Raw genomic sequence first — 54,973 nt, 5'->3', positions numbered from 1 at the left:
CCGATCTCTCGCCACACCCAAAACTGTGGCGAGGGGATTTATCCCCGATGGACTGCGCAGCAGTCCCCTGCTTCTTCTGGATAAGAGCGGGGTCGCTTCGCAACCCATCGGGGATAGATCCCCTCGCCACAAAAACCTGTTCAACACCAAAAAAATCTTCACTGAATTCGTGCAGCTCCGGAGATTGCCATGTCCTTCCTCCTCACTCACCTGCTGTCTCTGAGTGCCCTCCTGCTGGTGCTCGACGCGCTGCTCTGGCACTTCTCGCCCTTCACTCATCGCGCCCCGAGAGTCGGTGTGCGGCTGGTGCTGTTTCTGACGTTTACCGCGCTGGTGATTAACGCCGGCGTCAGTCCGTTGCAGGCACCGCTGTTGGCCGATGATCGCGTGGCGCAACTGGGCGCGACGGCGCTGGGGATTGTCTGGTGGCTGTACGCTGCGCGGGTGCTGACCGAAGTGATCGGTCTGGTGCTGATGCGGCGCATCGGTCACAGCGGTCGGTTGTTGCAGGACGTGATCGGCGCACTGGTATTCCTGGCGGCGATCGTCGCGGCCGCCGGTTATGTGCTGGAGTTGCCAGTCAAAGGTTTGCTGGCGACCTCCGGGGTGGTGGCGATCGTCGTCGGTCTGGCGCTGCAAAGCACCTTGAGCGACGTGTTCTCGGGGATCGTGCTCAACACCACCAAACCCTATCAGGTGGACGATTTCGTGGTGATCGACGGCGTCGAGGGCAAGGTGCTCGACATCGACTGGCGCGCCACGCACCTGCTGACCAGCACCGGCACCCTGGCCGTGGTGCCGAATTCGGTGGCGGCCAAGGCGAAGATCGTCAATCTCAGTCGCCCGACCAACCTGCACGGTGTCTCGATCAGCATCAAGGTGCCGAACCATATTCGCCCCCGGCGCGTGCTCGACGCCCTCGACCGCACCCTGCAAGGCAGCAGCAGCCTGCTGTTGAATCCACCGCCCAAAGCCGTGTTGAAAGAAGCCGGTGAAGAGATGTCGGAATACGTCGCCAGCGGCTTCATCAGTGAGCTGGGCAAGAAAAGCGAGGTACGCAATCAACTGTTCGACCTCGCCCACCGTCATCTCGAAGCCGCAGGTATTTCCCGGCATCCCGATGGCGTGATCGAGCCCTCGACCCGCGCCCGGGCACTGCTCGATGAAGTGAAAGTCTTCCGTTCGTTGAGCCATGAGGAACGCGATCGCCTCGCCGAGTCGATGGTCGCGCAACAGTACGCAGCCGGTCAGGTGGTGCTGGGGCTGGATGAAGTGCCCGACAGTCTGTTTGTCATCGCCACCGGTGTGGTCAGTGCGACCGTGCCCGATGGCACCGGCCAGACCGAAGCCGGACGCATGGGGCCGAGCGAGGTCATGGGTGAACAGAGCATCCTCGCCGATACGCCTTCGCAAGCCACGTTCACGGCGTTGACGTCGAGCATCATCTATCGCCTCGACAAGAACCTCACCCGTCAGTGCATGGAACAGCGCACAGAGGTGAGTCGGGCGTTGAATAAATTGCAGGCGGTGCGGCAGCAGAACAGTCGCCTCGCGTTGATGGCCAAACCGGTAGCGGTGAGGAAAGGTGGTTTTTTGGGATGGTTGCAGAAGCGCTGATGAGGGGATTTTAAGATCAAAAGTCTCCCCCCTCCCCCCAACCCTCTCCCCCAAGGGGACATGGGGGAAAGGGAGCCGATCGCCGGGCATTTCAAGACCGGAGTTCGGCTCGGTATTGCAGGTCGGCGTAGCTCGAACACGGCCCTCTCCCTTTGGGAGAGGGCCAGGGGCTTTTATTTGGCAGTGAACTTGGTGTAGCTGTTGATCAGGTTGCGATAGTTCGGCAGGCGTTCCGACAGCAGATGCGCCAGGCCTTCCATGTCGTTGCGCCAGTCGCCCTGCAGCTCGCACGCCACCGAGAACCAGTTCAGCAGGTGGGCACCGGCGGCCGACATCCGCGCCCAGGCCGCTTGTTGCACGGTGGTGTTGAAGGTGCCGGACGAGTCGGTGACCACGAACACTTCATAACCTTCAGCGATGGCCGACAGGGTCGGGAACGCTACGCAGACGTCAGTCACTACACCGGCGATGATCAGTTGCTTGCGGCCGGTGGCCTTGATCGCCTTGACGAAATCTTCGTTGTCCCAGGCATTGATCTGGCCAGGACGCTGAATGAACGGCGCGTCCGGGAACTGCTCGCGCAATTCCGGTACGAGCGGGCCGTTCGGACCGGCATCGAAACTGGTGGTGAGGATGGTCGGCAGCTTGAAGAACTTGGCGATATCGCCCAGCGCCAAGACGTTGTTCTTGAATTCGTTCGGCGAGAAATCCTGCACCAGCGAGATCAGACCGGTCTGGTGATCGACCAACAGCACAACCGCATCATCTTTGTTCAGACGTGTGTAAGGAACGCTCATGGGAAAACTCCTGGGTGGGTGGATATTGCGTAAAGCGCCGTACCGCGTGGCCGGCGCTTTTGTTGTCGGGATCAGAAGGCGAAACAGGAACAGCCGAAGGCGCCCCAGAAACCGGCAAAGTCGCTGACCGGCGCGTTCGACAGCCGCGCCTTTTCATGGCTGTGCGAGTGCACTGCACAGGCGCCAACGCACTGATGCACTTGCGCCTGCAGCGGCGAATTCGGCCGCCAGTGGCCCGGGACTTTCACCACTGGCGACCAGTCCGGCAGAACCGGAATCGAGCGTGGGCCGAGGTCTTCGAAGTCACCGGCGGCATAGACGATCTTGCCGCCGACCACGGTCAGTACCGACTCGATCCACTTGATCGCTTCTTCTTCGACGTGGAAGAAATCCGCGCTCAGTGCCGCGAGATCCGCCAGTTGCCCGACCTTGATCTGGCCCTTCTTGCCTTGCTCGGACGAGAACCAGGCGCTGCCGTGGGTGAACAGTTCCAGCGCGGTGGTGCGTGGCAAACCTTCTTCGTACAGCGCCAGACCACCGACGGTACGACCGCTGACCATCCAGTACAGCGAGGTCCACGGGTTGTAGCTGGACACCCGCGTGGCATCGGTGCCAGCGCCCACCGGCACGCCTTCGGCGAGCATGCGCTTGATCGGCGGCGTGGCCTCGGCTGCCTGTTTACCGTAACGATCGACGAAGTATTCGCCCTGGAACGCCATGCGATCCTGAATCGCAATGCCGCCGCCCAGCGCCCTCACCCGCTCGATGTTTTGCGGGGTGATGGTTTCGGCGTGGTCGAAGAACCACGGCAGACCGTTGAACGGAATGTCGCGATTGACCTTCTCGAACACGTCGAGCATGCGGCTGATCGATTCGTTGTAAGTGGCGTGCAGACGGAACGGCCAGCGCTGTTCGACCAGGTGGCGCACCACCGGCTCCAGTTCCTGTTCCATGGTCTGCGGTAAATCCGGGCGCGGTTCGAGGAAGTCCTCGAAGTCCGCCGCCGAGAACACCAGCATTTCACCGGCACCGTTGTGACGCAGGTAATCGTCGCCCTGATGCAGGGTGACGCTGCCGGTCCAGTTCTGGAAATCGCTCAGTTCTTCTTTGGGTTTCTGGGTAAACAGGTTGTAGGCGATGCGTACGGTCAACTGGTCCTCCTTGGCCAGTTGCTCGATCACCTGATAGTCATCCGGATAGTTCTGGAAACCACCGCCGGCATCAATCGCGCTGGTCAGACCAAGGCGATTGAGTTCGCGCATGAACTGACGGGTCGAGTTGACCTGATACTCCAGCGGCAGCTTCGGCCCCTTGGCCAGCGTCGAGTACAGGATCATCGCGTTCGGCCGTGCGACCAGCATGCCGGTCGGGTTGCCGTTGGCATCCCGGACGATCTCGCCACCCGGCGGGTTCGGCGTGTCACGGGTGTAACCGGCCACCCGCAGTGCGGCACGGTTAAGCAGCGCGCGGTCGTACAGGTGCAGCACGAACACCGGGGTGTCCGGCGCCGCCTGATTGAGCTCTTCGAGGGTCGGCATGCGTTTTTCGGCGAACTGGAATTCGTTCCAGCCACCGACCACACGCACCCATTGCGGGGTCGGCGTGCGGTCGGCCTGTTCCTTGAGCATGCGCAGTGCATCGGCCAGCGACGGCACGCCTTCCCAGCGCAGTTCGAGGTTGTAGTTCAGACCGCCACGGATCAGGTGCAGGTGCGAGTCATTGAGGCCGGGAATGACGCAGCGGCCGTGCATGTCGATCACTTGCGTGGCCGAACCGCGCAGGGCCATGGCCTGGGCGTCGTTGCCGACGACAACAAAACGGCCGTCCTTGATCGCCACGGCGCTTGCCAGTGGTTTGGTACGGTCTACGGTATGAAATTGGCCATTGAACAGAATCAGGTCGGCGTTCATCGCAGTTCCTCAGACAAAGTGAAAGGGAGCGAAACCTCGGCGTTTCAGCGCGCCTGAGGTTTTTGAGAATCAAGGTGCTCATGGGCCTGACTCGCTTCGAGCCAAGGCGCAAACAATCGCGTGACGCGAGGCATGAATACGTACACCACCGACAGCACGATGGTCAGGGTGATCAGGAACGTGGCGACCACGTAGTTGGAAAGAATGGGATGCAGCGCCAGCAACGGCCCCCAGATCAGCGGCACCAGCAAGGTGTGCGGCAGAATCACCAGCAGCGTGATCACTGCCTGCTTCCAGCGCGGCGGTGGCGAGGCGGCGTCGGCCAGTGGCGCGAACCAGAATTCGTTGATCGGCGCCACTTCGGTCTGGTCGCCATAGGCGAGCATCGGCGCGGCTTCGGCGACCAGTGCCTGACGCTGCGGCGACTCCAGCCACCCTTGCATCGCTTCGGTAGATCTGAAACGCAGCACGCAGGTGTAGAAGTCGAGACGGCCGCGCTTGCCACGCACCACGTCCACGCCCAGATGGCCTTCACGCTGCCCCGCCACGCGCACGATATTGCGCAGCCAGGCTTCATAGGCCGACTCGAAACCGGCCTTGACCTGATGCTTGATGATCAAGGTGACCGTTTCGTCTGCCCCCGGTGCTTTTTGACTAAGGACTTCAGGCATAACGCAGTACTCCGGGCAAGCGAACATTGAGCGCCAGCCGTCCCGGCCCGGCGATAAACACAGTGGCAAACAGGATCAACAGCAACCAGCCGAACTGCCCCTCGGCCACACTCCATTGCGGGTGCACGAGCAACAACGCCACCAGCAGCACAAACAGAATAGGCAAGCAGGCCAAACGCGCCAGCACCCCGGCGACGATCAGTAGCGGACAGAGCACTTCGGCGAAGATCGCCAGCATCAGGGTGAGGTGGGCGCCGAGGTGGAACGGGTCTTCGATCAGTTGCAGTTGGGCCGTGAAGTCCAGCAGCTTGGGCAAACCGTGCACCCACAGCAGAAACAACCCGCCACTGACCCGCAGAAACAGCAAACCGACGTCCTGCGCTCGTTCATCGCGTTGTGAAACGTTCATGACCCGACCCTTGAAATGTCATTGGCTGGAATCATGCCAATGATGGTCGGGGGGAAATTGGATAGGTGTGCTCTCTTCTGCGATCAACCTGGTTGCCGAGAACGCCGAAGAACTCTGTGGGCGCTGGCTTGCCAGCGATAGCGGAGTGTCATTCAACAGAAATGTCGACTGACCTGACGCCTTCGCGGGCAGGCTCACTCCCACAGGGGGCTGTGTGGCAGTGAGATCTGCGCAGGGATTTAAATCGCTGGAATATTCAACGGCGCGGCCATGAACTGGCTGATCCGCGAGCGCAACCAACGCTCTGCCGGATCGTTGTCATGCACCCCGCTCCAGGCCATCGACAATTGCGCGGCATCAATCGGGAACGGCGGGTCTTCAGCGCGCAAGGCACAGCCCTCAACCAACGCGCACGCCGCGTAATCCGGCACGGTGGCGATCATTTCGGTGCCGGCGAGCAACGCCCGCAAGCCGCTGAATTGCGGCACGCCAAGGACCACACGGCGGGTGCGGCCGAGCTTGGCCAGATCCAGATCGATATTGCCGCTCAGGTCGCCGGAAAACGACACCATCGCATGCGGCCGCTCGCAGTATTCGTCCAGCGTCAGTGGCCCGGGCCGGTTATCGCCACGCAGCACCTTGCAGGGAATGTCGCGCAGCTTTTTGCGTTTGGCGTTGGCCGGCAGATCGGTGGTGTAACTGACGCCAACGGAAATTTCCCCGGAGGCCAATAACGCCGGCATCAACAGGTAATTGGCACGGCGCACCACCACGACGATACCCGGTGCATCTTCCTGCAACTGGCGCAGCAAGGGCGGAAACAGACCGAACTCGGCGTCGTCCGACAGGCCGATGCGAAACACCTCGCAACTGCTCGCCGGGTCGAACTCCTTGGCCCGGCTGACCGCGCCGGAGATCACGTCCATCGCCGGTTGCAACTCCTTGAGAATCGCCAGTGCGCGGGCGGTCGGCTCCATCGCGCGGCCGTTGCGCAACAGCAACGGATCATCGAACAGATCGCGCAAGCGGCCCAGCGCCGCGCTCACGGCGGGCTGGCCCATGAACAGTTTTTCGGCGACGCGGGTCAGGTTCTTTTCGAACATCAACGCTTCGAAAATCACCAACAGGTTCATGTCGACGCGGCGCAGATCATTACGGTTCATGGGCGCTTTCCTTCTATGGCCAATCAGACGCAAGTGCAGCGCACTTTACGCGATCAACGGTGGTTTGAGCCCGAAGTTGTTCAGCAAATTAACAACGATTAACTCGTCAGCCCCAAGGCTCGGCCCAACAATGAATGCCTCTGCGCAGCGTTGTTTTTTGACTTGAGGGAACGCCGTCGTGCCTTCCCCACCGACACGGACACTGGCCATGGCTCACTCGCAACCCACCGTCGCCCTCGCCCCTGCCAGTCAATCGCGCAAAAGCGGGATTGGCGGACTCAGCCCGCAACGTGAACGACACGTCAAACAACTGATTCTCGAGCGTCTGGGCGAAAGCCTGGAAGTCGCCGAACTGGCCCGTGCCTGTGCGCTGTCGCGCAGCCACTTCTCCCGCGCCTTCAAATGCAGCACGGGGTTTTCGCCACAAGACTGGATCCGTAGCCAGCGCCTGGCCCGGGCCAAGTTGCTGATCCAGCACACCGACCTGAGCCTGACGCAAATCAGCCTGGAATGCGGCTTCTGTGACCAGGCACACTTCTGTCACATGTTCACCCGCAGCGAAGGGATCAATCCGTTTGCCTGGCGCTGTCAGGTCATGCGGGACGTGCAAAACAGCCGAACAAAACCCGGTCGATTTTGAGCGTTGCAACACCCACCGTTGCGCGATCGCTCAAACCTGAGGATTATGCCCGGACACCCCGGAATAGAAGCCTGTGCGCTGCTGTCCCGACCGTCCGCCGCAACCCCGCAGGAGTCAGCTGTTGAATCGTTCCCCGAATCAGGCCTTCGGTTTCGGCCCCTATCGGATTTATCCAGAACAACGGCTGGTGCTCGAGGGCGACCAGCCATTGCGGCTGGGGCGGCGGGCGATGGATATTCTGCTGATCCTGCTGGCCCAGGCCGGCGAGGTGGTCAGCAAGCAACAATTGATGGCCGGCGTCTGGCCGGACAACGTCGTCGAAGAGATCAATCTGCGCGTGCACATGGCGGCCTTGCGCAAGGCACTCGGTGACGGCCAGAACGGGCAGCGCTATATCGTCACCGTGGCGCACCGCGGCTACAGTTTTGTCGCGCCGATCCTGCTCGAACCCATTCGGCAACGCCCTGCCGGCGACGCCGTCGGCCGCCACAACTTGCCGCTACGGCGCACACGCATGATCGGCCGCCAGACGCTGGTCGACAGCCTGATGAAGCAGTTGCCGCGCCAGCGTTGCATCACCCTCGTCGGCCCCGGCGGGATCGGCAAGACCACTGTGGCCCTGCGGGTGGCCGAGCAGTTGATCGGGCGCTATCGCGACGGTATCCGCTTGCTCGATCTGGCGCCGTTGAGCGACCCGCGCATGATCTACTCGCACCTCGCCGCCCTGCTCGACATCCTGCTGCAAGACAGCGAACCGCTGACCAGCCTGATCAACGGCTTGCGCGAACGGCAGATGTTGCTGGTGATCGATAACTGCGAACACTTGATCGACGCCGTGGCCCAGCTCAGCGAAAGCCTTTTGCGCGGCGCACCGCAGGTGCACATCCTGGCCACCAGCCGCGAGAGCCTGCGGGCCGAGGGCGAATATGTGCAGCGCCTGGAGACCCTCGATTGTCCGCCGCTGTCGGCCGTGACGGACCATGCGCAAGCGCTGGCTTTTGCCGCGCTGCAATTGTTCGCCGAGCGCGCCATGGCTGCCCATGAACACTTTGAGCTCAATGATGCCAACCTGGCGCAGGCCATCGAAATCTGCCAGCGGCTTGATGGCATTCCACTGGCGCTGGAGCTGGCCGCCGCGCAAATCGACGGCACGGACCTGAGGGGTTTGCTGAGTCAGCTACAGGGGCGGTTACCGCCTCTGCTGCCGGGTCATCCGGAACGCCATGTAACGCTCCGTGCCACCCTGGACTGGAGTTTCAATCTGCTCAGCCAGTGCGAGCAGACCTGCCTGCGCCGGTTGAGCGTATTTCGCGGCGGCTTCACCCTGGAATCCGCTGCTGCGGTGATTGGCGGTCAACACATTTTGCCCGGTGAGGTATTTGGCTCGATTACGCAACTGGTGGCCAAATCACTGCTCAATGTCGAAGTCGGCGATGAAGAGGTGTTCTACCGCTTGCTCGATACGACCCGGCGCTATGCCCTGGAAAAACTCGATCACGTCTCCGAACTCGACGAAACCCGCCAGCGTCACGCCGAGCGGTGTCTGGTGTTGATGCAACAGGCGCAGAGCGCGTGGGAACACACCCCGACGCTGGTGTGGATCGAACGCTATGCCCGGGGGCTGGAAGATTTGCGCGCGGCGCTGGACTGGAGCCTGAATGGAGCCGGCCCGACACTTCTGGCAATTGAACTGGCGGCGATCTCCGCACCGATATGGCAGGAATTGTCGTTGCTCAAGGAGTACGGCGGCTACGTGCGTCAGGCCTTGGCGTTGCTGGAACAGGCCGACAAGCCCTGCCCGCGCCTGCAGATCGCCCTGAAACTGGCGCTCGGCAGCGCCTGTTATCACACCTGGGGCGGCACCCCGGAAACCATCGAGGCCTTTGCCAGCGCCCACGCACTGGCGCAGCAACACGGCGATGTCGCCGGACAACTGCGCGCCGTCTCCGGGCACATGGCAGTCAACCTCAGTTGCGGGCAGTACCGGGCGGCTCTGGCGCAAAGCGAACAGTTCGACCGTCTGGGCCCGCACGGTGACCCTCTGTTGTCACTGAGTGCGCACCGATTGCGTGTGCTGGCGTTGCATTACGCCGGCGATCAGCCGCAAGCACGCATCCATGCCGAACAGGTGATCCAGAGCATGACGCAAAGCGGTCACCTCAATCGGTTTACCCACGGTTTTGGTGTGCAATACGATCAAAGCGTCGCCTCGCTGACAGTGCTCGCGCGGGTCCTGTGGATGCAGGGCTTCCCCGTGCAGGCCTGGCACACGGCGCGGCAGGCCCTGAACATCGCCGTACAAATCGATCACGGCACTTCGATTTGCTACACCCTGGCGCTGGCCAGTTGCCTGATCGCCCATTACAACGGCGACCGGCAGAACGCGCAGGCGCTGTTGCAGATGTTGCTTGAACAGTCACAGAAACATTCGGTGTTGTTGTTTCATACTTGGGCACGGCACTACGCGCAGGTGATCGAACCGGACAGCGCGACGCCAATGCCGGCGGATGACAGCGGCTTGATCAAGGAAATCATGGTGACGCTGGACGGCCGGTTCGTCGACGACGCGCTGCTGGAACGGGCCCGCAGCGGTGATGCCGGGTGGAGCACGGCGGAGATCTTGCGGGTACGGGCGCAGCGGTTGCTTGACGAGCAGTGCTGTCCGGTCGACCACCCTGGCGAGCCTGCTCGCGCAGGCGTACAGGCAAACACCGACAATACCGCCGAAGCAGAAAAAATCCTGCACCAGGCCCTGTCCGTCGCCCGGGCCCAAGGCGCCCTGGCCTGGGAATTGCGCAGCGCCACCTCGCTGGCGCAGTTATGGCAGCGTCAGAACCGCTGCCACGACGCGCTGGGTCTGCTGAATCCGGTCTACCAACGCTTCACGGAAGGCTATGCGACGCCGGACTTGCGCAAGGTCCGCCTGCTACTCAACGAGTTGCGCGGCCAGTTGTGCGCTTGATTCTTTGCGCATACGCCTGATGTACCGCGTGTGTCGCCGCTCGACGTCGAGCCTTTCACCACTGCCTTCAAGCTGCTCACGGGCGTATCGCCGCGTGGTGTTGAGCATTCGATAACGCAGCGCACCGTTGCTCCGCTCCACCATCAGCAGCGACTTGCGGACCAACCCTTCGATAACGGTGATCAGCATGGAGCTGCTCAACGCCGGGCGCATGATTACCGCCAGCGCGGCCTCCAGGGTGAATGCGATCTTGAACACCGATAACTGCTGCAGCACCCGTTGCTCCTGCTCGCTCAAGCGTTGGTAGCTCCAGTCGAGCGCGGCCGCCATCGACTGGTGGCGCGCCACCGCCGTGCGTCTGCCGAGGCTGAGCAGTTGCAGCCCGTTATCGACTTGCGCCTGCAAGCCCACCAGCGCCAGCGCGTCGATCTGCGCCGCGGCCAACTCGATGGCCAACGGCAAGCCGTCGAGCTGGAGACAGATCTCGCGCACGGTTTTCAAATCCTGCTCGCGCAACCGGAAATCATGCTGGCGAACCCGCGCCCGACTGACGAGTAATTGCACCGCCGAGTACCCCATGAACTGGTCCGCCGTTTCGCCTGCCGCACGCTTGGGAATGGCCAGCGGCGGGATGTGCTGGACGGTTTCCAGAACGACTTGCAAGGGTTCGCGACTGGTCACGAGAATCGACAGTTGCGGCGCGGCGTTCTGCAGGTTTTCCACCAGCCCGGCACAGGCTTCGCGCACGTGGTCGCAGTTATCCAGCACCAGCAGCGCATGGCGACGACAGAGCGTGGAAAAGTCGCAATCGAGGGTCTGCAACAGATAGGCAAGCAGCGCCGTATCAGTGTCGACCAAGGCCAGGTCAACCTGCCACACGCCATCGCGATAATGTTGCAGCAGCAGTTCGGCGACACGCAGCCCTACGGTGGATTTGCCGATCCCCGGTGCGCCGGTCACCGTCAGCAGCCGACACAGGGGCAGCTGTCGTACCAGACCGCCGACCAGCGAATCACGCCCGGTGACCGGGGTCAGCCGTGCGGGAAGATTGTGCTGGGGCGCTTGCAGGGTTTCGAAGACCACTTGCGTGACACTGTCGTAAAGCACCGGGGCAATAAAGCTGTAACCGCATTGCGGCACGTTGACGATGTAGCGCTGGCCGTTCTCACCATCACCCAGCGCCCGTCTCAGGGCAGCGATGTGCACGCGCAGATTGATCTCTTCGACGACCGAAGTCGGCCAGACCATGGCAATCAACTGTTCTTTTTTGACCACGCGCCCGGCACGTTCGAGCAGCACCTGCAAAATGTCCATGGCGCGCCCGCCCATGCGCAACTGCCGATCACCTTCAAGGATCAGACGTTGCCGCAAATGAAACGCATACGGGCCGAAACGCAGCACCGACGCCGAGTTCGAATCGTTGTGATTGTCCATGCCAGTTATCTTGGCAGCGTCACGTGACGGCACAAGCACGATACGGGGCGCAACACGGACATCGGGGTGCCCCAGACGGACAGAACGGCTCTAGCTGAACTGTTCGCGGTACTGCGCCGGGGTCAGCCCGAGCCTTTCGGCGAACAGAAACCGCATGTGCCGCACACTGCCAAAACCGCTTTTGTAAGCCACGGTTTTCAGTGGCAGTTCGCTGGTTTCCAGCAAGTTGCGTGCACAATCAATGCGCGCACTTTGCAGAAACTCCATCGGTGTCATGTTGACGTCGCGGGCAAACAACCGGGCGAAATGCCTCGCGCTCATGTTGGCCAGCCCGGCCATGCGCTCGACCGTGAAGGCTTCATCAATGTGTTCAAGTACGTAATTCTGTACGCGGGTGATCGGCGTTTCATGCGGAGCGACCGCCGCCATCAATGGACTGAACTGGGCCTGGCCGCCCTGACGTTTCATCACCACCAGCAAGACCTTGGCCACGTCCTGGGCGAGCTTCTTGCCATGATCCCGGGCGACCACGGCCAGGGCCAGGTCAATCCCCGCCGTAACGCCGCCCGAGGTAATCAGATTGCGGTCTTCGACGTAGATCTGATCGGTCGTCACGTCAGCCTTGGGGAAACCTTTGACCAGACGCTCGACGTAGTTCCAGTGAGTGGTCACGCGATAGCCGTCAAGCAATCCGGCATGTCCCAGCACAAAGGCGCCGGTACAGATGGAGCCGTAGCGTTCGGCGCGCTGCACCGCTCCCGGTAGCCAGGCAAACAAAGCCGGAAACCTCTGGTTGTAAGCGCCCGGCCCGCCGGGTACCAGCAGCAAGTCATAGTGTTGGGCGGCATCCGCGATAGTTCGGTCAGCGTGCACCAGCACGCCATTGGACGCGCGTAACGGCCCGTGCTCGGTCCCAAGGGTGGTCAACTGGTAGTGGGATTGTGGTTGCAGATAACGGTTGGCCACTGAAAACACTTCCAGCGGCCCGGCCATGTCGAGCAGAAGAAAGTCGGGGAACAGCACCATTGCCACGGTTTTCATGGGGATGACATCACAAGAATCGAAGAGAAATAAATGCCTGGGTCAGGCTGTGCATTATGGCCAAATACATGACAGCCGTTGGAAAAGAATATGGCGCCTGCGTCACAAAAACTGTCAACTCGAAAAGGACAGTCTTACAATTTTCAGCTACTTATTGATCAACAGAATAACCATTAACCTTCTTCTCACTCGGACGAATTCACGTCCTGACAGGAGATTTCATCATGCTGACCCTTCGCAAAGCCTCCGATCGTGGCCTCGCCAATCATGGCTGGTTGAAGTCGTTCCACACCTTTTCCTTCGCCAGCTACCGCAACCCGCGTGAACAGGGGTTCTCTGACCTGCTGGTGATCAATGATGACCGCGTCGCTGCCGGCAAAGGTTTTGGTCAGCACCCGCATCGCGACATGGAAATTTTTTCCTACGTGCTTGAGGGTGCGCTGGAACACGAAGATACCTTGGGCACCGGTTCCGTGATCCGCCCCGGCGATGTGCAACTGATGAGCGCGGGTAACGGCGTTGCCCACAGCGAGTACAACCATTCAGCCACCAAGCCTGTGCACTTCCTGCAGATCTGGATCGTGCCGGACGTGGCTGGCGCCAAACCGCGCTATCAGCAGGAGCACTTCGCTGCACAGAAAAAACGCGGTCGCCTGCAATTGATCATTTCGCCGGACGGCAGTGATGGCTCGTTGAAAGTGCGTCAGGATGCACGAGTCTTCGCCGGGCTGTTCGATGGCAAGGAAAGCGCCACTCTGCAATTGCCGGCCAATCGCTACGCTTACGTACATGTGGCGCGCGGCAGCGTTGAGCTCAACGGCCTGCAGTTGCAGGAAGGTGACGGCGTGCGGATTCGCGAAGAGCAGGCGTTGACCTTGAGCAACGGCGTGGATGCCGAAGTGCTGGTGTTTGACTTACGGCCGCAGGAGCTGCCGCAAATGCCATGAGGCGGTGCTTTGATGCCCAAAAAACGGCCTCCCGATGGAGGCCGTTTTTATGGCGGCGTCAGTGAGGGAAATGCCGAGGGTGTCGGTACGCTGATGTCCCTGCCCGCTTGAACGGCGGCCAGCGTTGTTTGCATCGCGACATACATATTGGCCTGATTCGCGTAATAGCCGCCGACGACGATGGCGACGATCCCGAGTAACTGGACCGCGGTGGCTGCCCAGACATTGGCCTTGACGGTCGATCCTTGCCTGGCAGCGTCCTCAACCCTCTTGGCAATTTCTCGCATCTCCTGCGAAATCATGTCGTAACGCTTGTCTCGCTCGGTTTGTGTTTTTTCTCGCTCGGTTTGCGTGTGGTCTCGCTCAGCCTGTACCTGATCACGCGTGTTGTCTCGCTCGGCTTGTACCTGATCACGCCTCTTGTCCCGTTCGGCCTGAACCGCCAGAAACTCTCGAAAGTCTGCCCGTATCCCCTCGACCCGAGCATCCATCCTTGTTTCGATGGTCTCGATCCTGGCGTTGAACTCGTCACGGCTTACGGCATTCATGGCTTGAGCGTTCTGACCTTTGCTGGATGGATCACTGACTGGATATTGACTGAATTCCCTGGCTTTCAATTCGACACCTTTTTGGGGTTACCGAGACCTTCCCTGGCCCATTGCCTCAGTGCGAGCCCGACGTCTCTCACCGAACTGCGGAAACAATAGAACTCCTTCCCACAGCCTACAAGCCGGCACATTCTGACTCGAGCGTAGGCCGTTTCATCAGGTGATGTAGCCGGGGCAATACCGCCACTGCAGCTACTCATTCTCCAACGCAAACACATCGACAATCTGCTCGATCACCGCCCGCACCCGCGCGGTGTGGCGCAAATCCGCATGGGTCACCAGCCAGACTTCATACGGCAGTGGTCGCGTGCGCTCCGGCCATAACCTGACAAGACCGTCGCGCTCGCCCATGTAGACGGGCATTTCGCCTATCCCCAGGCCGGCGGCAATTGATCGGCGTACCAACAGGCTGGAACTCAGGCTGGCAACGATGCGCCCGCGATGCAGCGGCTCGGAGACCAGCGTCATGTCCTTGTTGCCTTGCAGATACGGGTGGTAAACCACCAGATCATGTCCCTCGAACGCCGAGCCCTGCCGAGGAACCCCGTTGGCGTCGATATACGCCTGTGAAGCGAACAGGCCCACCGGCCATCGAGCGATTCGTCGGGCAATCAGGTCGGGGTTGTCAGGCCGCGTGTTGCGCACCGCGATATCGGCTTCGCGCTTGGCCAGGCTGAGAATCTGCGTCGAGGCGTCCAGTTGCACGCGCACATCCGGATGCCGTTCGTGCAGTCGGGCAATGGCCGGAATGAGGAAGTCGATGGCCAGCGAGTCCGTGGTGCTGACGCGCACGTTGCCGGTCAGACGATCGTCCAGGCCCTGGATCCGGCGCTCCAGTTCAAGCGCCGAATGCTCCATTTTTTCCACACTTTTGAGTGCCGCCTCACCGACTGCCGTCAAGGCATAACCGTCCGGGGTGCGCAGGAACAATGTTGCACTCAGGGACTTCTCCAGGGCGGTGATGCGCCGCCCCACTGTTGCCTGATCCACGCCCAGGACGCGTGCGGCGCCGCGCAACGTCGATTCGCGGCAAACAGCCAGAAACACCCGTGCGTCATCCCAATTCATAGCTGTCTCCTTGCGATGCATATTTGCATCATCGTGCCGCCAAATCGCTGCGTTAACGCAGCAACGATAGCCGATATGCTGAGCGCCATACACCTTCCTCGGAATCGCTATCATGCGTACATCATCACCCACCGGTTTCTGGCTGCCGATCTTCGCCGGACTCTGTGCCAGCCTCGTCGGCATTGGCCTGGCACGCTTTGCTTACACACCGCTGATACCCGAGCTGATTCAGGCCCGCTGGTTTTCCGCCAACGACGTGGTGTATCTCGGCGCAGCCAATCTGGTCGGCTACCTGGTGGGCGCCCTGCTCGGCCGGCCGCTGGCGCGGCATGTGGGCAACACATCCGCGCTGCGGTTTATGATGCTGGCCGTGACTGCGGCGTTTTTTGCCTGTGCGTTTCCGCTGTCCGTGAGCTGGTTCTTTGGCTGGCGGCTGCTGTCGGGCATTGCCGGGGGCGCGATCATGGTGCTGGTCGCCGCCACGGTGTTGCCGCATGTGCCGGCGTCACGCAAGGGACTGGCCAGCGGCGCGATCTTTCTCGGTATCGGGCTGGGCATTGCCGGCTCCGGCACCCTTGTACCGCCGCTGTTGAGCCTGGGTTTGCAGGACACCTGGCTGGGGCTGGGTGCGTTGGCGCTGATGCTGACGGCGCTGAGCTGGTTCGGCTGGCCTGACGATCCTGTGCACGCGCCTGCTTCACACGCCGTTGTCGAGCCTCAGTCGACACCTCCCGCCGTTTACGTCTTGTTCGCGCAATATGCATTCATGGCCGCAGGCCTGGTTCCGGCGATGGTCTTTCTGGTTGATTACGTGGCGCGTGGGCTCGGCGCCGGAGCGCATGTCGGTGCGCTGGTGTGGGTGATGTATGGCCTGGGCGCGATTGTCGGGCCGGTGAGTTACGGCTTTCTCGCCGACCGGTTTGGCGCGCGTGCGAGTATTCGAGCGGTGCTGGTGGTGCAAGCGATTGCCCTTGGATTGCTGGCGGTTACCCAGTCCTTCCTGGGGTTGGCGTTGTTGGCGGTGATCATCGGCTCATTCCCGCCAGGCATCGTGCCACTGGCGCTGGCGCGGGTGCATGAACTGGTGCCGGAACATCACCGCCAGCAGGTCGCCTGGAGTCGCGCCACGGTCTCGTTTGCCACCTTTCAAGCGCTGGCCGGTTTTGCCTATTCGGCGCTGTTCAATGCCACCGGTGGTCATCACGCATTGCTGTTCCTGATCGCTGGCGGCGCGATTGTCGTCGCGATATTGCTGGAGTTCGCGACCCATATCGGGCGCCGCACACACCCGCTGGCACACGTCTGCTGCGACTGACGGGAATCTTTGCGGCCCTGGCGCCTCCCATCTACACACCCTTTGCGAAGAGGTCTCACCATGTCTTTACCCAATGAAATGACGCGCATCGAAATCAACGAACCCGGTGGTCCCGACGTTCTGCAACCCAAACGTGTACCGTTGCCGGTGGCCGCCGAGGGCGAGGTGCTGATCCGCGTGCATGCCGCCGGCATCAATCGTCCGGACGCCCTGCAGCGTGCCGGCAAATATCCGATGCGACCGGGCATGAACCCGATCCCCGGCCTGGAAGTGGCCGGTGAAGTGGTCGCACTCGGAGCCGGCGTGGCCGCGTTCGCCGTGGGCGATCGAGTCTGTGCGCTGACCAATGGTGGCGGTTACGCCGAATACTGCACGGTTGCGGCCGGCCAGACGCTGCCCATCCCCGACGGACTCGACTGGGTCCAGGCCGCCGCGATCCCGGAAACCTTCTTTACTGTGTGGGCCAACCTGTTTGGCCTCGGCGGCGCCAGCCGTGGGCAACGCGCGCTGATTCACGGGGGCACCAGCGGCATCGGCACCACCGCATTGATGCTGTGCCGCGAATTCGGCATCGAAGCCTTTGCCACCGCCGGCAGCCCTGACAAATGCGCAGCGATCCGCGACCTCGGCGGCCAGCCGATCAACTACCGCGAAGAGCATTTCGCCACGGTCATTGCCGAGAAAACCGCTGGTCAGGGGGTGAATGTCATTCTGGATATCATGGGCGGCTCGTACCTCAACGATAATGTCAGCGCGCTGGCGATGGACGGCCACTTGGTGATGCTCGGTTTCCTCGGCGGCGCCCGGGCCAATGACGTCGATCTACTGGCGATCCTCGGCAAACGCGCGGTGGTGACCGGCTCGCTGTTGCGCCCGCGGACCACGGCGGAAAAAGCCGCGATTGCCGCGCAACTGCGCGAACACGTATGGCCGGCGTTGTCTGCCGGGCGCTGCCTGCCGATCATCGACAAGGTCTATTGGCTGAGCGAAGCGGCTCAGGCCCATGCACACATGGAAGCCGGCGACCATATCGGCAAAATCGTCCTGCGGGTGACCTGAGCCGTCGCAGCATTTTGTAATCGTTGCCCGTGGACAGTGGTCGAAAAATATCCCGCACGGGCCGAGGCATCTGGTAAAAAGCGTTCTTTGTCTGCACCCGGGTGAAACGTTTAATGTGGCTCTCGTTCATGACTCGTCTGCGTCGCCGCCGTTTGGCGTTCGCCTGCATGGCCGCGTTGGTTATCGGCGTGCCGACGAGTTGTGCCGTACTGGAACATACCGAGCGCAAACTGCTGTTTCGCATAGAACCGGGCACCGCTGGCTGGTATCACGGGTTACCCGATAGCGTGCAGGAGCTGGACCTGCAACCCAAGCGCTTCAAGGCCGGGCAGAACATCCATGCCTGGTGGTGGCCGGCGGAAAAAGCCAATGCGCCGGCCATTCTCTATTTGCACGGCGTACGCTGGAACCTGACGGGCCAGCTGTTTCGCATCGAGCAATTGCGCGCAGCAGGCTATTCGGTGCTGGCCATCGACTACCGTGGCTTCGGCCAGAGCAAGGGCGACCTCCCATCGGAAACCAGCGTTTACGAAGATGCACGCGTGGCGTGGGAGCGCTTCAAACTGTTGCAACCGGATCCGGAGAAACGCCTGATCTACGGCCACTCCCTGGGTGGCGCCGTGGCCATCGACCTGGCGGCCGAACTTGGCCAGGACGCCGCGCGTGATCAAACGCCCCTGCCAGTGCGCGGACTGGTGATCGAATCCACCTTCACCTCGCTGGCAGATGTCGCAGCCGCCGTGGCCAACACCTCGTTGCCCGTGCGCTGGCTGCTGTCGCAGAAGTTCGACTCCATCGACAAGATCGCCGACATTCATATGCCGCTGCTGGTGGTGCATGGTCTGGCCGACGCGTTCGTGCCGTCGCGCTTCAGTGAGCAACTCTTCAACGCCGCGCAACAACCGAAACGGCTGTTGCTGGTACCGGGAGCCACGCATAACAACAGCATGGCGTTGGGTGGGCAAAATTATCGCAAGGCCATCAATGCGCTGATGCAGTCCCGGCCTTTACCTCGTGTGGCAGGCCCGGCGCTGGTGAAAGGCTCCCGCGACTCCTGACCTGCCATCAGTCGCTTGAATCAAAAAAATTGCAGCATCGGCTGGCAATTCAGCGCTCCAGGGCTTTGCTGGATGGAGTCACTCCATGGCGCTAGCTTCGGCACACCCGGCCGCGCTTCGCCCTACTGCCTATTCGGGAGCCCATCATGAGAATCAACCCGTACCTGATCTTCAACGGCGACTGCCGCGCCGCCTTCACGTTCTACGAACAAGCCTTGCAAGGAAAACTCGAGGCAATGATGACCTTCGGCGAAACCCCTGCCGCCGAGCATGTCCCCAAAGAACACCACCACTTGATCATCCATACGTGCCTGAAGGTTGGCGACCAGATGATCATGGCCTCCGACACCACACCCGATCGCCCGACCCAGGGCATGAGTGGTTGCTCGATCTCGCTGAACGTCGACAGCATTGCCGAGGCCGAACGCGTGTTCAACGCACTGGCCAGCGATGGTCGCGTCGACATGCCGCTGGAAGCCACCTTCTGGGCTGTGCGCTTTGGCATGTTGGTCGATCGCTTTGGTGTGCCGTGGATGGTCAATTGCGAAAGCGAAAAATAACGCCCACGGTCCGTCAGGCATAAAAAAGCCCAACCGGTTCAGGTTGGGCTTTCGGTTTTAGCGCTGCGCCAATTCATGCCGCACGCATTGTTCGTAATAGGTCTGTTTGACCGCCGCAGGCTTGAGCTTCGAAGTGCTGTTGTACGTCTGTTCGGTAATCCCCATCGCGGTCATGCGCATCCACGGCTGCTGGAATTTGCGCACCTGCAGTTGCTTGCGCGCGCCATACAACGAAATACCTGACAACTTGGACTGCTGCGCTCCTGCGGCAATTTCAGAACCCCAGGTGCAGGCGAAACGGTGACTCTTGCTTAATTCCTTCGCCTGGACTCCCGAGGCGAGGACAGCCAGGGAAAGCGTTGCAACGGTTATGACAATCGTCCGCATATAGCCAACCTAACCTTTTGAAAAAAGGCGAGTTTGACGAGAGCCGAGCAACTCGGGGGCCAGCAAATTGCCGCCTCGCTGACGACTGTCGCTCCGCAGCCCAAGGATCCCTGGAAGAGATCCTCGAAACTGCGCGTCTGCAAAAGCCTCAGGACAGCTGCGCTTCCCGCGTCTGTACGCTGGCCTTTGCACTGGCCAGCAGCTGACGGGCGACGTCAAAATAGGGTCGATCGCCCCAAAGTGCCTGATCCCCCACGATGTACAGGTGTTTTTTGGCCCGCGTCACAGCGACGTTCAGCAAGTTCGGACTTGAAGCAGCCCAGTCAATCGCCCCCAAACGACGGGAATCGCAGCCCAGCACAAAGAACACGATATCGGCTTCCTTGCCCTGGAACGTGTGCACCGTGCCAATACAGGTACTGACCCACGAAACGAGATTGGTCGGGACCTGGACATCCGCCGGCAATGCCGCCCTCCATACCTGCTTATCCTGCAGCAGACTGACCAGGCCGGCCTTGACCTCGCGGAACGGGGTGATAATGAACACCGGCGGCAGTTCGGTTGCGCCTTCACTGGTAACGGACAAGTACAGTCTGATCAACTCAGCCAGCAACCGTTGCCCCTGAGCCTGGATGTACTTGGTGCCGTCCTGCGATTCGCCGCTTACATTCCACCAGGCGCTGACCCCCAGTATCGGGTGGGCGGTAATGGTCGAGTCCTTGGCATGTTGCATACGCTTGGCGTAGGCAATGCGGTTGGAGATCTCGAACATGGGATTGTCACACCGGCGATGCATGACCAGTGGAATGCCAATGTACTTCTCGGGATCCAGCGGGTGCGTGACGCCCTGCCCGTAGCCTCGATCGGCAAAGGTTTGTACCGAATGACTGTCAATGGCGTAGCGTGAGCGCGAATCGCCGAGCCAGAATGTCCCCAGTTGCTCCAGCAGCCGGGTGGACTGCGTCACAACCGGTTCAATCTGCAACGGGTCGCCGACCACCACCACGTGCCTGGCCCGCATGATTGCTCCCACGGCGGCTTGTGGCGGAGCCTGACCGGCTTCATCAATGATCAACCACCCGAGGTCTTCCGCCCCCAGTCCGGCAAACTGTGCGCGAATCGAGGCGAACGTGCTGGACACCACAGGTGTCAGCATGAAAAACCATTGCCACAAGGCACGGCGAGCAGGTGTCAAAGGCTGGCGCTCGAGCATCGCGGTCAGCGCGAAAATCAGGTTAGGGCTCGCCACTTCCAGAAAAAATGCTTCGTGCAACGTCATCGCCGCAACAAACAAATCGCTGCGGGCTTCGTTGAACCGGCTGCCCTGCCAGAACGCATGAGTCTGGTTGGCCTTGCTGTCCAGCGGTGTGCCGTCCCACAGATGAACGTCACACTCCGCGATCAATCGGGGCAGGTCCAGCAACTCACGCTCGAACTCCCGTACTGAATCAAGTTTCGTGCAGGCGTCCAACCATTGTTTATAGAGCCCTTTGCGAAACCACTGTGCCAGCCAGCGAAAGAACGACGGCCCCAGCTTTCGCTCGATCGCCTGCTGCTGACTTTTCAGGCGTTCGATCTGACGCGCAACCCCTTCAATCAGTACAGTCAGATTCTGCGGGCACAGGTCCGGTGCCGACGGCCACGTCGCCTTGATGGCAGGAAACGCCTTTTGCAACCGCTCATACAATTCGGCAAGCACCAGCAAACGATCACGCTGCTTATCGTGTACCTCGCGCGCCTTGAGGTAGCTTGCCTTGGCACTTTTGAAATCCGCTCGGCCTTTACCGGAACGATAGCGCCAATAGGTCATCGCACCGACGTCATCCCAACTGGCAAAGTCAACCTTGTCCTTATTCAGAAACTGCTCGCCAGGCTTGTCCGCTGGCGTGGCGGCACGGTTGACAAAAATATCGCGGAATCGTCGACGGTTGCTTTTCTTGCCCAGTGCCGCCGACACCAAACCCCAGACAGGTTCGGGCGTGACCCACGGTTTACTGTTTCGAGTACCCGCATAGCGGGTCGCCACTTCCTTGAAGTAACCCCAGTCGGCAAGCTTGGCACCATCGACGCCTTTGAGTTGCGGCAACTCCAGGGACAGGTTCTCCACCGCACCATTGTTCGTGGACGCGACCACCATTTCAAAACCGGTCAACGCTTCAGACAAGAGCGGAATCGAGAAACTCTTATTGCCGAACACCGCAGTCACGCACGTTTTACTGACACCATCTTCAGCCTTCTCCAATCGAGCCAAGGCATCCGCCCGCTCGACCACCAGATGTGCGATCAGGTCCCGTAGCAATGTCGTCTTGCCGGTGCCCGGTGGTCCATTGACTGCCAGTACTGCGCCCGTGGCCATTTCGCGCATGCTGTTCAGCGCAAACTGCTGCATCAACGATTGAATGTGCCTGCTTTGCGCTGGCCAGCGGCCGGTGATGCCTTTTTTCGGGTGCAGTGTCGCTTGAATCGTCTGCTGGCCAATCGCGGTATCCAGATCAGTTTTCTGCTGATCGACCATCGACAGATAAGCCTGCAAGGCCCGTGGCGGCTGCTCACTTTTCAGCAAATGTTTTGCCTGAGCAAGATCATGCACATAAAAGCTGTTGAGGATCGCCAAATCATCGACTGAGGCCACTTCCGGCGTACTGTCAGCGTCTGCCTCCGATGTTGAGGTTTCGGTTGGCGTATCGCCAGGCTTGGGTAGCGGCCAGATATCCAGATAGGCCAGCTCCGCCTGTGGCGAGGTGAAGTCAGCCCATTCAACCACGCGCTGGACAACTTCCGTCATCCATTGCGCTCCCGGCAGCTCTCCTTTATGACGCGACCAGTCATCGGCAAGCGTACGTTTGAGCGTTCGCACGCTGTCGTCAAAACTCATTGCACACAGGGCACCGATATCCTGCTTGCACAACCGGCCAAGAGCCCAGGGCAGCGCAGAAACACTGAGGCCTTCGAAGTCGGGTTTACCGTTTGGATCAAGCGTCAGCCTGGCGTAACACGTCAGACCGACCGGCGCCATTTCGCCGTCCCGTACACGATTTATTTCACTGGTCAGAGGGCCGTCGACGTATTCCTCTATCAGCCGCGTGGCGTGGGATACATCGAACGGCAGCAGGTAGAGAACGCGACGACGATCAAGGTACTGCTCCCACACGCCGTCTGCCAGGGACCGTTCACTGACCCGTTCGACGCTGCGCGAAGCCCTGGATTTTTCGAGGACCTTGTCCAAGTCATAGGCATTGAAAAACTCAACGCTGTGCCAAAAATCCAGCACGCGTTCGTGGTCGGCCATCGTCATGATGAATAAAAAATCCCTTACAAATTCCAACCTGAAGACACAGCGACCGCAGTTACCACACGAGGATAAAAGCAGGTCAGCCCGATAAGATGGCGAACAAGGTATCAGTAACCGTCCAGCACGCAAGTGCGGCGCCGCCGCTTTTCACACTCAGCGTTGCAGCATGAAGACTGTGTGTTCGAACCATGCCCCCCCACACCGCTCTTTAATGCCACTCGTCAGCCACGCTGCACCTTCACCAGAGATCCCCCATCAAACCAGTACATTCCTCGTGCTGGGAGCATCATCATGAACAAGACAATCGTAGCGCTCGGCTTGGCAGGTCTGCTTTCTACTTGCCCGCTACTGGCCTTCTCCGCAGACAAAAGTGCTGGATCAGCCGCCCCGCCTTCCGGTATTCCCGGTATTCCCGGTATCAACCAAGGTGGCTCTGAATCCAATACGGACAAGGCGGACAAGAAGGGAGAGGAGTCATCTGGCTCCAACTCAGGGGCGGAGAACCATGAAACAGAGAAAGATGCAGCGACTTCGAGTGATTCCCAGGACATCAAGAAAGCGCCTAAACCTTAACGTTGCGGGATCTCGCAGCTTGACGTGATCTGCAGCCTTCTCAGGCAAAAAAATAGCCCGGCCAAATGCGGGGATTTTTTGTTCGCCCCGAACTTGATCCTTCTTGGCGTCGATCTACACTCTCTCGCACCGGCAGTAGCTCGTAACGGTGTTTTCCTGGGCCTCGTCTCACAGATATAGGGCTCGTGGGAAACTTTTCAGGAATGGATTCCGGAAACCATCGAATAAACGGGGCGTACTCCGAAAAGCCAAATGAGTAGGAATTTTAAATAGGGAGATTTAATTCATGACAGCTCAAGAACATCTTGTAGGTGGATGGACCCCTTATCACAAACTGACACCAAAGGATCAGGAGGTCTTCAAAGCAGCTTTGAAGGGCTTCGTAGGTGTGAGCTACACGCCTGAAGAAGTTTCTACGCAGGTCGTAAATGGCACCAACTACCGTTACAAGACAATAGCTACGCTCCCAGGCTCGCCAAGCAGCTGGCAGGCGATCGTAGAGATTTACGCGCCTATCAACGGTGATCCTCACATCACTCAAATCCACAGAATCTAACACTGTAATAAACTTCGGGCCCTTACATTCGTGGAGCCCGAAGTCTGATTAGCTCTCTCACGCCAACCCTCCTTTGCGTTAACGAATATCGTGTTGACTTCTCGACTCGATCCCCGTGATTCCCCTGCTCCATGGTGGCGGGCGTCGATGGTTCACGCTGCGCGCAGCGTGCCGGGCCGAAGCCTCCGCCCTTCTCCGCAAACACCGTGGTTGCGACTACTGCAAAGACGACATGGGGCGGTACGAACTGCCTTGCCGCCTCCATCACCCTGATATGTCGAGGCAGTTCAGGAAGCGCTGCGGCAGGAACAGCAGCAGGTGGCTGCATCAATCATTTCTGATCGGAAGATCTGCCAATCTCCTCACGCGTAGGCATTGTCCAGTCAGAGGCCCTTTTTTCGTAGATTGATGGTTCTGGCTTTGGAGTTTCGTAACAGAAGGCGAAAAAATAGATAACCAGTGACAACGCCGCAACGCCTGCACGCCCAAGGGGATCCGCGTCTTTGGAGAGACGTCCGCCAGGTGCAACGTGGATCGTCGCCCCCCGAATGTATGCAAACACTGCCTGACCGAAAAACACCTGCAAAATAAGCACTGTCCAAAAACTCTTCCAGTCTCCTGCGAATCGAGCAAATGCGTTTATAAGCGAGGCCGTCGACATCAACAGCAGTAACAAAAGCTGATAGCGCCTCAAAAACTTCATAGTTCCGTTTTGCGAATTCAAAACGCTTTCTCCAATCAATGAACTTTTAACTTGGCGTAGACAGGTACACGATCACGGACGAGGATCTGGCGGAGCAGGCCGCGCCATGATCACCAAGTGCTTCTCGGCTGCACCCTCTTCTTCTGGCTTCCATTGGTACTGACCATAAAGGCGGTGATCGGATGAGCGACTATTCAAAACTTAAACAGCTGGCCGAGGCTGCCGACCGCCAAATGCCAAGCCCTTGGTCTGTGCACCGCGACGGGAGGGGTCCGCATCCCGATCAAAACTTCGGAGTTGACGACCCTCGAGGCTACCTGTTCGGCCTGGCCAACAACAGTGTGTTCCTTCTTCGGGAAGGCAGCAGACGCCCACATCACACGGATGTCCGCATCGATCAGATGGGCGTGCTCTTCGTTGTGGATAATGCCATTGTCGGCAAGGATCTCGGCTTGGAGCCATTCCCACACTTCAGTCGCAGGAGTAAGGCGGATGCCGATGTCGGAAAAGTCTGATCGCTCAAGCCGCAACGCCGGAGGGTATAGCCTGTCCATGGATCACCTTGATCTTGAAAAAAGTCGTAGCTGAACGAGACTGAACAAACCGCGCACCCTAGGAGACATTTATGCGAATCACTAAAGAGTCCGTGCTTGAACAATCTAGGCTTAGAGCAATGTATCGAGGTGAAAATGAAGTAATGGCAGCAGCCTCAGCGCTGGAGGCCTTGAACGCTATAAAAGAGTCTCTCAAAGGGGATGAGTATCAAGCTGCCCTCGAAAACCTCTACGCCGAATACACGAAGTTGTGAAATGCTAGCGCCGCACTCAACTGCGGCACATATCCCATTTTCATTTGACCGGAACCGGGCACGCAGCAAGCATAACAACTGCATTTCTGTAAATGCTCTCACCTGATGTTTGACCATCTAGCTTTGCCGCAGATGTTGTAATCGCCTTGGCTACTAACTCCCTTTGAGCTGCATAAGAGTTTGGCCCCAGTGGCCCCTTCTCTGCCGCCCCTAAAGTCGTACTCGCAACCCCTGCTATGCCTGCACTTACTCCCGGCCAAACTCCTCCAGTCCCGGCCGCAGCAAGCATTGCTCCTACAAAGCCAGCCACACCACCAATCATCCCCACCCCCAGCTTTGCTCCCTCCGCCGTCTTTGCTCTGCTCTCATAAAAATTATGTATTTTCCTACAATGAGCAGCGGCAGCCTGATAGTCGAGAAGCGCAGCGATGCTTTGGAGTTGAGGAGATTGGTTGCTCGAAACTGCGTCGGGATATCTGGTGAGAAGAGGTACATCATCTGGAAGTTGAGCAAATACAGTATCGTCCTCACCCAGAACGGTTCCTGCCAATGCCAATGCGATAAAGCCTGACGCCAAAACTGTCCTGGTTACCATGTCAGTTCCTTCCATGCAGAGTTCACAGAAGCGTAGTCCACGTAATGGCAATTTAAAATCAATTGTAAGGCGTCGATCCACGTGAATGCTTTAACAATCACACGACTTAACTCTTAGCAGCATCGTCGACCAGAACAAGGACGAACGAACACTTGCAGCCAACGCTGTTGTCATCCTTGGCCAGCCATTCCCTGATTTCATCAGCAGTAAACAGTTCCCCACTGCGTGCCGCATGCGAGTCTCTGGTAGAGGGCGATAGTGCCGACATTTGCATGAATCGGTGCGGTATCTGAAGCCTTTGGCAGTCAGCCTCATCTGCAGCAAGCTTGCTCAGCCTAATCTCATGAATATCGGAATCAATCACCCGTATCTCCTTGATCTGGCTCCATGCCGGGCCGAACACAAATACCCCACTTCTACGAATCACGCCAGCCGGTAGTCCTAACGCAGGATGTCAACTTGGTATTAGGCGTTCGCGTAGATGATTTTCGACACATTGAAGCGCCTGGATCATCTCGACCCAGTAGATGTCATCGGGACTATCCAAGTCATAAAGAACATTCCGCCTCTGCCCTAAAAGCTCTTGGCGGGAGAGGGCCCCCTGTAAAGTTTGCTCAGGTTTTATAGACATCAAGTAGAGCCGAACATAGATCACAAACTCTCGTTCAAGCTTGAAAACTTTCTCCATGAGGCCTTTCAGATCAGGCCCCCAAATAGCCTCAGCCTCAAGCATGGTGGCCTGCAACGGGTTTCGAGCATGGTCCATTGCTGCCAGTCTGCGACGGTAGGCACGCTCATTGAATGCATAACTGGATTGCTTTGGTTCATCTGAGACAACCTCTCCTTCAAAAGGTACGCCTTCAAAAGAAAAAATCGCAGGCGATCTGGCTCTCTGAATTTCATCTCGAAGTTTGTAAAGCTCGATGAGCAATCGCCGCGCAAGGTCGTGATCGGCAGATCCTCTGAGCTGACGCCGCCACGTATGGAGCCCTTGTTGACCGAAGTAATAAGCTACCCCCACAGCGGAACCGCTAATTATTGTTCCGATAATCGAAAAAACATCTTTCGTCAGCGACCAGTCTGCGTCAGTCAACGCTAAGCAAATAGACAATCCCACCCCCCCTATTCCAGTGGCAAAACTATAGCCTCGAGGATCCCCTATGGAAATCACTTACGGCTCAGTCTGCTCCGGCATCGAGGCGGCAACACTTGCATGGAAGCCGCTCAGCATGCGGGCGACCTAGTTCGCCGAGATCGAAGCGTTTCCCAGCGCGGTACTCGCCCACCATTACCCGAACACGCCGAACCTAGGCGACATGACCAAGCTCGGCGCCCAGGTGCTGGCCGGCAAGATCGTCGCACCGGACGTCCTCGTCGGCGGCACCCCGTGCCAGGCCTTCAGCGTGGCCGGGATGCGCGAAGGCCCCACCAACCCGCGCGGCGCCCTCACCATCAAATACGTGGAGCTTGCAGATGCAGTTGACTATGTTCGCGCCGGCCAGCGAAAGCCCGCCTGCGTTGTCGTCTGGGAAAACGTCCCCGGTGTCCTCAGCGACAAAGGGAACGCCTTCGGATGCTTTCTTGGCGCACTTGCTGGGGAAGACCGCGAACTGCAGCCTTCAGGGAAGAAATGGCCGGACGCTGGTTGTGTGTATGGACCCAAAAGAACAATCGCGTGGTGGGTCCTGGACGCCCAATACTTCGGCCTGGCCCAACGACGCCGCCGTGTGTTCGTTGTCGCAAGTGCTCGAGACGGATTCGATCCCACCGAGGTGCTTTTTGAACGCGACGGCGTGCGCAGGGATTATGCGCCGCGACTTGGCGAGGAAGAAAACATTGCCAGCACCATTGCAGGCGGCGCTCGAAAGAGGGGCGGATACAGCACGGACGATATCCATCTGACCGCACCAATTCTCCGCGCGCAATCACAAAGCAGCCATCGTGCAGACTCCGAAGCATTCATTCCGGTATCGGCTTATGTCGGCGGACGAACCAGCGGGGCAATAGATGTCGCGGCTTGCCTGACCGCAAAAGGGATGCGAATTGATTTTGAGGTTGAGAGCTTCGTGGTGCATGGCAGTCAGGATCCCAATGTGCGAATCGATCAAGCGCGCACACTCGGCAGAAACAATGGGATGGAAAATGCCGTGCTGGCTTTCTCATGCAAGGATTACGGCGGAGATGCTGGCGAGATAGCGTCAACACTGCACGCCATGAACCACTCGGGAAGCATGCAAACGGTGGCGGTCAGGTTGCAATCGTCGCATCAGTTTCACCCCCCCCCTCAGATCGGGGAACATGCGGAATAACAGCAACCCAGTGACCGAGGCTGAAATGCTGGTAAGCGGATCAAAGGTACGGCGCCTGACTCCGCGTGAGTGCGAACGCCTACAAGGTATGTCGGACGACTACACCCTGATCCCTTGGGATGGCTGGCGAAAGCTCGACGCCGACGAGACTCCGGAGCAGTGCATCGCCGACGGCATGGACGTGCGCAAAGCAAAGCAAAGCAAAGCAAAGCATGGTACGTGCGAGACGCCGACGGGCCGCGCTACAAGGCAATCTGGAACAGCAAGGCGGTTACCGTCGTGCGCTGGATCGGCCGCCGCATTCTCAAGCAGATCAATCTGGATGAATAAGCAGCTCACGGTCATCAGAGGTAAGAGTCGGCTCTAGATCCTGGGGTCGGTTCGGGTCGAATGGTTCTCTGCGCGTCCTCTCTCGCTTGTTTTCAAGCACGGCCCGGGTTCGACCTATGTCGAATTTTTTACCGTCGGCCAACGTTTCTAGCGTTGAAGAAATGCAGAAGTACCCGCCACACGGTGGGCAATCGAAACGCAAACCTCCTGCAAAGGTTAGATGCTCAGTTGCTTCGGCGTTACCGCAAATTGGACAAGCCATAGCGTTACTCCTTGTTTTGATCGATGAACTGTAGCTGATCCCTCATTACCCTCCACCACCCGGGCATGCCCCGGCATAGGACTACTTACCTGACTTGGCTTTCTCCCACTCCTTTTTAAGGATAACCTGACAACTCACCACTACTCTCTCGCAGATTGATTTAGCAGGGCCGTCGGCCTGATCACATTCATCATGTAGTTCTGTAATCAACGACAAAAGCTTCTCACTTTCTGGCTCACTAGGATTAACCAATAACTCAATCTTTGCCTTTAAACTGACCAATTCTTTCATCGCTTGAATATGTGAAAATGACCAGTCACGCAAAGGCGCATCACCCGAAACCCAGGGCTCAGCCGCTTCTCGGTATAAGTTTAGCCTCTGAACATTGAGAGCCGCAGCAATATAAATAGCGCAGGCGTCGCGAAGATCATTAATCCAATTCTGCCTACTAGTCTTCAAAGATGCTTGAGCCGCAACAACTTCTTGACTTGCAATCATTTCCTTTTGAATTTCGAAATTTTTTTTTGCCGCCCGTTCTTGGCTAGCTATCAGTTCTTTCTGTAATTCAAAATTTTGACTCGCTGACACCTTTTGAATTTCAATTATCTGCCTTTGTAGTTCAAAGTTCTCTAGCGCAACCTTTTCTTGACTAACGATTGATTTACTAAAGTTTCTAATTGTTAAATATGTACCAAGAACAAAGATCGCCACAGTTGCAGAAAAGCTCCAGAAGGTCGCCCAATCGAAACCAGAGTCAACAAGAATCTTAGGAACTTGCTCCAGATAAACTACGGATGTTTCGTATTTCATCAATCAATCCCGATATCACAATAATCCATTAGCACGACATCATACTTCCGAGAACGCCTCATGCCCACAGAAAACAAAACGGCCGAGCCGCTGAAGGTTGAGCACTCGACTGTGACAAAGCTGGTGATAACCGGCGCGCAGAATCTCGATTCAATCAACGTCTTCCTCGAAGACCTAGCTCCTCGCAAAGGCAAGATCACCGTCAATTGCTGGGGCAAGAGTTGGACGGCGTACTGGGGCGGCATGTGGGACGGCCTGAACATCGGCCAGTTCTTTTGCGAGCTGAACACCAGCTACATCATCGGTTACTTCGACCAAGACCTGAGATCGCGGCGATTCAGCGGGGATGCTCTAGCGAACGAAGCGCGGCGCCTGGTGCTGAAAGAGCGACGTCGATTCGGCTACACATCGGACGAAGCGCCCGAAATGTGCGACGCGGCAGAGGATCTTCGCGAATCGCCGTCGGTTGATTATCTCCACGGCGCCCACAGCGAATTGATGACCAAGCTGTTCGGTGATGAGTGGTGGCACATGACGAGCGATGCCAAAGAGCCCAATCCCGATTACGCCTACCTCGAGCGGATCATCCTAGCTGTGCAGCAGGCGCTGCGCCAAGAACAGCCGCAGCAGGTGGCGGCATGAAGGGCTTCTTCGCCGCAAGGTTGAGGCTTGGCTGATCTTGCTGGCAGCGAAGATCCTCGAACGCTGGAACGTCCACCGCTCGCCTGTCGACTCTCGCCGCGACAACAACAGGATGTACGGCAGGCCGAAGAGCTCGAAGACATCGCTGAGCGCATCAGCAACAAATACCAGTAACTCCCTCCCCTTCAAAGTCAGATGAAGATCAGGAGGAATTTAACATTGAAGAAAATGATGATAAGCGCCGTCAACAACCCAGGTGAGCGCATGACACCCAGTAGAACGTAGATGAAAGGGTTCAGCGTCATGCCGAGCATAAAAAGAACCCAAGCGGGGAATCTTAAAGGCGCGGGGTCAAATAGCGCCCAGATAGTGAGCCCGAGCCATACAGCCCCAAAAAAATACATCGTCACGCCATCTACGCGGAAAAACGCTCGCTTGAACGTGTGTCCAACCTTATCTGACTCGCTGAGCATCTTGGCCACCGCAATAACTGACTCATAACGATAGTAGCCGTAGCTTCACATACCTCTACTCCCTCCCCCTTCAAATTCAGCCGCTATAGCGGCAAGGACGAAGTCATGTCTGAAGAAAATAATGTCCGTGAAGAAACCTGGTCAGCCAATGACGAGATGTTCAACTGCGACAGCATGAACGAACTGCTTAACGAGAACGACAATTTGGCCGTTGGCGACATCGTGTGGAAGGGTGAAAAGTTTCCGGTGAAGATCGCCGCCTACGTCGATGCCGGCGACATCATCGAAATGCTCGGTGAGCGCGCATATGACGACGTTGGTGAAGTCGCTGAGGACTGGCCAGATGTATCAGCCGAAGCCAGGCAGGAACTGGATGCGATCTTGGGGGCATGGGTCAGCAAGCATATGGCTTGAGGAGGTAGCCGAATTCATGGCTGCCGCGAACCCCACCGCTGTCCGAGCCCTTATCGTCGAGAACGAAGCATTGCGCAAGAAGTGAGACCGCGACGGCCTACTCGAAGCAGGAGCGCACCTACTATGACCGCCCTCGCCTGGTTCGCCTAAGTATTCATCTACACGGGGTCGAGATTATGGGTATAGAGGTCAGTCAGCACTCAGTCTCCGTTGTTTTCCTAGGAGTACACCTTTCAGAACTACCGAAAGAGCCGCGGCTATGAAGGAAGCAGCAATGTTCGAAGATGAGTGAATCACACTGAGAAAATCACCGAAGGTCGCCGTCTCCGGATCAGCTTTCAGGAGAAATAATACGATGAAGCCGAGATAGCAGCTTAGAGCACACACCAAAAAAGCCTTCATTTCAGAGAGCGCAAAAGCTATGGAGCGTTGAGTTAACAGAACACCACTGTGAGCGGCGCTTCTTAGCGATTCGTTGAAATTCACAATCTGGTTCCTTCCATTGGTTGCTGGCTGACCAATAGTAAATCAACGCAAACCAAACCCCAATCTCCCTACATGCCTGCCGGTGAGCGGCGGGCGAGGAATTCTGCATGCCAAAAGTTATGCAATGGGTCGCAGACCAAAGTGCGGAACGCAGCTTCCGAATCGAGCCTGCCACATATGAGCAGGCACAAAAGGCTGCAGGGTTCCGGATTGATCGGCGGCGCAACTACTGGATTACCGAGGTCGCGAGGCCGAGGAAGAAGGCGTAGTGACGCCTGGGTGTAGCGGTTGCAGTTGCGGATGTGAAGGTGGATGCAGTTGCGGTTGCGGCCCATCGTCCGTATGGAGTGAGTGCGGCTACACCGGAAAGCGCCGCTTCTACTTCGGCTATCCCGCTAAGTCGTCAGAACAGCGTAAAGAACTTCGCAATCTATACCCACCTTCTGCCGCCACGCGCGGCATGGAGCAATACCTCATGGCAAATCGAAGCGCGGCCCAGGTCGGGCCAATCCTCCCGCGCTTCATTCGCACCGGCGAGGCATACGGCTACCAGAGTCGGCATCAACTATTGAAGGTGGAGGATATGGCCTATCCATCATTCACCCTTACGCTTGAAATAGTGGCCCATAGCCGGTATTTGTGTGCGCCTCGAAAAGTAAGGACGCCCAACTAATGCGAATTCAACAAATCTCCCTCGTCGCCGCCGCTCTCGCCGCAGTCACCCTTTCTGGCTGCGTAACCGCTCCAACATGGACTAACAGAGGGCCGTCGACGATTGTCACAGCCAAAGGGATGATCTCTTGCTACGAAGACGCAAACATCATCGACGGAGAGCGGATGCAAGGCACCATCTGCGCCACTCCTGAATCCGGCTTCTTCGGCGGCGGCGAACCAGAGATCTACTTTGGGCCATGGAATCGGAAATTCATGAAGGAACCAGCAAGCACAACAACGGCAGGTGTGACACGAGACTATCAAGGGAAGAAGGTGTTTCTGCAGTGTGACCCGGTTCTTGCGCCTGGCACTAAGACTGAAACCGGGCGGGCGTGCAAAGTCACCGTCAACGGCCAGCTCCTAGTCACCGCCAATGTTGAATTCAAAAAATAGAACGTTCCGTGCCGCACTCACATGCGGCACATCTAGCCTTCCCCGCCATCGAGCAGCACATCAATCAGCTTCTGCTCACCCAGGCGCATTGCACCCAAGCATTGAAGGTCGTCGCACTTGGTGCCGAGCCCGAACACCGTAACTTCGCCTTTCGGCCCCATGAGGGTCAGCGCGCCTACAGTGCGTTCCGGATGCACACCAGCATAGAAATCATCATGGCCTGCCCATAGTCCCCTTTGGGCTTGAAACAATGGCTTGTTGCCGGTATTAAGTCCGCGCAAATAACGGTGCAGAACTAAAGGTACGAAATGGAAAACCTGACAAAATTGCGAGTCGCGCTGACAATCGGAGCGCTTGTCGGGCTTCTGCCAATCACCCTCCTCTTCGCAGCTGGCATCGTGGCTTTGTTCGTTCCTCTCTTTTTCGTCATCCCAGAGCCCCCTCTAGTCCTACTGGGAGGTTTAGGCGCATTTATCATCTCGCTGCTTGGGATATGGTCAGCCTGGAAAATTTATGCCCTTGCGATGGCAACCTCACCAAACGTGCGCAATCCTCGATCACTTGCATTGGCTGCTGTGGTAGCCATGATCTGGGGCATGTTTCTCGCCTACTACCTGCGCGGGCTTCCCGAACTCACGTGCATATTCCTCATGCCTGGAATAGTCTCAACAGCCATGCTCGCCGTTACGCTGAAAAGGCAAAGAGCCTGACGCAGGTGGCACACCGGCTAACGTCTTTCATTTGACGCGACACAATTTGCACTCTCGCGAAACGTGTCGCGACTTACTTGGATCGTCGCTCGATCCCACCCGGCGCCTTGTCACAGCGCAGGCAGTGCTCACAATTCAGCGTCCGGCAGAGCCAGGCCTTCACCCGCTGCCACCAGATGACCATGAAGATGTGGCGCATGCCGGCCAGGGCCAGTGAGACGTGCAGCGTGAGCCCGGCGATGGTCGTCGGGCCCATCATGAAGATGTTCTGCTCCCGGCTCATCACGACGAACCCACTGATGGCGACCGCCGAATAGATCAGCTTGCCGATGACACCGTCCCGCACTCGACCGCTCAGAACACACCAGGTCGCCCACACGTCCACAAGGCAATCAAGCCGCAGGCGATGGAGTTGATCAGCTCAAGACTCATGGTGGATTGCCTCCCCCGAACCGCTGGCGAATGGGCGCCCAGAGGTCAGCGGCTTTGATGGCTCGGTTAATGGCTGCGAGCAGCGATCCGCCGAATGTGCCCTGTAGCAAACCGATACCCGCGACGATCTTCGGCTCGGTCACGCCTAAGTAGGTGCTGACCATGCTCGTCAGATACAGCGAGTAGGCAATGCCGGTGACCAGGAAGATCATCCAAGCACGCCAGTCGGCCAGATCGTCTTTGTGCCACCAGCTCGCGACGACAGCGCCGACCAGTCCTGCGATCAGCAATTCAAACCTGTCGATCTTGTCGAGCAGGCGCTGCAATAACTCCATGCGCTCGACTCCGTGGATGCATGATTGAAGAAAATGGCCAGCTTAAGCTTGGGCAGAAACCAATAAGAACAGCTCTGCTAAACACCGAAGCTGCAGACCATGAGAAAAATAATAAAGCTGCGCACATTTGCCGCACTCTGAACCCACTTCTAAAGTAGGTTTGGCAGCCGTTGGCAAGCTGCGCCCAAATCCAGAAGGCAGGGAATGCTATGAAAGCGACTGAACTGATCAAGGCACTTAACGAATCAATCCAAAAGCATGGCGACCACGATGTATGCACTTGGTCACCCACAGAGTCATGCGACTTGCGGCCAATCTCTCATCTCAGCCGCATGCTGATAAGAGGCACGGATGTAACGGTGATTGATTGCCATCGCAATTGGCCAAGCAAAACTGGCGAACCGTCAGGCGACCTTCGAGATAACAACCGCTGACCCAGTACTGCCCAGAAACACTCTTGACTTGAGTCTGCCTCTGCGAAAAGCGGTAGCTGCCCTGAATAGGTGCGCTCGTCTTTCCGAGCTGTCTGCCAAAGGCCTTCTCAACGTCGACGCCCCCATGCACCGATCTCGCTGATCCAGTCTCGCGCCACCCCGAAAGCAAGTTTGAGGTCAGGGTGCGCGGGCTGCCGGTGTTGATTCCGTACGTCGCGCTACCGGCTATCGACGTTCAGGCCTTTCCGAAGGCTGTCCTGGCTACAGGTAAATTCCGGGTACAAAAAACCCCGATCGAGATCGGGGCTTTTATAAAATAGAGCTGGTGTTTCAGCTCGTTTGTGAAACTTCGGTCTCTGTGATCATAGGGCTTTCTAGCGCCAATCGCTGCTGTCGCTTTACCTCAATCAGTTCAACAATTGAAGCTCTGTGCTTTTTGTATGGGCAAGGAACGCGGATCGAGGAAGTAACAACCGAATAGGCGCGGGTAGAAGCTCAAAGGCCTTTTCCGCCACAAGGAGAAACACCTCATCATCCTTAATCCGGTCGTGCGTCACGGTAAGGAGGCCGTCGACTAGCACGCGCTCAATCTGAGGCCAGTTTTTGTCGAGATAGTCATTAGCGGCATTAGCACCCTCCCCGATAGAGTCGAGAACCGCATCCGCTCATTACTGCGCAGCGCCGGACGGATATCTTGAATATGCGGTTCGATGGTGTTCGGGAAGGTTTCTTGTATGTCGTGCAGCAGAAGACGGCCAAAGCCAGCGACGCTGCATGGATTCGGTTCAGAGTGACCGACGAACTGCAGGCGGTGATCAGCCGGTGCCGGGATGACATCGTTTCGCCGTACTTAATCCACCGCCGGCCTGATCGCAAAAAGCAGAAGCAGGCTCAAACGAAAGACCACTGGACTCAGGTCGAAGAGCGATATTTGACGCGAGCTTTCAAGGAGGCCCGGGAAGCGGCGGATTGTTACAAGGGATGGAAGGAAGAGGAAATCCCAGGCTTCCATGAAGTGCGCGCTCTGTCGCTGCACCTGTATCAGAAAGCCGGAAAGGACGGTCAGAAGATCGCCGGCCACCAGTGAAACCATGACAAAAAATACCAGAAGGACCATGCAGAGATCGTCTGGTCAGAGGCGATTCCTGATCTGAATATCAGCGAAATCACCGGGTAGTTTTGCGCGGGTTTTGCGCAGGCACAAAAAAGCCGATCTACATGATCGGCTTAAGTGTCTGATTTTACTCAGGAATAATGGTCGGGACGGAGTGATTCGAACACTCGACCCCTAGCACCCCATGCTAGTGCGCTACCGGACTGCGCTACGCCCCGACTGGTTTTGCAATCGTTCCTCTTCTCGAAGAACGCTCAAGAATATATCGCAAGCGTTTGAAAACTGGAAGTATTCAAACGCTGCTTTTTATTTCTTGAGGACCACCAACACGTCTTCCAACTCAGCAATCATCTGCCGAATCATCTGCTTGTATTGGGTGGTGTCGTCTTTGGCTTCATCACCGGACAAACGCAAGCGTGCGCCGCCAATGGTGAATCCCTGATCGTAAAGGAGCGCGCGGATCTGCCGGATCATCAGCACGTCCTGGCGCTGATAATACCGGCGGTTTCCGCGGCGTTTGACGGGGTTGAGTTGAGGAAACTCCTGCTCCCAATAGCGCAGCACGTGTGGCTTTACGGCACACAGCTCGCTGACTTCACCAATGGTGAAGTAGCGTTTGCCCGGGATGACGGGTAGTTCGTCGTTATGACTTGGTTCCAGCATAAGCCTCAACTCGGGCCTTCAACTTCTGCCCTGGACGAAAGGTGACCACACGGCGAGCCGTGATCGGGATTTCTTCCCCCGTTTTCGGGTTGCGGCCAGGCCGCTGGCGTTTGTCCCGAAGGTCGAAATTGCCGAAACCGGACAATTTGACCTGCTCGTTGTCTTCAAGAGCGTGCCTGATTTCCTCGAAAAACAGTTCGACCAATTCCTTGGCTTCCCGCTTGTTCAGGCCCAGCTCTTCATACAGACGTTCCGCCATCTCAGCTTTCGTCAAAGCCCCCATACGTCACTTCCTTAACGTGGCGTTCAACCTTTGTTCGAGCGAGGTGAGGATATTTTGCGTCGTCGAATTCACCTCATCGTCATTAAGAGTGCGCGATGGATGCTGCCAGGTCAAGCCAACTGCAAGGCTTTTTCTATCAGGATCAATGCCTTTACCCTGATACACGTCAAACAGCCTGAGATCTGTGAGCCATTCGCCTGCATTTTCACGGATTACGTCCAGTACGGCCGCGGATGCGACGTCTTTGTGCGCAATCAGTGCAAGGTCACGACGCACTTCAGGAAAGCGCGACAACTCGTGGAATTTCGGCATTTTACCGAGCGCCACTTCAGCCAGAACCAGCTCGAAAACGAAGACCGGACGATCCAGGCCCAAGGCTTTCGACAATTCAGGGTGAATCGCGCCGATGAAGCCCACTTCACGCCCTTCGCGCTCGATACGCGCGGTTTGACCCGGGTGCAGCGCCGGGTGTTTGCCCGGTGCGAACGTGAACGAATCCAGCGCACCGGCAAAGCCCAGCACCGCTTCCACGTCGGCTTTGACGTCGAAGAAATCGACGGTATCGCGGCCTTGCGCCCAGCCTTCCGGCAGACGGCTGCCGCAGACCACACCGGACAGCATTGGCTCTTGCTTCAGGCCTTCCAGTTGACCGACAAAACGCAGACCGCTTTCGAACAGACGTACGCGATCCTGCTGACGGTTCAGGTTGTGCTGCAACGCTTTGACCAGACCCGGCCACAGCGACGAACGCATCGCCGCCATGTCGTTGGAGATCGGATTGGCCAGCAACAGCGGCTCGACGCCCGGATTGAACAGTTCGAACTGTTTCGGATCGATGAAGCTGTATGTGATCGCTTCCTGATAACCACGCGCAACCAGCAGGCGGCGCAGTTCTGGCAGATCGCTACGCGCCTCAGCCTTGGCTTGTGGCGCCAGGCGTGCTTGCGGGTAACGAACCGGCAGACGGTTATAGCCATACAGACGGGCCAGTTCTTCGATCAGATCGACTTCCAGGCTGATATCGAAGCGATGGCTCGGCACTTCTACGCGCCACTGGCCTTCACCATCGGCTGCAATGCCAAGACCCAGGCCGCCGAGCAGACGCTCGACCTGAGCCGAGTCCATCTCCATGCCAAGCATCTGAGTGATGCGCTGGGCACGCAGAGTGATCGGAGCGATTGACGGCAGGTGCTGTTCGCTGACGGTCTCGATGATCGGACCGGCTTCGCCGCCAGTGATCTCCAGCAGCAGGCCGGTAGCGCGCTCCATGGCTTCACGGGCCAGTTGCCAGTCCACGCCACGCTCGTAGCGGTGCGAAGCATCGGTGTGCAGGCCGTAGGAACGGGCCTTGCCTGCCACCGCGATCTGGTCGAAGAACGCTGATTCAAGGAATACGTCGCGAGTGGTCGCGGAGACACCGCTGTGCTCACCGCCCATCACGCCGGCAATCGCCAACGCGCGAGTGTGGTCGGCAATTACCAGCGTATCGCTGCGCAGGCTGACTTCCTGACCGTCGAGCAGCACCAGCTTCTCACCCTCTTCCGCCATGCGCACGCGGATGCCGCCATTGATTTCGGCGAGATCGAAAGCGTGCAGGGGCTGACCCAGCTCCAGCATCACGTAGTTGGTGATGTCGACAGCCGCATCGATGCTGCGCACGTCGGCGCGGCGCAGGCGTTCAACCATCCACAGCGGCGTCGGCCTGGACAGATCGACGTTACGGATAACGCGCCCCAGGTAACGCGGGCATGCGGCTGGGGCCAGCACTTCTACCGAACGCACTTCATCGTGCACGGCCGCAACGGCGGCCACGACCGGACGGGTAACCGGAGTCGCGTACAGCGCGCCGACTTCACGGGCCAGACCGGCCAGGGACAGGCAGTCGCCACGGTTCGGGGTCAGGTCGACCTCGATGCTGGCATCTTCCAGATCCAGATACACACGGAAGTCTTCGCCCACCGGTGCATCGGCCGGCAGCTCCATCAGACCGTCGTTGCCTTCACCGACTTGCAGCTCGGCTTGCGAGCAGAGCATGCCGTTGGACTCAACGCCGCGCAGCTTGGCTTTCTTGATCTTGAAGTCGCCCGGCAGCTCGGCGCCAATCATGGCGAACGGAATCTTCAGGCCCGGGCGCACGTTTGGCGCTCCGCACACGACCTGGAAGGTTTCCGCGCCATTGCTGACCTGGCACACCCGCAACTTGTCGGCATCAGGGTGCTGCTCGGTGCTCAGCACCTCGCCCACTACCACGCCGCTGAATACACCGGCGGCCGGAGTCACGCTATCGACCTCAAGACCGGCCATCGACAGACGGGCAACCAGCTCGTCGCGATTTACCTGCGGGCTAACCCAGCCACGCAGCCATTGTTCACTGAATTTCATCCTGCTCTCCTAAGAATTCGTTACGACTAGCGAAATTGCGCGAGGAACCGCAAGTCGTTGTCGAAGAACAGACGCAAGTCGTTCACGCCGTAACGGAGCATGGCCAGACGCTCGACGCCCATGCCAAAGGCAAAGCCGGAGAACTCTTCCGGGTCAATGCCGGACATACGCAACACGTTCGGGTGAACCATGCCGCAACCCATCACTTCCAGCCAGCCGGTCTGCTTGCAGACGCGGCAGCCTTTGCCGCTGCACATCACGCATTCCATATCGACTTCAGCGGATGGTTCGGTGAACGGGAAGTACGAAGGACGGAAACGTACGGCCAGTTCTTTCTCGAAGAACACCCGCAGGAATTCTTCGATGGTGCCTTTGAGATCGGCAAAATTGATGTCGCGATCAACCAGCAGGCCTTCGACCTGGTGGAACATCGGCGAGTGGGTGATATCGGAGTCGCTGCGGTACACACGGCCCGGGCAGACGATGCGGATCGGCGGTTGCTTGGACTCCATGGTGCGGACCTGTACCGGCGAGGTATGGGTGCGCAGCAACATGTTTGCATTGAAATAGAAGGTGTCATGCATCGACCGGGCCGGGTGATGGCCTGGGATGTTGAGCGCTTCGAAGTTGTGGTAGTCGTCTTCGACCTCAGGGCCTTCGGCAATGCCGTAGCCGATGCGGGTGAAGAACTGTTCGACACGCTCCAGAGTCCGGGTCACCGGATGCAGGCCACCGGAGGTCTGGCCACGGCCCGGCAACGTCACGTCAATGGATTCGGCAGACAGTTTGGCCGCCAGTTCGGCTTCCTCAAACAGAGCCATGCGCGCATTGAGAACGCCTGTGACACGTTCCTTGGCAACGTTGATCAGCGCGCCGACTTGCGGACGCTCTTCTGCCGGCAAATTCCCCAGGGTCTTCATCACCTGAGTCAATTCGCCCTTTTTGCCAAGGTATTGAACCCGGATTTGCTCCAGGGCATTGATATCTTCAGCGCTTTGCACAGCCTCTAGTGCTTGAGAGACCAGCGCATCCAGGTTTTCCATGTACAGACTCCAGATACAAAATAGGGGAAGAGCTTGAAGGCTCTTCCCCTATTTATGACGTTTAACACCTGGCCTCACAGAGATGAGGCCGGGTGACTGTCGGGGGTACTTAAGCCAAGGTGGCTTTAGCTTTCTCGACAATCGCAGCAAACGCCGCTTTTTCGTTCACTGCCAGATCAGCCAGAACCTTACGGTCGATCTCGATGGACGCTTTTTTCAGGCCAGCGATGAAACGGCTGTAGGACAGACCGTTAACACGAGCACCAGCGTTGATACGAGCGATCCACAGAGCGCGGAACTGACGTTTTTTCTGACGACGGTCACGGTAGGCGTATTGGCCTGCCTTGATTACCGCTTGCTTGGCAACACGGAATACGCGGGAGCGTGCGCCGTAGTAGCCTTTAGCAAGTTTCAGAATTTTTTTGTGACGTTTACGGGCAATGACGCCACGCTTTACACGAGCCATGAGTTACTTCCTCTATTCTTGACTAAAATTAACGAAGGCGCAGCATGCGCTCGACTTTTGCCACGTCAGACGGATGCAGCAAGCTGCTACCGCGCAGTTGACGCTTACGCTTGGTCGACATTTTAGTCAGGATGTGGCTCTTGAAAGCGTGCTTGTGCTTGATACCGTTAGCAGTTTTCAGAAACCGCTTAGCAGCACCACTTTTGGTTTTCATTTTTGGCATGTTCGGATACTCCGCATTCAGTTGATAAACATAATCAGAAGGCCTGCCGTGCCCTGTTGATTACTTCTTCTTTTTCGGGGCGATGACCATGATCAGCTGGCGTCCTTCCATCTTAGGATGCTGTTCGACCGAACCGTACTCGAGCAGGTCAGCTTCAACCCGCTTGAGGAGTTCCATCCCCAGCTCCTGGTGGGCCATCTCACGGCCGCGGAATCGCAAGGATACCTTGGCCCTGTCCCCATCACTCAGGAAACGTACCAGGTTGCGCAGTTTTACCTGGTAATCCCCTTCCTCCGTCCCTGGACGAAACTTGATTTCTTTTACCTGAATCTGCTTCTGGTTCTTCTTCGCCGCTGCAATCTGCTTCTTCTTTTCGAAGATCGACTTGCCGTAGTCCATCACCCGGCAAACCGGTGGGACTGCGTCTGCGGAGATTTCTACCAGATCAAGCTTTGCTTCTTCAGCAATACGAAGCGCTTCATCAATAGAGACGATGCCAACCTGCTCGCCGTCAGCGCCAATTAACCGAACCTCGCGTGCCGAGATATTCTCATTGATCGGCGCTTTCGGTGCAGCTCGTTTATCTTGTCTCGGTTCACGCTTAATAATAATTACTCCGAATCTGGGCGACCACGCCGGGAAACCGCTTGCGCGAGAAACTCAGCGAACTGGGCGACGGGCATCGAGCCCAGGTCAGCACCTTCACGAGTACGCACAGCGACAGTCTGCATCTCGACTTCCTTATCTCCGATAACCAAAAGATAGGGAACCTTGAGCAAAGTATGCTCGCGGATTTTAAAGCCGATCTTTTCATTTCTCAAGTCGGACTTGGCACGAAATCCGCTTTCGTTGAGAGTTTTTTCGACTTCAGCGACAAAATCTGCCTGTTTATCAGTGATATTCATGATCACTGCCTGGGTTGGCGCCAGCCACGCAGGGAATGCACCTTCGTAATGCTCGATCAGAATCCCGACGAAACGCTCGAAGGATCCGAGGATCGCACGGTGCAACATGACCGGGTGCTTGCGGCTGTTGTCTTCGGAGACGTATTCGGCACCGAGACGGACAGGCAGGTTGAAATCGAGCTGCAAGGTACCACACTGCCACACGCGACCGAGGCAATCTTTCAGCGAGAACTCGATCTTCGGACCGTAGAACGCACCTTCACCCGGCTGCAGATCGTACGGCAGGCCAGCGGAATCAAGGGCTGCGGCCAGTGCGGCTTCGGCGCGATCCCACAGTTCGTCGGAACCTACACGTTTTTCCGGACGAGTGGACAGCTTCATCTCGACGTCGGTAAAGCCGAAGTCGCGATAAACATCCATGGTCAGCTTGATGAAGGCAGCGGATTCGGCCTGCATCTGCTCTTCGGTGCAGAAAATGTGGGCGTCGTCCTGAGTGAACGCACGCACGCGCATGATGCCGTGCAGCGCGCCCGACGGCTCGTTGCGGTGGCAGGCACCGAATTCGGCCAGGCGCATCGGCAGCTCACGGTAGCTCTTCAGGCCCTGATTGAACACCTGCACGTGGCAAGGGCAGTTCATCGGCTTGATGGCGTAGTCGCGGCTCTCCGACTCGGTGGTGAACATGTTGTCGGCATAGTTGGCCCAGTGCCCGGATTTCTCCCACAGGCTGCGATCGACCACTTGCGGGGTCTTGATCTCGAGGTAGCCGTTGTCACGCTGCACCTTGCGCATGTATTGCTCGAGCACCTGGTACAAGGTCCAGCCATTCGGGTGCCAGAACACCATGCCCGGCGCTTCTTCCTGGGTGTGGAACAGGCCCAGGCGCTTGCCGATCTTGCGGTGATCGCGCTTTTCCGCTTCTTCGATGCGCTGGATGTATGCCGCCAGCTGCTTCTTGTCAGCCCAAGCGGTACCGTAAACGCGCTGCAGCTGCTCGTTTTTGGCATCACCGCGCCAGTAGGCACCGGACAACTTGGTCAGCTTGAAGGATTTCAGGAAGCGGGTGTTCGGCACGTGCGGACCGCGGCACATGTCGACGTATTCTTCGTGGTAGTACAGACCCATGGCCTGCTCGTTCGGCATGTCCTCGACCAGGCGCAGCTTGTAGTCTTCGCCGCGGGCCTTGAACACTTCGATCACTTCGGCGCGCGGAGTGACCTTTTTGATGACGTCGTAATCCTTGTCGATCAGCTGATGCATGCGCTGTTCGATGGCGGCCATGTCGTCCGGCGTGAAGGGACGCTCGAAGGCGATGTCGTAATAGAAGCCTTCGTCGATGACCGGACCGATAACCATTTTGGCGGTCGGGTACAGCTGCTTGACCGCATGGCCAACCAGGTGTGCGCAAGAGTGGCGAATGATCTCCAGCCCCTCTTCATCCTTTGGCGTGATGATTTGCAGCGTCGCGTCGCTGTCGATGAGGTCGCAGGCGTCGACCAGCTTGCCGTTGACCTTGCCGGCCACGGTGGCCTTGGCCAGGCCTGCACCAATGGATGCAGCGACCTCGGCTACGGAAACCGGGTGATCGAATGAACGTTGACTGCCGTCGGGAAGAGTAATAGTTGGCATGGCGCCTCCTCTCCTAGTGGTGACCCCTACCAAAGGTCACGTGGGTTGGGATGAGCCAGTACAAGATCCGATCCAGGCCATTCAATGACGAACGCCTGCCTTACAGCGGCAGGAGCCTTGCGGCCAACCGGAAAACCGAACCAGAGTGACTGGGATTCAAATCAGAATGTTCGCACGCTGACCGCTGCCGGGGCTGAAGGCCGTCCGGAGCCTGAGAACGCTTGAGCCCGGCATGCTAGCACAGATGAACGGTCATCGACTCGAACGATTTGCAACGCTGAAGATTTGCGCATTTTTGCGGAGCGAAGTGAACTTGGGATATACGCTTTGCCTCAAATAGGCTGAGAATCGTCGCCGATATCAAACCAGGAGTTTCAGACATGCGCCTTATCCGACTTTTTGCTTTCGCGGCCCCGCTGGCCCTGCTGCTGCCGCTGAGCGCCAACGCCGCGTGGCCTGCCGGCGTAAAGAAGCAATACATGGATGATTGCACCAAAGCCGCAGCCCAAAGCGTCAATCCAACCGTAGCCAAACAGCACTGCACTTGCGGTGCCGATGTTCTGGAGAAGAAATTCACCACGCAAGAGATCGCACAACTGATGGACAAGAACACCCCGCCGAGCGGTGAACTGGGTCAGCGCGCATTGAAAGAAATCTCGGTTTGCCGAGTGCAGAAATAAGCGCTGACGATTGCTTTTTCGGGTCTGCGACAGCCTTAAAACCGTCAAAAAGGCCCTGATTTCGATAATTTACGCAGGTTTTATAGCTTTTTTTACGCCCTGTTTTTTCGGCCAAAAGCCTCTGAAACCGGGGCCTGCAGACATTTCAGAGGTTGAAATGAATGCAATATGAAAGCAAACAGCACGTCCGGGGGGCTACCAAAGCGAACATTTCGACTATGATACTCCGGTGTGCCCAGTTGGCCTGAGCAGCACAGTACTACTGAAAATATATGTTTCTTGGAGATACACCATGTCTAATCGCCAAACCGGCACCGTTAAATGGTTCAACGATGAAAAAGGCTTCGGCTTCATCACTCCTCAAGGTGGCGGTGACGACCTGTTCGTACACTTCAAAGCTATCGAATCCGACGGTTTCAAAAGCCTGAAAGAAGGCCAGACCGTCTCTTTCGTGGCTGAGAAAGGCCAAAAGGGTATGCAAGCTGCACAAGTTCGCCCAGAGTAATTTCCCGGCGCACTAAAAAAACCCCGTCCATGTGACGGGGTTTTTTATGCCTGCAACAAAAGTCGTCAGCGATCAGCCGCAGTTGACGCGGGTGACGACCAGATTGGCGTCGGTGTTCAGGTTCAGGCGATCGGAGCGGTACTCCAGAGTGATCATGTCGGTTGGTTTGAGGAAGCGGGCATTTTGCGCGCCGGCCTTGGCGCGAGCCTGATCCAGCAGCGCTGGCGACGCTTTCTTGCCAATGGCGAACTCCGCTGCCGTTGCTTCACAGCGACTATGACCGGACTCGGTGGCCACTGGATCCTTTGCCGACTCGCTGGAACTCGTACTGCAACCGGCCAACAGGGCGGTGGCCATCAGTGCACCCAGTGTCGCGAACTTCAAAGGCATGAAGCCTCCTTGTTTTCAAAAAGTTGAGCTGAGATCGTGCGACCGCCATTGCGGCGTTTGGTTTCACCACAGTGAGCATGACCGCCCCACGACCGGAAAAACGCCGAGTGTGCCTGAGCCTCGCCCCGCTCCTCATCAATCAATCGTGACTGAATATTAACGACGCTCAATACACGTCAATGTAGTCGTACGGTGGATTCGGCCAGTTGTCCTTCAACGCGTTGAAAATCTGCATCACCCACACCTCGTCGCTGGCGGCGACATTTCCGACGTAGCCTGAGCCCTTGGCCCAGGTTTCCAGGCGAAACAGCAAGCCGTCGATATCCTGGCCGCCGGTCACGCCCGAAGAAATGTAGGCGATACCGCCCTTAGTCACACGCAGTTGAGTGTGTTCGTCATCACTGGCCGAGGCGAGCAACTGGCGCACAGCCTCCAGCGTGAGGCCGTCAGGGGAATTCAAATCGATCTGCACAGCGCGATCCTTGGAAAGCCTTAAAAGACCAAGTGTCGCATAGCGCTCCGGTCATGCCTAAGTCGCAGTGTCAAACGCCCGACAAAATGGTTAACTCGACACATCGTTCTCCCGACTTCCCGAGCCTTATCATGACGACCGTAAGCATCGACGCCGACATCAAAGCCAAATGGGCCGACGGGCACAGCTCTTATAGCCCCGACACCACAGAAGAGCTGGCATTGATAGGAATCGATCTATTGGTCAAGGAGCTTGGAACCGAGGCAGCCCAGCAATTCATCAAGCAGATTTTCGAGCGCTACCCGACCGAACAGATCGAGCATGAGCACGCAGAGAGGAAGTAGCACCCGCAGGCTGGCACCTGCGGGTCGGTTTTTTTACTTCAGACGCTTGAGCCGCTCGGTGAGCAGATCGAAGAAACCCTGGGCATCGCCGTTTTCGACCCAGAAGGCGTTTTTCGGCGCCTTGAGTCCGTCATACCAATCGACAATGGTCTGACCGAATGTCGGCCCCTCACGGCTATCGACCACCACATTCACTGAACGACCGGTAAACAGTTCCGGCTTGAGCAAGTAAGCCACGACGGTGGCGTCATGCACCGGCCCACCCGGAATACCGTAGTGCTCCATGTCCCCTTTGATGTACTCGTTGAGGATGTCGCCAACGATTTTGCTCGCATTGTTGTTCAGCGCCGCAATCTGCTTCAGGCGGGCGTCGCTGGTGAGGATCTTGTGGGTCACGTCCAGCGGCAGGTAGGTCAGCTTGACGCCGCTTTTGAGCACCACTTCAGCCGCTTGCGGGTCGGCAAACAGGTTGAATTCGGCCACCGGGGTGATGTTGCCGCCGTTGAAGTGTGCCCCACCCATGATCACCACTTCCTTGATGCCCTGAACGATCTCGGGCTCCTGGATCAGCGCCAGCGCCAGGTTGGTCTGCGGACCGAGCATGGCAATCGTGATGCTGTGCGGCTTGGCCTTTTTCAAGGTGTCGATCAGATAATTGACCGCATTGCCTTCTGCCAGGCCTTTTTTCGGTTCGTGCACGGTGACACCCGACAGGCCTTCCTTGCCGTGAATGTTTTCGGCGTAGATCGGCGTACGCATCAGCGGTTTCGGTGCACCGGCATAAACCGGAACATCCTCGCGCCCCGCCCACTCGCGAGCCAGACGCGCGTTGCGCGAGGTCTTGTCGAGGCGGACATTGCCGGCCACGGTGGTCAACGCGCGAATGTTCAGCTCGTCCGGCGAGGCCAGTGCGAACAGCAAGGCGACCACGTCGTCAGCGCCCGGATCAGTATCAATGATCAGGTCGATTTTTTCCGCCGCCTGGGCGCCGGTCGCAGTAATGACGGACAAAAGCAGCAGACTCCGAAGCAATTGATGCAGTGTGTGAGCATAGCGTTGCATGGCGCATTCCTTGTGCATTTGAAATTGAAAGTTAGAACGTAACACCGGCCACCAGCACGATGTTGCAGTACGGCTGACATTCGCCTGTACGAACAATCGCCCGAGCCTGTCGGCTAAGAACCTTGAATTGTTCGTGACTGAGCAGATCGCGACGACCCAGCGCCCCCTCTTCATTCAACACATCCAGCGTTGTCAGCGCTGTCGGCTGCTTGTCGAAGATTTCTTTGGCCAGCACATGGCTTTCCACCTGCATCTCGCTGAGCACGATTTTCAGGGTGCTGACGAAATCCGGAACGCCGTGGGTCAGCGCCAGGTCAATCAGCTCGACGCCCGGCGGCACCGGCAATCCGGCGTCACCGATCACGACCATGTCGCCATGACCCAAAGAGGCAATCAGTCGCGATAACGCGACGTTAAGCAAAGGAGTCTTTTTCATGCGGGTTTGAATGCCTGTACGTCGGACATGCTGGGAATGGAGGGTTGTGCGCCGGCGCGGGTGACCGACAGGGCAGCGGCGATCTGACCGTAACGGATCGCCTCGGCTTCGGACTTGCCGTCGGCCAGGGCAGCGGCAAAACCACCGACAAAGGTGTCGCCTGCCGCTGTGGTATCGACGGCTTTCACCTTCGGTGCCCGGAAGTGTTCGAACCCCTTGCCGTTGGCAAACAGCGAACCTTCGGCGCCGAGGGTAATGATGACTTTACCCGCCCCCATCGCGATCAGGCGGCTGGCAGCCTTTTCTGCCGACTCCCGCGACTCGACCGGCAGACCGCTCAGGGCCGCGGCTTCGCTCTCGTTGGGTATCAGGTAGTCGATGGCCGCGAACCAGTCGGCCGGCAAAGGACGACTGGCCGGCGCAGGGTTGAGGATCACGGTCTTGCCCAGTGTGCGGGCGCGCTTGAGCGCATACCCCACGGTGGCATCCGGGATCTCGAGCTGACAGATAATCACGTCAGCATTCTGCAGAACGGCATCGAAACGATCGATCACCGCAGGCGTCATGGCGCCATTGGCGCCGGCGACGATGACAATCGCGTTCTGACTGTGGTCATCGACCACAATCAATGCCACGCCACTGGAGCCCTCGACCACGCTCACTGCCTGACAATCAATCTGCTCGGCCAGCAAGGCGTCACGCAATTGCACGCCATAGTCGTCATTGCCCACACAGCCGATCATCGCGACCTGCGCGCCCAACCGTGCAGCGGCCACGGCCTGATTGGCCCCCTTGCCACCGGATACGGTGGCAAACGAATGGCCAATCAGCGTTTCACCGCCTCGGGGCAGCCGTGGTGCACGGGTGACCAGATCCATGTTCAGGCTGCCTATTACCACTACATTTGCTGGCATACATCACTACTCGTCAATTCGGTTTTCAGCGGTATTCAGTGAACACGCCAGACAGCGGCGCAGTTGATTCGCGCAGGACAATACTCGGTGTCACGATCCGTTGATCGGTGACCATCTGCGGCGTGGCAATCCTTCGCAGCAAGACCTCGGCGGCCATTTCACCCAGTTGCAGGATCGACTGGCCAACCGTGGTCAATGCCGGATACACATAGCGACTCATCTGGATATCGTCGAAACCGATCACTGACAGTTCACCCGGCACCCGCACGTTGCGCTCGGCGGCCGCGCGCAAGACACCGATGCCGATCATGTCGTTACCGGCAAAAATGGCGCTCGGCGGATCGTTCTCAAGCAGGATGGCCGCCGCGTTATAACCACCGGTACTGGTGAAATCACTCTCCAGCATGCGCGCAGGGCGCACTTCGATGCCCGCCTCTTTCAGCGCCCGGCAATATCCCGCCTGGCGCATCTGCGCCACGCTGGTGCTCGCCGGACCACCGATAGTGGCGATATCGCGATGCCCCAACTCGAGCAAATGACGGGTTGCAAGGTAGGCACCGTATTCATGGTCGATACGCACCAGATCCGCATCCACGCCGTCGAGGCCGCGGTCGACGATCACCATCGGCGTCTTCACGCCGGCCAGCCCCTGCGCGAGACCACTGTCACCGCCCGCCGAGGCAACGATCAATCCATCAATGCGTTTTTCCAGCAGCACGCGCAAATAACTGCGCTGTTTCTCCGGGTTGTCATCGGAGTTGCACAGGATCACGCAATAGCCGTTACGCTCACAATAATCCTCGATGCCCCGCGCCAGCTCCGCAAAGTAGGGGTTGAGACTGTTCGGCACCAGCAGCCCGATTGTGGCGGTGGTCTTGGCCTTCAGTGAGCGCGCCACGGCACTCGGTACGTAGTCAAGGCTCTTGATCGCCGCTTCGACCTTGAGCCGCACCTCCTGACTGACTGGCCGGGTGTTGTTCACCACATGCGACACGGTGGTGTAGGAAATCCCCGCGAGCGCCGCCACATCCTTGATCGTTGCCATGATTCAGCCCCGGCGAGTTGCACGTTGACTGCGATAAGTATCGAGCACCACCGCGATAACGATCACCGCACCGGTGATGATGCGTTTGGTCGGTTCGGTGGCACCAATCTGCGCCAGACCGGCCGCCAGCACGGAAATGATCAATACACCAAAAAACGTGCTGATCACTGAGCCACGCCCGCCCATCAGACTGGTGCCGCCGATGACCACGGCTGCGATCACCTGCAGCTCAAGCCCCGAACCGGCATTGGGATCCGCGGCTTCCAGACGGGAAATCTGGAAAAGCGCAGCGATACCGGCGAGCAGACCCATCAGGCTGAACACCAGAATCTTGTAAGGCTTTGGATTGATCCCGGCCAGACGCACAGCTTCTTCGTTGGTACCGATGCCGATCAGGTAGCGGCCGAACACTGTGCGCGTCAAAACCGCCTGCGCGATGAAAATCACCAGCAAGGCAATGATGAATGAAGGCGAAATACCGAACGCAATCGGGTTCGACAACCAGGCAAAGGCGTCGCCGATGTAGGCGGTGCGCGACCCCGTCATCTGATACGCCAGGCCTCGAGCCATTTCGAGCACGCCAAGGGAGACGATGAACGAGGGAATCCGCCAGGCCACGGTGATCGAGCCGGTGATGGTGCCGGCCAGTGCCGCCACCGCCATGCCGAGCAACGCCGCCGGCAACACGCTCCAGCCCCAGCCGAGAATGGCCACACTGACGGTCGATGCGGCCAATGCCAGCACCGAGCCGACCGACAGATCGATACCGCCGATGATCAGCACGAACGTCATGCCGACCGCCAGCACCATCAGATCGGGAATCTGGTTGGCCAGGGTACTGAAGGTGTTGTAGGAGAGGAAATGGCTGCTCAGCACCGAGAACAGCGCAATCATCGCCAGCAAGGCACCGGCCAGGCCCAGATAAGTGCCCAGACCGTAAAAGTTGCCACTACGTTTGCCGGCAGGAGATGCAGTTTTCATGGAAGATCCCTAGGCGCCGCTTCGTTGAGCAACGCATCACGTTTTTGGTAGCCGGCGAACGCGGCGGCAAGCAAATCATCCTGAGTCCAGCTGTCGCGCTCGAATGTGTCGATCAGACGGCCCGCCGACAGCACGCCGATCCGGTCGCAGATCAGCATCAATTCACGAAGGTCGCTGGACACCACCACCAGCGCTTTGCCCTGACGAGTCAACTCGCCGAGCAAGGCATAGATGTCGAACTTGGCACCGACGTCGATGCCTCGGGTCGGCTCATCGAACAGCAACACCGAACAGTCTCTCTCCAGCCAGCGCCCGATCACGACTTTCTGCTGGTTGCCGCCAGACAGCTCTGACACCAACTGCGCCGGACTCGAACTGCGGATGCGCATGGCATCAATCTGCCGCTGCGCCAGCGAGATTTCGTCGCCGTTGTTGACGAAACCGCCGCTGGAAATCTCCGGCATGTTGCCCAATGCGATGTTGGCGCTGATCGACTGACTGAGTAGCAAGCCTTCGCCCTTGCGGTCTTCGGTGATCAACGCTATGCCATGACGCACAGCATCGACAGGCGAACGCACACTCACCGCCCTGGCTGGCGAGCCAAGCGCGATGGTGCCGCTGTCGGCGACGTCGGCACCGAAAATCAACCGCAGCAGCTCGGTGCGCCCTGCCCCGATCAGCCCGGAAATGCCGAAAATCTCGCCGGCACGCACTTCAAACGAAACGTCGCGCACCTTGTCCGAACGAGTCAGACCCTTGACCGTCAATGCCGGCGCGCCGATGTTGCGCTGCCCCATGTCGATGTGCTCACCCAGCTCACGACCGACCATCAACGTGACCAGTTGCTCGCTGTTGTAATTGGCCATCGGTTCGACGCAGACCAGGTTGCCGTCACGCAGCACGGCAATCCGTTGCGCGACCCGCGCCAGCTCTTCGAGGCGGTGGGAAATGTAGATGATCGAGACGCCACGCGCCTGCAACCGGGTGATCTGCTCAAAGAGCATTTCGACTTCGCGCGCGGTCAGCATCGCGGTCGGCTCGTCGAGGATCAATACATGGCAATCGCCAATCAGGTTGCGGGCGATTTCGACCATCTGCTGATGGCCGATGCCCAACTCGCCCACCAGCGTGTCCGGATCAATCGCGTCCAGACCGACCTGCGCCATGGCCTCGATCGCCGCCTTGCGCAATTGCTTGCGGCTGATCCAGCCACCGTTGCTCGGCAGATTATCGAGGAACAGGTTCTCGGCCACCGACAGGGTCGGCAACAGATTGAGTTCTTGCATGACCATGCGCACGCCGAGGTCTTCTGCCTGGGTCCGACTGCCCGGACGATACTCCTTGCCGTGGAACTGCATCTGGCCGGTGGTCGGCGTGACCAGTCCGCCAATGATCTTCGACAGGGTACTTTTCCCGGCACCGTTCTCGCCGGTCAGCGCCAGCACTTCACCGCGCATCAGCGTCAAGTCGATGCCGGTCAGCACCGGTTGCGCATAGGTCTTACCGATACCGCTGACCGAGAGGACAGCGTTCGGGGCGGAAACTGACATAAAAACTCTCCATGCGCTCGCCCGGACGGACGAGCGCCGTTGTGTCGCCGGAAGACTTACTTGGTGACCAGTTCGACCGGCGTTTCAATCACGCCGTTGGCACCGCTGTCGACCTTCTCGCCCTTGATGATTTTCAGCGCAGTCTCGATGCCAAAGACAGCTTGCCTGGCGGCGAACTGATCGGCTGTCGCGAGGACTCGACCGTCCTTCAACATTGGCTTGATCGCATTGATGTTGTCGTAACCCACGACCTGCACCTGGCCAGCCTTGCCCGCAGCTCGTACAGCGGAAACCGCACCGACGGCCATGCTGTCGTTGCCGGCCAGCAGCGCTTTGACTTCCGGGTATTCACTGAGGATCGAAGCTGCGACCTTGTTACCCTTGTCGATTTCCCAATCACCGGATTGCAGGGAAACGATCTTGATCTGTGCCGCGTCCATCGCATCCTTGAAGCCAGCAGTCCGCTGCTGGGCGTTGGTGGTCGTGGACACACCTTCGATGATGCCGACTTCGTCGCCCGCCTTCAGTTGCTTGGCCAGGTATTCGCCGACCAGACGTGCACCTTTACGGTTGTCCGGACCTACGAAGGGCACGCTGATGTTTTTGCTTTTGACGATCGCCGGATCGAGCTGATTGTCGATGTTGATCACGGTGATGCCGGCATCGACGGCTTTTTTGATCACCGGAACCATGGCCTTGGAATCGGAAGGCGCAATCACCAGTGCATTGACCTTCGCCAGAATCATTTGCTCGACGATGCGCGTCTGGCCGGCGGTATCGGTTTCGTCCTTGATGCCGTTGGAGATCAGGTCGAAATCGGCGGAATGTTCTTTCTGATACGCCTTGGCGCCATCTTCCATGGTCAGGAAGAATTCGTTGGCCAGGGACTTCATGACCAGTGCGACTTTAGGTTTTTCCGGGGATTCGGCGAACGCCGAGGAGACAGGTAGTGCGGCGGCTGTGGCAGCCAGCATAGCGACAGCAAGAAGACGTCCAGCGAATGGCAGCTTCATGGGTTCACTCCGATCTTATGATTATTGTGAGCAACGCTTGCGCTGGCGTAAGCTACGTCGCTTCCCTCAGAGGGATTACCCGCCGGGAAAGCTGCGCAAACGTTTGCGTAGACCGAACTATGCGAACCCTGCCGACATTTGTCAACAATCACACATCAGCATTTGTTGCAGGGCAAATCGCGTGATTCGCCCGCATCTCAGGCAGTAGTACTGATCAGACCGCCGCCGCCGGAATCCTTGGCCAGCTCCTTGATCAGGTTGCCCGAAACTTCCGAAAGGGCACCGTTGGTATCGGCTATCTGCCCCTGAATCGCCATGACGGCGGTCTGCTTGGCTTCCGGAGTGGGATAACTGGCGGCTTGCGCTGCCGCCAATTGCTGTTGCTGTTCCTGCAACTGCTTTTGCAGCTCCTGCAGGCGCTTGAGCAGCATTTTCACGGCGATACTTTGATTGCTGCCGCTCTCGGCCTTGCTGTCGTCCTGTGCGGCGCCACCGGTTCTGACCTGGGTGGTGTCGCCCTCTTTGTCGCCCAGCGACTGGGCGGAGGCTTCGGCAGTCGCGTCGCTCAGAGCATGGATCGTGGCTGCGGATTTGCCACCGATGGTGACAGCGCTGGCATTTGGAAAACCAACCGAAAGTGACATGTGAACTCCTCAAAAAATAAAGATTCCTTGAAGACGCATCGGCGCAGAGCGCCGTTTCTTTAGCAAAGCCATCGAATCTGCGCCTTGCCCTCTGCAGAACAAGCGTGATCCTTTCGGCCAGCCGAACGCGCAAGCCGCCAATGTTCGGAAACCCGGATGCAGCGTTGAGCACCACGACACAGCAACGTATAAATTCCTGATTTAAATCATAAGGTTAAACATTTCTCTCAAGCAAAGTACGGATGGTACAAATCCTGCTCCCTCCCCTGTACCCGGGTATCCAGATCGGCCCGGGCGCATCTAGATGAACCTGCATCAAGCACCGTCTCACTACTAGAGAGAAAAATAATGAAATCTGCTTTCAACACTTTGGTTCCGGGCGCATTGGCCCTCCTCCTGCTCCTGCCCACCGCCCTTCAGGCAAAAGAAGTCGAAACCCAGGCCAAGCTTGCCAATGTCGTGGTACTCGCGACCGGCGGCACCATCGCCGGGGCTGGCGCCAGCGCAGCCAACAGCGCCACTTATCAGGCAGCCAAGGTTGGCGTCGAGCAACTGATTGCCGGCATTCCCGAGCTGAGCAAACTGGCCAATGTGCGCGGCGAGCAAGTCATGCAGATTGCTTCGGAAAGCATCACCAACGAAAACCTGTTGCAACTGGGTCGTCGCGTCTCCGAACTGGCTGACAGCAAAGACGTCGACGGCATCGTTATCACCCACGGCACCGACACCCTGGAAGAAACCGCCTACTTCCTGAACCTGGTCGAAAAAACCGACAAGCCGATCATTGTGGTCGGCTCGATGCGTCCGGGCACCGCCATGTCGGCGGACGGCATGCTTAACCTGTATAACGCCGTGGCCGTGGCCAGCAGCAAGGAAGCGCGCGGCAAAGGCGTACTGGTAACCATGAACGATGAAATCCAGTCCGGTCGCGACGTCAGCAAAATGATCAACATCAAGACCGAGGCGTTCAAAAGCGCCTGGGGCCCACTGGGCATGGTGGTCGAAGGCAAATCCTACTGGTTCCGCCTGCCTGCCAAGCGTCACACCATGGATTCGGAATTCGACATCAAAAACATCAAGAGCCTGCCTGACGTAGAAATCGCCTACTCCTACGGCAACGTGTCCGATACCGCCTACAAAGCCCTCGCCCAGTCCGGCGCCAAGGCCATCATCCATGCCGGCACCGGCAACGGCTCGGTGTCCTCTCGCGTCGTGCCAACCCTGCAAGCCCTGCGCAAGGACGGCGTGCAGATCATTCGTTCGTCCCATGTCAATGCCGGCGGTTTCGTCCTGCGTAACGCTGAACAGCCTG

Annotated in this window: 58 protein-coding genes, 1 tRNA gene and 4 pseudogenes (1 of these 63 only partly in view); 22 read left to right on the top strand and 41 right to left on the bottom strand. The window is 58.1% G+C overall.

Going from position 1 to position 54,973, the window contains the following annotated elements; translation table 11 throughout:
- Positions 1-189: 189 nt before the first annotated feature.
- Positions 190-1,617, top strand: coding sequence for a mechanosensitive ion channel family protein (locus HV782_RS11160; protein WP_186747811.1), 1,428 nt, complete (start codon positions 190-192; stop codon positions 1,615-1,617).
- 173 nt (positions 1,618-1,790) lie between these two features.
- Here the strand turns inward: HV782_RS11160 and ycaC are convergent, their stop codons facing one another.
- The 5 genes from ycaC to HV782_RS11135 form a co-directional block, all read right to left on the bottom strand.
- A complete protein-coding gene (gene ycaC / locus HV782_RS11155; protein WP_123463276.1) occupies positions 1,791-2,414 on the bottom strand; it encodes an isochorismate family cysteine hydrolase YcaC in 624 nt (207 codons plus the stop codon).
- A 71-nt stretch (positions 2,415-2,485) separates the two neighbouring features.
- Positions 2,486-4,324 (bottom strand): amidohydrolase, encoded by a 1,839-nt coding sequence (locus tag HV782_RS11150; RefSeq protein WP_123463278.1) that lies wholly within the window; start codon positions 4,322-4,324, stop codon positions 2,486-2,488.
- Positions 4,325-4,368: 44 nt separating this feature from the next.
- Entirely contained in the window at positions 4,369-4,995 is a 627-nt protein-coding gene (locus HV782_RS11145; RefSeq protein WP_186747809.1) for an antibiotic biosynthesis monooxygenase, read from the bottom strand.
- Entirely contained in the window at positions 4,988-5,404 is a 417-nt protein-coding gene (locus tag HV782_RS11140; protein WP_123463282.1) for a DoxX family protein, read from the bottom strand. The genes HV782_RS11145 and HV782_RS11140 overlap by 8 nt, the downstream gene beginning before the upstream one ends.
- 239 nt (positions 5,405-5,643) lie before the next feature.
- Entirely contained in the window at positions 5,644-6,567 is a 924-nt protein-coding gene (locus tag HV782_RS11135) for a LysR family transcriptional regulator (protein WP_186747806.1), read from the bottom strand.
- A 208-nt stretch (positions 6,568-6,775) separates the two neighbouring features.
- Between HV782_RS11135 and HV782_RS11130 the strand changes: the two genes are divergently transcribed.
- Both HV782_RS11130 and HV782_RS11125 read left to right on the top strand, forming a co-directional pair.
- On the top strand, positions 6,776-7,207 hold the full coding sequence (locus HV782_RS11130) for a helix-turn-helix domain-containing protein (protein ID WP_123463286.1): 432 nt from the start codon (positions 6,776-6,778) through the stop codon (positions 7,205-7,207).
- 121 nt (positions 7,208-7,328) lie between these two features.
- Positions 7,329-10,169 (top strand): ATP-binding protein, encoded by a 2,841-nt coding sequence (locus HV782_RS11125; RefSeq protein ID WP_186747804.1) that lies wholly within the window; start codon positions 7,329-7,331, stop codon positions 10,167-10,169.
- On the opposite strand, the gene HV782_RS11120 is transcribed toward HV782_RS11125, so the two are convergent.
- Positions 10,134-11,603, bottom strand: a complete 1,470-nt coding sequence (locus tag HV782_RS11120) for an ATP-binding protein (protein ID WP_186747802.1) — start codon at positions 11,601-11,603, stop codon at positions 10,134-10,136. The genes HV782_RS11125 and HV782_RS11120 overlap by 36 nt on opposite strands.
- Before the next feature lie 90 nt (positions 11,604-11,693).
- Positions 11,694-12,644: a GlxA family transcriptional regulator gene (locus HV782_RS11115; protein ID WP_123463291.1), complete on the bottom strand. Its 951-nt coding sequence runs from the start codon at positions 12,642-12,644 to the stop codon at positions 11,694-11,696.
- A gap of 224 nt (positions 12,645-12,868) precedes the next feature.
- On the opposite strand from HV782_RS11115, the gene HV782_RS11110 reads away from it, so the two are divergent.
- Positions 12,869-13,591 (top strand): pirin family protein, encoded by a 723-nt coding sequence (locus HV782_RS11110; protein ID WP_186747800.1) that lies wholly within the window; start codon positions 12,869-12,871, stop codon positions 13,589-13,591.
- 47 nt (positions 13,592-13,638) lie between these two features.
- Here HV782_RS11110 and HV782_RS11105 read toward each other — a convergent pair whose 3' ends face one another.
- Positions 13,639-14,208: a hypothetical protein gene (locus HV782_RS11105; RefSeq protein ID WP_225931069.1), complete on the bottom strand. Its 570-nt coding sequence runs from the start codon at positions 14,206-14,208 to the stop codon at positions 13,639-13,641.
- 183 nt (positions 14,209-14,391) lie between these two features.
- Complete coding sequence (locus HV782_RS11100) at positions 14,392-15,267, bottom strand: LysR family transcriptional regulator (RefSeq protein ID WP_123463297.1); 876 nt, start codon at positions 15,265-15,267, stop codon at positions 14,392-14,394.
- Positions 15,268-15,379: 112 nt separating this feature from the next.
- Between HV782_RS11100 and HV782_RS11095 the strand changes: the two genes are divergently transcribed.
- The 4 genes from HV782_RS11095 (at position 15,380) to HV782_RS11080 (ending at position 19,259) form a co-directional block, all read left to right on the top strand.
- Entirely contained in the window at positions 15,380-16,582 is a 1,203-nt protein-coding gene (locus HV782_RS11095) for a YbfB/YjiJ family MFS transporter (protein ID WP_123463299.1), read from the top strand.
- 60 nt (positions 16,583-16,642) lie between these two features.
- Complete coding sequence (locus HV782_RS11090) at positions 16,643-17,641, top strand: NAD(P)H-quinone oxidoreductase (protein WP_186747798.1); 999 nt, start codon at positions 16,643-16,645, stop codon at positions 17,639-17,641.
- Positions 17,642-17,754: 113 nt separating this feature from the next.
- Positions 17,755-18,699 carry an alpha/beta hydrolase gene (locus HV782_RS11085; protein WP_186747796.1) on the top strand — a complete coding sequence of 315 codons (945 nt, stop codon included), beginning with the start codon at positions 17,755-17,757 and terminating at the stop codon, positions 18,697-18,699.
- A gap of 146 nt (positions 18,700-18,845) precedes the next feature.
- Entirely contained in the window at positions 18,846-19,259 is a 414-nt protein-coding gene (locus tag HV782_RS11080; RefSeq protein ID WP_186747794.1) for a VOC family protein, read from the top strand.
- Between the two features lie 57 nt (positions 19,260-19,316).
- Here the strand turns inward: HV782_RS11080 and HV782_RS11075 are convergent, their stop codons facing one another.
- Positions 19,317-19,646: a hypothetical protein gene (locus HV782_RS11075; protein WP_123463306.1), complete on the bottom strand. Its 330-nt coding sequence runs from the start codon at positions 19,644-19,646 to the stop codon at positions 19,317-19,319.
- A gap of 148 nt (positions 19,647-19,794) precedes the next feature.
- On the bottom strand, positions 19,795-22,941 hold the full coding sequence (locus HV782_RS11070) for a DEAD/DEAH box helicase (protein WP_202894578.1): 3,147 nt from the start codon (positions 22,939-22,941) through the stop codon (positions 19,795-19,797).
- Between the two features lie 288 nt (positions 22,942-23,229).
- On the opposite strand from HV782_RS11070, the gene HV782_RS11065 reads away from it, so the two are divergent.
- Both HV782_RS11065 and HV782_RS11060 read left to right on the top strand, forming a co-directional pair.
- Positions 23,230-23,511: a hypothetical protein gene (locus tag HV782_RS11065; protein ID WP_186747792.1), complete on the top strand. Its 282-nt coding sequence runs from the start codon at positions 23,230-23,232 to the stop codon at positions 23,509-23,511.
- A 286-nt stretch (positions 23,512-23,797) separates the two neighbouring features.
- On the top strand, positions 23,798-24,067 hold the full coding sequence (locus HV782_RS11060) for a hypothetical protein (protein ID WP_186747790.1): 270 nt from the start codon (positions 23,798-23,800) through the stop codon (positions 24,065-24,067).
- 331 nt (positions 24,068-24,398) lie between these two features.
- Here HV782_RS11060 and HV782_RS11055 read toward each other — a convergent pair whose 3' ends face one another.
- Positions 24,399-24,791: a hypothetical protein gene (locus tag HV782_RS11055; protein WP_225931068.1), complete on the bottom strand. Its 393-nt coding sequence runs from the start codon at positions 24,789-24,791 to the stop codon at positions 24,399-24,401.
- A gap of 284 nt (positions 24,792-25,075) precedes the next feature.
- Positions 25,076-25,324, bottom strand: a pseudogene (locus HV782_RS11050) (putative metallopeptidase); the annotation flags it as partial.
- A 71-nt stretch (positions 25,325-25,395) separates the two neighbouring features.
- Here HV782_RS11050 and HV782_RS11045 point away from each other — a divergent pair.
- Positions 25,396-25,578 (top strand): hypothetical protein, encoded by a 183-nt coding sequence (locus tag HV782_RS11045; RefSeq protein ID WP_186747788.1) that lies wholly within the window; start codon positions 25,396-25,398, stop codon positions 25,576-25,578.
- Positions 25,579-25,618: 40 nt separating this feature from the next.
- Here the strand turns inward: HV782_RS11045 and HV782_RS11040 are convergent, their stop codons facing one another.
- From HV782_RS11040 to HV782_RS11030, 3 genes are all read right to left on the bottom strand, one after another.
- On the bottom strand, positions 25,619-26,173 hold the full coding sequence (locus tag HV782_RS11040) for a hypothetical protein (protein ID WP_186747785.1): 555 nt from the start codon (positions 26,171-26,173) through the stop codon (positions 25,619-25,621).
- Positions 26,174-26,279: 106 nt separating this feature from the next.
- Entirely contained in the window at positions 26,280-26,537 is a 258-nt protein-coding gene (locus HV782_RS11035) for a hypothetical protein (protein WP_186747783.1), read from the bottom strand.
- Between the two features lie 90 nt (positions 26,538-26,627).
- A complete protein-coding gene (locus tag HV782_RS11030; protein WP_186747781.1) occupies positions 26,628-27,290 on the bottom strand; it encodes a hypothetical protein in 663 nt (220 codons plus the stop codon).
- Between the two features lie 43 nt (positions 27,291-27,333).
- Between HV782_RS11030 and HV782_RS11025 the strand changes: the two are divergent.
- Positions 27,334-28,433: pseudogene (locus HV782_RS11025) on the top strand (DNA cytosine methyltransferase); the annotation flags it as partial.
- Between the two features lie 722 nt (positions 28,434-29,155).
- Here HV782_RS11025 and HV782_RS11015 read toward each other — a convergent pair.
- On the bottom strand, positions 29,156-29,884 hold the full coding sequence (locus HV782_RS11015) for a hypothetical protein (protein WP_186747777.1): 729 nt from the start codon (positions 29,882-29,884) through the stop codon (positions 29,156-29,158).
- Between the two features lie 60 nt (positions 29,885-29,944).
- Here HV782_RS11015 and HV782_RS11010 point away from each other — a divergent pair, with 60 nt between their 5' ends.
- Entirely contained in the window at positions 29,945-30,526 is a 582-nt protein-coding gene (locus tag HV782_RS11010) for a phiTE_072 family protein (protein WP_186747775.1), read from the top strand.
- 27 nt (positions 30,527-30,553) lie between these two features.
- Positions 30,554-30,700 carry a hypothetical protein gene (locus HV782_RS11005; RefSeq protein WP_186747867.1) on the top strand — a complete coding sequence of 49 codons (147 nt, stop codon included), beginning with the start codon at positions 30,554-30,556 and terminating at the stop codon, positions 30,698-30,700.
- 17 nt (positions 30,701-30,717) lie between these two features.
- Here HV782_RS11005 and HV782_RS11000 read toward each other — a convergent pair whose 3' ends face one another.
- Complete coding sequence (locus HV782_RS11000) at positions 30,718-30,999, bottom strand: hypothetical protein (protein ID WP_186747773.1); 282 nt, start codon at positions 30,997-30,999, stop codon at positions 30,718-30,720.
- A gap of 105 nt (positions 31,000-31,104) precedes the next feature.
- On the opposite strand from HV782_RS11000, the gene HV782_RS10995 reads away from it, so the two are divergent.
- On the top strand, positions 31,105-31,413 hold the full coding sequence (locus HV782_RS10995; protein ID WP_186747771.1) for a hypothetical protein: 309 nt from the start codon (positions 31,105-31,107) through the stop codon (positions 31,411-31,413).
- A gap of 189 nt (positions 31,414-31,602) precedes the next feature.
- Here HV782_RS10995 and HV782_RS10990 read toward each other — a convergent pair whose 3' ends face one another.
- Positions 31,603-31,899, bottom strand: coding sequence for a hypothetical protein (locus HV782_RS10990; RefSeq protein WP_186747768.1), 297 nt, complete (start codon positions 31,897-31,899; stop codon positions 31,603-31,605).
- A 672-nt stretch (positions 31,900-32,571) separates the two neighbouring features.
- Here HV782_RS10990 and HV782_RS10985 point away from each other — a divergent pair.
- Positions 32,572-33,006, top strand: coding sequence for a hypothetical protein (locus HV782_RS10985; protein WP_123463315.1), 435 nt, complete (start codon positions 32,572-32,574; stop codon positions 33,004-33,006).
- 32 nt (positions 33,007-33,038) lie between these two features.
- Here HV782_RS10985 and HV782_RS10980 read toward each other — a convergent pair whose 3' ends face one another.
- The gene (locus tag HV782_RS10980; protein WP_225931087.1) at positions 33,039-33,257 is read right to left on the bottom strand and encodes a hypothetical protein; all 219 of its coding nucleotides are present in this window, start codon (positions 33,255-33,257) and stop codon (positions 33,039-33,041) included.
- A gap of 57 nt (positions 33,258-33,314) precedes the next feature.
- On the opposite strand from HV782_RS10980, the gene HV782_RS10975 reads away from it, so the two are divergent.
- Positions 33,315-33,716: a hypothetical protein gene (locus HV782_RS10975; RefSeq protein WP_186747766.1), complete on the top strand. Its 402-nt coding sequence runs from the start codon at positions 33,315-33,317 to the stop codon at positions 33,714-33,716.
- Between the two features lie 73 nt (positions 33,717-33,789).
- On the opposite strand, the pseudogene HV782_RS10970 reads toward HV782_RS10975, so the two are convergent.
- Together HV782_RS10970 and HV782_RS10965 are read right to left on the bottom strand one after the other, a co-directional pair.
- Positions 33,790-34,148, bottom strand: a pseudogene (locus HV782_RS10970) (hypothetical protein).
- A complete protein-coding gene (locus HV782_RS10965) occupies positions 34,145-34,483 on the bottom strand; it encodes an MFS transporter (RefSeq protein WP_186747764.1) in 339 nt (112 codons plus the stop codon). The pseudogene HV782_RS10970 and the gene HV782_RS10965 overlap by 4 nt, the downstream one beginning before the upstream one ends.
- Positions 34,484-35,581: 1,098 nt before the next feature.
- On the opposite strand from HV782_RS10965, the pseudogene HV782_RS10960 reads away from it, so the two are divergent.
- Positions 35,582-36,094: pseudogene (locus HV782_RS10960) on the top strand (tyrosine-type recombinase/integrase); the annotation flags it as partial.
- A gap of 78 nt (positions 36,095-36,172) precedes the next feature.
- Here the strand turns inward: HV782_RS10960 and HV782_RS10955 are convergent.
- The 9 genes from HV782_RS10955 to thrS form a co-directional block, all read right to left on the bottom strand.
- Positions 36,173-36,249, bottom strand: a tRNA-Pro gene (locus tag HV782_RS10955).
- An 88-nt stretch (positions 36,250-36,337) separates the two neighbouring features.
- Positions 36,338-36,694, bottom strand: coding sequence for a MerR family transcriptional regulator (locus HV782_RS10950; RefSeq protein WP_003179985.1), 357 nt, complete (start codon positions 36,692-36,694; stop codon positions 36,338-36,340).
- Positions 36,675-36,977, bottom strand: coding sequence for an integration host factor subunit alpha (ihfA, locus tag HV782_RS10945; RefSeq protein ID WP_002553164.1), 303 nt, complete (start codon positions 36,975-36,977; stop codon positions 36,675-36,677). Before ihfA ends, HV782_RS10950 begins: the two co-directional genes overlap by 20 nt.
- Before the next feature lie 3 nt (positions 36,978-36,980).
- On the bottom strand, positions 36,981-39,359 hold the full coding sequence (gene pheT / locus HV782_RS10940; RefSeq protein WP_123463344.1) for a phenylalanine--tRNA ligase subunit beta: 2,379 nt from the start codon (positions 39,357-39,359) through the stop codon (positions 36,981-36,983).
- A 26-nt stretch (positions 39,360-39,385) separates the two neighbouring features.
- Positions 39,386-40,402, bottom strand: coding sequence for a phenylalanine--tRNA ligase subunit alpha (gene pheS, locus HV782_RS10935; protein WP_003226365.1), 1,017 nt, complete (start codon positions 40,400-40,402; stop codon positions 39,386-39,388).
- 109 nt (positions 40,403-40,511) lie between these two features.
- Complete coding sequence (rplT, locus tag HV782_RS10930; RefSeq protein ID WP_002553161.1) at positions 40,512-40,868, bottom strand: 50S ribosomal protein L20; 357 nt, start codon at positions 40,866-40,868, stop codon at positions 40,512-40,514.
- A 28-nt stretch (positions 40,869-40,896) separates the two neighbouring features.
- A complete protein-coding gene (rpmI, locus tag HV782_RS10925; protein WP_002553160.1) occupies positions 40,897-41,091 on the bottom strand; it encodes a 50S ribosomal protein L35 in 195 nt (64 codons plus the stop codon).
- A 60-nt stretch (positions 41,092-41,151) separates the two neighbouring features.
- Positions 41,152-41,703, bottom strand: coding sequence for a translation initiation factor IF-3 (gene infC, locus HV782_RS10920; protein WP_123463346.1), 552 nt, complete (start codon positions 41,701-41,703; stop codon positions 41,152-41,154).
- Complete coding sequence (thrS, locus tag HV782_RS10915; RefSeq protein ID WP_128614034.1) at positions 41,703-43,625, bottom strand: threonine--tRNA ligase; 1,923 nt, start codon at positions 43,623-43,625, stop codon at positions 41,703-41,705. Before thrS ends, infC begins: the two co-directional genes overlap by 1 nt.
- 380 nt (positions 43,626-44,005) lie before the next feature.
- Between thrS and HV782_RS10910 the strand changes: the two genes are divergently transcribed.
- Positions 44,006-44,305 carry a hypothetical protein gene (locus HV782_RS10910; RefSeq protein WP_128614033.1) on the top strand — a complete coding sequence of 100 codons (300 nt, stop codon included), beginning with the start codon at positions 44,006-44,008 and terminating at the stop codon, positions 44,303-44,305.
- Positions 44,306-44,597: 292 nt separating this feature from the next.
- Positions 44,598-44,810 carry a cold-shock protein gene (locus HV782_RS10905; protein ID WP_003179963.1) on the top strand — a complete coding sequence of 71 codons (213 nt, stop codon included), beginning with the start codon at positions 44,598-44,600 and terminating at the stop codon, positions 44,808-44,810.
- A 72-nt stretch (positions 44,811-44,882) separates the two neighbouring features.
- Here the strand turns inward: HV782_RS10905 and HV782_RS10900 are convergent, their stop codons facing one another.
- Together HV782_RS10900 and HV782_RS10895 are read right to left on the bottom strand one after the other, a co-directional pair.
- On the bottom strand, positions 44,883-45,200 hold the full coding sequence (locus HV782_RS10900; protein ID WP_123463352.1) for an I78 family peptidase inhibitor: 318 nt from the start codon (positions 45,198-45,200) through the stop codon (positions 44,883-44,885).
- Between the two features lie 166 nt (positions 45,201-45,366).
- Complete coding sequence (locus HV782_RS10895; RefSeq protein WP_128614032.1) at positions 45,367-45,672, bottom strand: hypothetical protein; 306 nt, start codon at positions 45,670-45,672, stop codon at positions 45,367-45,369.
- A 131-nt stretch (positions 45,673-45,803) separates the two neighbouring features.
- Between HV782_RS10895 and HV782_RS10890 the strand changes: the two genes are divergently transcribed.
- Positions 45,804-46,016, top strand: a complete 213-nt coding sequence (locus HV782_RS10890) for a hypothetical protein (protein ID WP_123463356.1) — start codon at positions 45,804-45,806, stop codon at positions 46,014-46,016.
- Positions 46,017-46,049: 33 nt separating this feature from the next.
- Here the strand turns inward: HV782_RS10890 and HV782_RS10885 are convergent, their stop codons facing one another.
- The 8 genes from HV782_RS10885 to HV782_RS10850 all read right to left on the bottom strand — a co-directional run bounded on the left by HV782_RS10885 (position 46,050) and on the right by HV782_RS10850 (position 53,661).
- The gene (locus HV782_RS10885) at positions 46,050-47,078 is read right to left on the bottom strand and encodes a nucleoside hydrolase (protein WP_123463358.1); all 1,029 of its coding nucleotides are present in this window, start codon (positions 47,076-47,078) and stop codon (positions 46,050-46,052) included.
- Between the two features lie 31 nt (positions 47,079-47,109).
- Positions 47,110-47,514: a D-ribose pyranase gene (gene rbsD / locus HV782_RS10880; RefSeq protein WP_123463360.1), complete on the bottom strand. Its 405-nt coding sequence runs from the start codon at positions 47,512-47,514 to the stop codon at positions 47,110-47,112.
- Positions 47,511-48,428: a ribokinase gene (gene rbsK, locus HV782_RS10875; RefSeq protein WP_186747762.1), complete on the bottom strand. Its 918-nt coding sequence runs from the start codon at positions 48,426-48,428 to the stop codon at positions 47,511-47,513. Before rbsK ends, rbsD begins: the two co-directional genes overlap by 4 nt.
- 25 nt (positions 48,429-48,453) lie before the next feature.
- Positions 48,454-49,473 carry a LacI family DNA-binding transcriptional regulator gene (locus tag HV782_RS10870; RefSeq protein ID WP_186747760.1) on the bottom strand — a complete coding sequence of 340 codons (1,020 nt, stop codon included), beginning with the start codon at positions 49,471-49,473 and terminating at the stop codon, positions 48,454-48,456.
- Between the two features lie 3 nt (positions 49,474-49,476).
- Entirely contained in the window at positions 49,477-50,454 is a 978-nt protein-coding gene (locus tag HV782_RS10865) for an ABC transporter permease (RefSeq protein ID WP_123463366.1), read from the bottom strand.
- Positions 50,451-52,004: a sugar ABC transporter ATP-binding protein gene (locus tag HV782_RS10860; protein ID WP_123463368.1), complete on the bottom strand. Its 1,554-nt coding sequence runs from the start codon at positions 52,002-52,004 to the stop codon at positions 50,451-50,453. The genes HV782_RS10865 and HV782_RS10860 overlap by 4 nt, the downstream gene beginning before the upstream one ends.
- 56 nt (positions 52,005-52,060) lie before the next feature.
- The gene (locus tag HV782_RS10855) at positions 52,061-53,017 is read right to left on the bottom strand and encodes a sugar ABC transporter substrate-binding protein (protein WP_186747758.1); all 957 of its coding nucleotides are present in this window, start codon (positions 53,015-53,017) and stop codon (positions 52,061-52,063) included.
- A 197-nt stretch (positions 53,018-53,214) separates the two neighbouring features.
- A complete protein-coding gene (locus tag HV782_RS10850) occupies positions 53,215-53,661 on the bottom strand; it encodes a hypothetical protein (protein ID WP_186747756.1) in 447 nt (148 codons plus the stop codon).
- Between the two features lie 348 nt (positions 53,662-54,009).
- Between HV782_RS10850 and HV782_RS10845 the strand changes: the two genes are divergently transcribed.
- A protein-coding gene (locus tag HV782_RS10845; RefSeq protein ID WP_123463374.1) for an asparaginase crosses the window boundary here: on the top strand, positions 54,010-54,973 show its 5' portion. The gene runs 125 nt beyond the window's last position; the window shows 964 of its 1,089 coding nt (coding positions 1-964); it begins with the start codon at positions 54,010-54,012; the stop codon falls past the right edge of the window.

Origin of the sequence: Pseudomonas monsensis (assembly GCF_014268495.2) — a bacterium.
GTDB classification, from domain to species: Bacteria; Pseudomonadota; Gammaproteobacteria; order Pseudomonadales; family Pseudomonadaceae; genus Aquipseudomonas; species Aquipseudomonas monsensis.
This window is presented reverse-complemented; position numbering and strand designations above follow the sequence as displayed.

What these genes read in the sequence shown, in the direction of transcription:
- HV782_RS11160 (WP_186747811.1), top strand. Translation starts at nt 190, where the DNA reads ATGTCCTTCCTCCTCACTCACCTGCTGTCTCTGAGTGCCCTCCTGCTG.
- ycaC (WP_123463276.1), bottom strand. Translation starts at nt 2,414, where the DNA reads ATGAGCGTTCCTTACACACGTCTGAACAAAGATGATGCGGTTGTGCTG.
- HV782_RS11150 (WP_123463278.1), bottom strand. Translation starts at nt 4,324, where the DNA reads ATGAACGCCGACCTGATTCTGTTCAATGGCCAATTTCATACCGTAGAC.
- HV782_RS11145 (WP_186747809.1), bottom strand. Translation starts at nt 4,995, where the DNA reads ATGCCTGAAGTCCTTAGTCAAAAAGCACCGGGGGCAGACGAAACGGTC.
- HV782_RS11140 (WP_123463282.1), bottom strand. Translation starts at nt 5,404, where the DNA reads ATGAACGTTTCACAACGCGATGAACGAGCGCAGGACGTCGGTTTGCTG.
- HV782_RS11135 (WP_186747806.1), bottom strand. Translation starts at nt 6,567, where the DNA reads ATGAACCGTAATGATCTGCGCCGCGTCGACATGAACCTGTTGGTGATT.
- HV782_RS11130 (WP_123463286.1), top strand. Translation starts at nt 6,776, where the DNA reads ATGGCTCACTCGCAACCCACCGTCGCCCTCGCCCCTGCCAGTCAATCG.
- HV782_RS11120 (WP_186747802.1), bottom strand. Translation starts at nt 11,603, where the DNA reads ATGGACAATCACAACGATTCGAACTCGGCGTCGGTGCTGCGTTTCGGC.
- HV782_RS11115 (WP_123463291.1), bottom strand. Translation starts at nt 12,644, where the DNA reads ATGAAAACCGTGGCAATGGTGCTGTTCCCCGACTTTCTTCTGCTCGAC.
- HV782_RS11110 (WP_186747800.1), top strand. Translation starts at nt 12,869, where the DNA reads ATGCTGACCCTTCGCAAAGCCTCCGATCGTGGCCTCGCCAATCATGGC.
- HV782_RS11100 (WP_123463297.1), bottom strand. Translation starts at nt 15,267, where the DNA reads ATGAATTGGGATGACGCACGGGTGTTTCTGGCTGTTTGCCGCGAATCG.
- HV782_RS11095 (WP_123463299.1), top strand. Translation starts at nt 15,380, where the DNA reads ATGCGTACATCATCACCCACCGGTTTCTGGCTGCCGATCTTCGCCGGA.
- HV782_RS11090 (WP_186747798.1), top strand. Translation starts at nt 16,643, where the DNA reads ATGTCTTTACCCAATGAAATGACGCGCATCGAAATCAACGAACCCGGT.
- HV782_RS11085 (WP_186747796.1), top strand. Translation starts at nt 17,755, where the DNA reads ATGTGGCTCTCGTTCATGACTCGTCTGCGTCGCCGCCGTTTGGCGTTC.
- HV782_RS11080 (WP_186747794.1), top strand. Translation starts at nt 18,846, where the DNA reads ATGAGAATCAACCCGTACCTGATCTTCAACGGCGACTGCCGCGCCGCC.
- HV782_RS11075 (WP_123463306.1), bottom strand. Translation starts at nt 19,646, where the DNA reads ATGCGGACGATTGTCATAACCGTTGCAACGCTTTCCCTGGCTGTCCTC.
- HV782_RS11070 (WP_202894578.1), bottom strand. Translation starts at nt 22,941, where the DNA reads ATGACGATGGCCGACCACGAACGCGTGCTGGATTTTTGGCACAGCGTT.
- HV782_RS11065 (WP_186747792.1), top strand. Translation starts at nt 23,230, where the DNA reads ATGAACAAGACAATCGTAGCGCTCGGCTTGGCAGGTCTGCTTTCTACT.
- HV782_RS11060 (WP_186747790.1), top strand. Translation starts at nt 23,798, where the DNA reads ATGACAGCTCAAGAACATCTTGTAGGTGGATGGACCCCTTATCACAAA.
- HV782_RS11045 (WP_186747788.1), top strand. Translation starts at nt 25,396, where the DNA reads ATGCGAATCACTAAAGAGTCCGTGCTTGAACAATCTAGGCTTAGAGCA.
- HV782_RS11040 (WP_186747785.1), bottom strand. Translation starts at nt 26,173, where the DNA reads ATGGTAACCAGGACAGTTTTGGCGTCAGGCTTTATCGCATTGGCATTG.
- HV782_RS11015 (WP_186747777.1), bottom strand. Translation starts at nt 29,884, where the DNA reads ATGAAATACGAAACATCCGTAGTTTATCTGGAGCAAGTTCCTAAGATT.
- HV782_RS11010 (WP_186747775.1), top strand. Translation starts at nt 29,945, where the DNA reads ATGCCCACAGAAAACAAAACGGCCGAGCCGCTGAAGGTTGAGCACTCG.
- HV782_RS11000 (WP_186747773.1), bottom strand. Translation starts at nt 30,999, where the DNA reads ATGCTCAGCGAGTCAGATAAGGTTGGACACACGTTCAAGCGAGCGTTT.
- HV782_RS10995 (WP_186747771.1), top strand. Translation starts at nt 31,105, where the DNA reads ATGTCTGAAGAAAATAATGTCCGTGAAGAAACCTGGTCAGCCAATGAC.
- HV782_RS10985 (WP_123463315.1), top strand. Translation starts at nt 32,572, where the DNA reads ATGCGAATTCAACAAATCTCCCTCGTCGCCGCCGCTCTCGCCGCAGTC.
- HV782_RS10975 (WP_186747766.1), top strand. Translation starts at nt 33,315, where the DNA reads ATGGAAAACCTGACAAAATTGCGAGTCGCGCTGACAATCGGAGCGCTT.
- HV782_RS10965 (WP_186747764.1), bottom strand. Translation starts at nt 34,483, where the DNA reads ATGGAGTTATTGCAGCGCCTGCTCGACAAGATCGACAGGTTTGAATTG.
- HV782_RS10950 (WP_003179985.1), bottom strand. Translation starts at nt 36,694, where the DNA reads ATGCTGGAACCAAGTCATAACGACGAACTACCCGTCATCCCGGGCAAA.
- ihfA (WP_002553164.1), bottom strand. Translation starts at nt 36,977, where the DNA reads ATGGGGGCTTTGACGAAAGCTGAGATGGCGGAACGTCTGTATGAAGAG.
- pheT (WP_123463344.1), bottom strand. Translation starts at nt 39,359, where the DNA reads ATGAAATTCAGTGAACAATGGCTGCGTGGCTGGGTTAGCCCGCAGGTA.
- pheS (WP_003226365.1), bottom strand. Translation starts at nt 40,402, where the DNA reads ATGGAAAACCTGGATGCGCTGGTCTCTCAAGCACTAGAGGCTGTGCAA.
- rplT (WP_002553161.1), bottom strand. Translation starts at nt 40,868, where the DNA reads ATGGCTCGTGTAAAGCGTGGCGTCATTGCCCGTAAACGTCACAAAAAA.
- rpmI (WP_002553160.1), bottom strand. Translation starts at nt 41,091, where the DNA reads ATGCCAAAAATGAAAACCAAAAGTGGTGCTGCTAAGCGGTTTCTGAAA.
- thrS (WP_128614034.1), bottom strand. Translation starts at nt 43,625, where the DNA reads ATGCCAACTATTACTCTTCCCGACGGCAGTCAACGTTCATTCGATCAC.
- HV782_RS10910 (WP_128614033.1), top strand. Translation starts at nt 44,006, where the DNA reads ATGCGCCTTATCCGACTTTTTGCTTTCGCGGCCCCGCTGGCCCTGCTG.
- HV782_RS10905 (WP_003179963.1), top strand. Translation starts at nt 44,598, where the DNA reads ATGTCTAATCGCCAAACCGGCACCGTTAAATGGTTCAACGATGAAAAA.
- HV782_RS10900 (WP_123463352.1), bottom strand. Translation starts at nt 45,200, where the DNA reads ATGCCTTTGAAGTTCGCGACACTGGGTGCACTGATGGCCACCGCCCTG.
- HV782_RS10890 (WP_123463356.1), top strand. Translation starts at nt 45,804, where the DNA reads ATGACGACCGTAAGCATCGACGCCGACATCAAAGCCAAATGGGCCGAC.
- HV782_RS10885 (WP_123463358.1), bottom strand. Translation starts at nt 47,078, where the DNA reads ATGCAACGCTATGCTCACACACTGCATCAATTGCTTCGGAGTCTGCTG.
- rbsD (WP_123463360.1), bottom strand. Translation starts at nt 47,514, where the DNA reads ATGAAAAAGACTCCTTTGCTTAACGTCGCGTTATCGCGACTGATTGCC.
- rbsK (WP_186747762.1), bottom strand. Translation starts at nt 48,428, where the DNA reads ATGCCAGCAAATGTAGTGGTAATAGGCAGCCTGAACATGGATCTGGTC.
- HV782_RS10870 (WP_186747760.1), bottom strand. Translation starts at nt 49,473, where the DNA reads ATGGCAACGATCAAGGATGTGGCGGCGCTCGCGGGGATTTCCTACACC.
- HV782_RS10865 (WP_123463366.1), bottom strand. Translation starts at nt 50,454, where the DNA reads ATGAAAACTGCATCTCCTGCCGGCAAACGTAGTGGCAACTTTTACGGT.
- HV782_RS10860 (WP_123463368.1), bottom strand. Translation starts at nt 52,004, where the DNA reads ATGTCAGTTTCCGCCCCGAACGCTGTCCTCTCGGTCAGCGGTATCGGT.
- HV782_RS10855 (WP_186747758.1), bottom strand. Translation starts at nt 53,017, where the DNA reads ATGAAGCTGCCATTCGCTGGACGTCTTCTTGCTGTCGCTATGCTGGCT.
- HV782_RS10850 (WP_186747756.1), bottom strand. Translation starts at nt 53,661, where the DNA reads ATGTCACTTTCGGTTGGTTTTCCAAATGCCAGCGCTGTCACCATCGGT.